This window comes from Acutalibacter sp. 1XD8-36 (assembly GCF_009917525.1).
Lineage (GTDB): Bacteria > Bacillota > Clostridia > Oscillospirales > Acutalibacteraceae > Acutalibacter.
In genome coordinates, this window is sequence record NZ_QZDU01000006.1 from 1 (window position 1) to 56,169 (window position 56,169).

The following is a 56,169-nucleotide window of genomic DNA, read 5'->3' on the forward strand; positions in this document are numbered from 1 at the left end:
GTCGGCACATCCAGCCCGCCCAGCAGGGACAGCAGCGTGGTCTTGCCCGACCCGGACGGGCCGAGGATGGCGTACATTTTCCCGGTTTCCAGTGACCCGCTGACGTTCTGCAAAACCGCCTTGCCCTTTTCGTAGGCGTAAGAAACATTTTTCAATTCCAGTATAGGCATGATAGTCCCTCCTTCAGCTCATTTTCGACAAGATTTCACGGGGTTTCAGCCGCATGACCGTGATAGACGATGCGCTGACCGCCACAATGATGATGGCAAATCCGATCAAGTAGAGCTGGGCAAGGTTATCCAGCCCAACCGATACCTGGATGCCGTTTTCAGTGGGTAAGGGCTTTTGCACGAGATTATCCGCGCCTATCTCAACGGAGGCGGCAACGGAAACAACATCGTTATCGTCCTCCGGCCCGGTCTGCATACTCTGCTCCAACAGGTGGTTGCCGATCTGCCCCGCTATGGCGTTGCTGGTGAAGTAGGACAGGCCAAAGGCGAGGACGGCAATCAGCAGCACCTCAATCAAATACTGCCCGATGATGGCCGATTTTCTGATACCCACAGACAAGAACACGCCGATTTCGTGAATACGGGTCTTTGTCCAGAGGGTCAATATCAGGGCCAGAATGATGGCGCTGACAACGATAATCACCACCAGCAGGGTCACGACCAATTCATTCAGCGTAGCCAGCGGAGCGGCGGCGTTTTCGTAAGTTTCATTGTCCACTTCCACAGTAAAGGCCTTCCAGTCGATACCCGGCAGGGCCTTGACATCGGCCACCACCCGCGCCATGTCCTGCGGGTCGTCTATGGTAACGTGGAGTGCGGAAAAGCCGTAGTTGATTTCTCCGCCGTCCAATTTCTTTGAGGTCTGCAAATCCACAAATACACGGTTCTGGATTTTGTCGTAGGTGGTGACGGTTTCCCCAAACTGCTCCACCGCATGAGGGGTAAACAATCCGATAATCTGCACCTTGATTTCCTGCCCGGTAAAGTTCTGTTCTTGCACGCTATAACTGTGGGCGGTGAGATAGTCCCCGATCTTCAACTCGTTTCTTTCCGCCAAGTCCTGGCTGATGATTGCCACATGGGTATCGTCGGTGGTAATATGCCGTCCCTCTGCCAGCGTCAGTGTGCCGGTGGTGAAAAGTTCATCATCTTCCGTGCTGCAAACGCCCAGGGCCTTTGTATATCCCTGATATTTTGCGTCGGTTGAGATTGTTCCGGGGAACAGGGAAAGTCCATCAAACGGCAAAAGATTGTCCTGCCTTGCGCTGCAATACTTTACGCCGGGAACGCCTTTGATGGCGGCAATGTTCTCCGGGGTAAATTGTACGGTAGAATACATGAGGAAGCTGCTTGATGTTTTGCCGGTTTCCTCGTCCACTTCATCTTTGACGGGTTCTTTCACTACATAGGGGCTGTTGCTCCAATCCACGAAAACGTCAAATTTGCCGCCCAAGCTCTGCCGCAGGTCAAGCTGCGCGGCTTCCGACGCTTTCCAAATGGAGAGGCCCGTCAGGACAAAGGTTGCCATAATCAGCAGGATGGCGAACAGGAGAAGTGTTTTCCCCCGTTTTCGCGTGACGTATAGAAACGCCCTTTTGAAAATGCTCATAGTCGATACCTCCATATCGTTGTGCTGTTCTTCTGAACGCACCCGTAGAATAGCACCCCAATGTGGAATGGGTATGAAACGTATATGGAATTATGGTAGAAATGAAAAACTCCCCAGCCGGGGAGTTTTTCGCATTTATAAATGAATTGTGAAACACATCCCAGTCGGGGACTTCATCGGCTTAAAAGAATAGGGAATGTCCATAGAGGTCAAAAGTGTATCCACGATATAGAGGCCCAGACCGTTGCCCCCGCTTTCACGGCTCCGTGAGAAGTCTGGACGATAGAACGGTTCAAACAGACGGCGGATTTCATCGTCAAGGATAGGCTTGCACTCGTTTTCGACCACAAGGCTGCGCCCCTCCATATAGACGGAAACATTTTTCCCGGCCTCTGTATAAGCGACAGCATTTGCGAGGATATTAGACACCGCTTTACTGAACGGGCCGACAGGCAGCACAGCGGAGAACTGCTCCGGCAAATCAAGAGAGAATGTAATTTGATGTGCCGCCGCAATCAGTTGGTAGGGTTCGCACAGTTCCGCCAGCAGTTCAGACACATCAACCTGTTTTGGCGCTTCGGCAATCAAATTCAGCTTGGAGGTTTCCAGAATTTCATGTATCATCCCGGAAAGCTGTTCCACCATTTCCTTGCACTCCGGCAGGTAGGTGGCGTAGTCCTGATACTTCCCAACGCCTAAAATCATGTTTTCCAGTGTGGCGTTCAATGCGGTCACAGGTGTTTTCAGTTCATGGGACGCCGCCCGCAGGAAGTCCACCTTGGCCCGCTCCATATCCCGCACAGCGTCTTTTTCCCGTTCTAAATGTTCAATGGTAGACAGCAGATTAGAGTACAGATCATTAACGTTCTGCGCCAGCGTACCAATTTCATCCTTTGTATGAATAGGGCAGTTCGCCCCGTGGTCTAATTTCATCATCTGCTCGGTTGACGCAGAAATTTTCTTGATGGGGTCGGCAATCGCTTTGGAAAACAGGAGGGAACAGACAACGGAAATCAGCAGGGAACAGCTTAACGAGATGGGCAGGGCTTTTTCTACTGCCTCGGTCACAAACTGCTCCTGTCTGATGCTGACAACGACATCATCTTTGGTACTCAATGCAAGCTGCATCTGTGGGGCAAGCAGATAGATCAGCCCATGTGTGACAACAACGACAAAGAGCATGATGCTCATGGTATAGAGAAAGATTTTCGGAAACAGTTTTAATCGTTTCATGTCTGTACCTCGTATTTGTAGCCGATGCCTTTGACCGTCACGATACAGTCAAGCCGCAGCTTCTTCCGCAGATTTTTGATGTAGGTATCCACAGTTCGGTCGATGATCGGATAGTCATCGCCCCACAGCTCATCCAAAATCTGCGAACGGGTCAGCACCAGCCCCCTATGCTCCACCAGCAGCCGGAGCAAATCAATTTCTTTGGGCATGATGTCAATTTTCCCGGCGCTGTCGCTGGCGGTGTAGCCGGAGAAATCGACGGTCACATCGCCAAAGGTTATCGTTTGGGGTAACGGGGCCTGTCCACTTCGCCGCAGGAGGGCGGTGATCCGCCTCCCCAGCAATACCATAGAAAAGGGCTTTGTCATATAATCGTCGGCCTGCTCGTCAAAACTTCTGACTTGGGTATACTCGTCTTCAATGGCCGTAAGCATCAAAACGGGCGTTGTGCTTGTCCGCCGTATCTCATGCAGAACGGACAGACCGCTGACGTGGGGCAGCATAATATCCAGCACAACAAGGTCGATGCCGTTCTCACGGAAAAGCTGTAACGCCTCCCCGCCGTCATAAGCTGGGATGACTGTGTGGCCCGCAGGCTTTAGATATTCACAAATCGCATCGTTGGTCTTGCGGTCGTCCTCAACAATTAGTAGTGTCGCCATTGTAGTCCCCCCTTTTCAGGGTAGTATAGCACTGGAATGTGGAATGGGTATGAAATGACAGTAAATTTTTAAGTTTTGGGCTTTGCGATATGTAGGGAACACTATCGTAGCAAGCATAGGGAGTGTGGCCACACTCCCAGAAAACGGCCAAATCCGGCCCCTGTCAGGCCGTGTCCGTTTTGCTTGTTGGGATAGTCCCAAACCCTTAACCAGCATCTTTTTATCAGGGCATAGGTAATGTTCAAATTCAACTCATCCATACTGAAATAGTTGCAATTTCTAAGTTCAAAAAACGATTGTGTATTGAAGTCGAATTATGTGTGTGATATAATATTTATAAAATCTGAATCACTGGCTGAAAACTGATATTATAAACAGCGCGCTTTTTCTAGACTCCCTTGCTAGCTTTATTGAGAGTATTGGGCCGATATCGTAATCATAAACTAAGCATTTAAGGATGGAAAAAGTTATGTTTAATCTAAAAGAACTGCTCACACAGCATAAGGTTAGGAAAGGTAAACGCAACGAAACACTTCTTGACATGCTTGCTCAATTAGAAACGCCGATGGAATCAGACGAAATAGCTGATGGGGATGAGTATTCAACACTTGGGAGGAAAATTAGAAAGTTTTTTTCGCGGGAGTTGTTTTATTCTCTACCAAGGGTAATCCAGAGTTTCCTTTTGGATTCCCAAGATAACGAATTAAGCGATACACAATTAATGTATTTGTCGAGAATCCCATGGAATGAAGATAGCTATATAGATATTCAGATAGCAGATGCAAAGAATATTCTTGATCATTCTCATTACGGAATGGAAACCGTAAAAGAAAAAATATTGAGATTTATTGCGTGTCAGAAACATGTTGGAAATACTTATGGTGTTGTACTACTTCTCGTTGGACCACCGGGGGTTGGAAAAACTTCTATTGCATCTACAATAGCTGAAGCTATGGGACGTAAGATTGAGAAGATTTCCTTAGCCGGAGTTTCAGATGCTCTTTCTTTACGTGGTGCAAACAGCATGTTTAGCGATTCAAAACCTGGCCGCATCATTGAAGCAGTAATTCATGCCCAGACTCGTAGTTTAGTCATTCTGCTAGATGAGATTGATAAAATGGGAAGTTCTAAAGAACATGGCGATCCTGCGTATGTTTTGCTTGACATATTGGATAGTGATCGTTCTTCATACACTGATGGTTTTTTAGAAGTTGCTGTGGATTTAAGCAAAGTAGTTTTTATAGCAACCGCTAATAATCTACGTGAAATTTCCCCAATATTACAGGATCGCATGGAAATTATTGAGTTGCCCGGATATACACATGATGAAAGGATTAAGATTGTAACAGATTATATTTGGCCAAATCTGGTTAAAAAGTATAGATTAAATAGTTTGAGTCTGGATAGTAAGCTAAAGTTTTCCATAGATAAAGAGGCAATTTCATACTTGATCGACAATTATACTAACGAGGCCGGGGTTCGAAGTCTGTCGCAATATTGTAATAGCTTGTGCCAAGCCATTATTAGTCTTTACTATACTAAAGGCGAGTTGATTAATAATATAAGTCTTGATAATGTGAATGTATTGATGTCTTCTATCCATTATGAATCACAGCTAATTCAACAGTCCAAACAGAAGCGACAACCTAAAAAGCGAAAAGCAAGACTATATAAGCCGACTAACTTATAATTTATTTGATTAGAGGTGCAGAAATGAACTGGGAACTATTTTTTCAAGCAATTCAAGCGTTTGGAGCAATTGCAGCAATAGCATCAGTGATATGGGCAATTAATGTATATATAATGACTAGCCGCAACCATGACTATCAAAAAATAAGAGATGCAGTAATTGCTCTGCCACACCATTGCGAGCAGTTAAACAAACAGCTTTCAGAGTCTTTATTTGCGGCAATAGGGACAAGCATATCTAACGAACTTCGGCCAATGTTCGAAGGATATACCATAGATTCATTCAGCAAGTGGCTTTTGTCTGAGGATTCCTCAAATTTTAAAGCGCAGGCCATATATATGGGGCTACAAAAATGTGATGGAGTAAAAGAAATCCAAGTACTTATTGATAGAATTGAAGATTCACAAAGAACAATATCTACCTCTTTTCCACAATTAGGACGAGCTATTAGAGCATTACTATTTTATGTAACAAAACCGGCTAACTATTGTATATCTACTAGAAATTTAAATGGCAATTTAAAGTTCTCTAATGACGAGGAAAATGCTGGCATAAGGAAAGCAGTAAAAGAAGCCCAAGCCACGGGGAGTGAAGAACTATATTTTCGGCAACTAGCATTTTATATTACGGCAATATGTGCGAAACCGTTGACTGATAAGGATTTAGGACAACAAACATTAGATTTATCTTTCGAAATGATTGATGTTATTTCAAAAACTCTGTGTGTCCTGAGCAATTCAAAAATGAGGAAAATTGCAAAAAAAGATATGCGTCAAGCGGATAAAATGCAGACTATGGAACAGTCTATGCCAGAAAGTGCAAAAAAACACTCTGTACAAATTGCTATGAATATATTAACCCAGTTTAAGGATTATTTTACAGAAGATGAATGGGAAAAATTAATCGAGCACAAAGCTCAAATTATACAACTAATGGAGTATGACACGATTGGCGATTTCTATCGTTAATTAGGGCATGGTATATTTTTATTAATGTCGACAGAAATATGCTGTAATTGCGTAGCGCCTGGGTTTGTTCCAAGTCATCTGATGACATAGGATAACTATTCACCAGCCTACGCATTTAGGGCCTATTCAGCGGTCTGTTTTCAGGGTTTCCATGGGGCGGTTACATAGTAAGTAATACGATTTGACCTGCACCCTCAAAAACAAGGTTCTAAATGCGTAGAAATAGGCATGAAAAAGCCAGGGCGAGAGGCCGACACCCCGGCGCTCCTGCCCTGGCTTCCACTGAACTGCGAAACTGTGCTGTCACACAAGAGGCCCTGCGGCCCTCTTGAGGCACCCGCAGAAACCGTACACCCGCTTCGCGTCTGTACGGTTTCTGCGGGTCAGATAACGGCCACGATAACCCCCTGTTGCTATTTGGCCTCTTTCCGTTCCATTCCCTTCCGGCGGCTTTGCCTCCCGTTCCTCAACGGGAGGGCCAGGGGAAAGGATAGGAAAGGAATGAGTAATTGATTGATCTTTACTTGATTTTGTCTTTAGTTACTTATATCTATATTTTATTGCGTTGGATTTTCCGACGTCGGTTTTTCCGTTGTCGGATTATCCGACAACGGAAATGCCAACAACGGCAAAAAAGGGCAAGGCACGTCTGTTCATGCCTTGCCCTTTATCGTCCATATCATGCCAAGGCGGGTGTTATCGTCCAGACCTCAAAAGTAGTAAACAGGTAGTACATTTGCAGGGGCATCTACTGAAAATTCAGATATATCAACCATTTTTAAGGACAGGATGTGTACTTCCATGGCACACGAAAAGTATCCTCATATGCCCGCCTCCTCAAGCCTGGCCCTGAGCCACTCCACAGAGCGCTTTAAGCATTCCAGCATAGGCTCTGCGCCATAGTGCTCGATGGTGTACGGCCCGTTATACCCGCCGTCCATAAACTTCTCCAGCAGCTCCCCCATCGGAATCACCCCCGCACCCACAGGGCTCGGGTGCATTGGCGAGCCGTCCACAGTTTTGCGGGGCTCTGTGCCAAAGTCCTCGGTAAGCGACCGGTCCTTCAGGTGCACATGCCCTATGCACCCCCGCAGCCTCTCAAAGGCGTCCAGTGCGTCCTCCCCGGCGAAGTAAAAATTTCCTGTGTCGAAGCAGGCCGTGAGCCCGGGCACAGCGTCCATAAAGCGCAGCATCCCGGAGCTGTCTGAGATAGGCGAGCGCTCATTGTCGAAATCCTCCATGGTGAGGGCGAATCCGGCCCTGTCCGCCAGCTCCCCCAGCCGCTTGGTGCAGTCGATTATCTGCCGGGTGCAGGCCTCACGGTCCGCGCCCTCGGGGATAAAGCCGGGGATGACCAGCAGTTTCCTGGCGCCAATAGTCTTGGCGTCAGCAAAAATTTTCTCCGCCTGGGACTCAACGTCCGTGTCGCTCTCAAAGCTGAAAAAGGAGGGCATAGCCGTAACGCCCATCCCGGCCTCCGACAGCTCCCCTGCGAGCTTGTCCGCCTGCCCAGCCGTGTTGAAGCATGAGACCTCCAGGGCCATGACGCCGAGCTTCCCGGCCTCTCTCAGCGCCTCCGGCACAGAGCAGCCCTCCTGCTTTGCTATGTCCGCAATATGGTCGTAAAAGGTAGCTATGGCTGGCTGTTGCATACGCGCCCTCCTTATGTTATGATATAATCCTATAAGTTTCAGCGATTATATATCTCTCCCGCAGCATTTCTTGTATTTCTTCCCGCTTCCGCAGGGGCACGGGTCGTTGCGGCCTATCTTCGGGCCCTTCACAACGGTTTTCGACTGCTTCTGCTCCCTGTAGAGCTCCTGGCGGCGCTCGGCGGTGAGCAGCGGCTCCCACTCGGGGAGGGTATAGAGCCACTCGGCCTTGGCCTCCACCATGTTTTTATAGAGCAGCTCCTTATCATATGCAAGGCTCACCTCGGAGGCAGCCTCGATGGTCTCCAAATCATTGGGGTTCTTCAGGCTGTCGTTTATGCCGTCAAGAAAGCCGGTCATGGTGATAAGGTCCACCCCGAACTTCTTGGCGTAGGACTGCACGGTGCTCTTGCGGGGCTTGCTTGTGAGTATGGCCTTATAGAACTCTGTCTCCTGCCTGAAATAATCCTGCCAGAATTTCGCGCCCTTCTCCCTCTGCTGTTCCTCCGCGTAAGTACGCCACTGCTCCAATAGTGCCACTTGATACTCCTCCTCTGGAAAATTATATTATAATATTAGCATAGTAATCCGGGGCTGTCAACAAACTAAAATAAAGTTAGGGGGCTCAAATATGCCGAAAATAATCCCTCCCCCACATATCGACAAAATTCTCTCCCGCCTTGAGGCCCGGGGCTTTGAGGCCTGGTGCGTGGGCGGCTGTGTCCGGGACGCTTTACTCTGCCGGGAGCCCTCGGACTGGGACATTGCCACCGCCGCACTGCCCCAGGAAACAAAGGCCTGTTTCCCCGGACTAAAGCTCATAGAGACCGGCATAGCCCACGGCACCGTCACCCTTATAACGGAGCAGGGCCCTGTGGAGGTCACCACCTACCGCGTGGACGGAAAGTATGAAAACCACCGCCGCCCCGCCGGGGTGAGCTTTTCCCGGGACATAAACGACGACCTGTCCCGCCGGGATTTTACCGTAAACGCCATGGCCTTCCACCCAGGGCGGGGCCTGCTGGACCCCTTCGGCGGGCAGGAGGACCTTCAGGGGCATATACTCCGCTGCGTTGGCAGCCCCTCCCGCCGCTTTGACGAGGACGCCCTGCGGATACTCCGGGGGGTACGCTTCTCGGCAGCGCTGGGCTTCAGGCTGGAGCCGGACACTTTCTCGGCGGCCCTTGAGAATACAGGCCTCATAGGCACCCTCTCCGGCGAGCGGATACAGGCCGAGCTGACTAAGCTCATCCTGTCGCCAATGGCACAGGCTGCGCTGGAGCGGTACGAACCCATAATGCTTGCCGCCCTCCCTGAGCTCCCATATATTCCAAAGCTTTTAGACGCTCCCCTATGCGCCATACCCCGCTGGGCGGCTCTGCTCCGGGACTGTCCCCCCGATACCTCCCGGAAACTTTTGTCCCGGCTGCGCTTTTCAAACCGGGAGACAGCTCAGATACTCCGGCTCATAAGGCAGCTTCCCCTTACCCCTGCGGACGAGAGCCTTTCAAAGCGCCTCCATAGGGCGGGGCTCAGCGTCTCTGAGCTGGCTGTCTCCGGCGGTGACCTTATCGGGCTGGGGTACTCCCCGGGGCCCCATATAGGCAGGGCTCTTGAGCTGCTTCTTCAAAGCGTTATCTCCGGGGAGCTCCCAAACCAGCGCGATACGCTGCTTAACTATGCCAAAAAAATTATGTAGAGCCCCCATTTTTTGGAGGCCCTATGTTTTGCCCTTCGCTTGCTTTAACTGAATCTGGGCGGCTCATTGCCCCGGGGGTCCTGGCCCCCAAGGCCGAAGCTGATGGACAGCGCCTGGTTTACCCGGTCCATGGAGTTCTGGTCCAGGCGGCCCATCTTCTCCCTCAGGCGGTGCTTATCAAGGGTCCTGACCTGCTCCAGGAGCACCACCGAGTCCTTTATGAGCCCGCTGCCCTGGGCGTCCACCTCGATATGAGTGGGCAGACTTGCCTTGTCCCTCTGGCTGGTGATGGCTGCGGCTATCACTGTGGGGCTGAAGCGGTTGCCCACGTCGTTCTGGATGATGAGCACCGGCCTTACGCCCCCCTGCTCCGAGCCCACCACCGGGCTCAGGTCGGCATAGTAAATATCTCCTCTGTGTACGTTCACGGCTTTTCACTCTCCAAAAAGATTTTGTCGCGGATATTATTGCCCTCTTGGGAAGCTTTTAATCAGGTAACTTCCCTTTCATTCTATGCCGCCCACCCGCTTGTTGACTTTTTCCCCCGGGGCAAGTATACTATGAGTAACTGTACTTCGCCAAATAAATATATATCCGAAAACCATAAAGGGGTAAGCCTATGACAACTTCTTTTATTGAAGCCCTTGGCCTTTGCCAGGGCCCTCCAAAAATATGTATCCCCCTGACCGCCAGGGACATAGCCTCCCTCTCCACCCAGCTCCTGCGCTGCGAGGCCCTCCCCGGGGACCTGTATGAGCTCCGGCTGGATTATTACTCCGGGGACATAGCCCTGGCCCTCCAGGTCTGCCGCAAGACTACAAAGCGCCCGTTGCTCTGCACTATCCGCACCGGCTCCCAGGGGGGCGAAGCCATAATCTCCACAGACGAATATGCCGGCCGGGTCTCGGAGCTGATAGGCCTTTATGAGTATTTCCAGCTTATAGACATCGAGCTCTCGGCCGGTGACGATATAGTAAGTGAGCTCACAGAAGCCGCCCACAATAAGGGCCTTGCCGTTGTGATATCCCAGCACAGCTTTACTGACACCCCTCCAAAGCAGGAGATGATAGATACCCTCACCCATATGCACGAGCTCGGCGCGGACCTGCCCAAGCTGGCGGTTTCCCCCGGCTCCCCCGCGGACCTCTTTGATTTGATGTCCGCAAGCTGGGAGGCCTCCTCAAGTATCGGCCCGGTGATTACCATGAGCATGGGAGATACAGGCCGTCTCAGCCGAATCGCGGGGAGCCTCACCGGCTCCTGCATAACCTTCGGCGCGGGGACAGAGCCCTCGGCCCCGGGACAGCTGGGTGCTGCTGAGCTTAAAAATATGCTGGACATTCTTGGGCGCGGCCTTATAAAGGAGATAACAGAGTATGAATGACAGAAACGATATAGATTCAATTTTAAACTCAATGTTCCGCGGGGGCAGGCTGAACGTAAAGAGCCCCGCCGCCAAGGAGGCCGAGAAGTCCCTTGAGGCCGTGCAGCGGGCTCAGGAGGATATGAGCCAGTCACTGCAAAAGAGCATAGAGCGTATGCAGGCAGACATGGCGGACCTGGAGCGGCACCTGGAGAGTGACGGAGTCACCCCCCAGGTGTCCAATAACTCCGGCGGGGCGGACCAGCTTGACGCCGCCTTTGAGAAGGCCAGGGCAGAGGTCCTCTCCGCTGTGCTGGGTCAGGAGGAGTTTGTAAACAGCCTGCTGCTGGCCTTTAAGCGCCCCTTTGTAGCCGGCTCCCCGGACCATCTCCCACTGTGCAGGGCTGCCCTCTTAGGCGGCGACGGCACCGGGCGGCGCAGTGCCGTGGAGTCCTTCACTGCCTCCCTGGGGCGGCAGGGGGTGCTGAAGACCCCTAAGACCTCCCATATCGACCTGTCCGCATACAGCGCGCCCGGCTCGGAGAAGCTATTTATACAGGACCTGTTCACCGCCCTCAAGGGCGGCGCGGCCTCCCTGGTCTTTGTGAACTATCAGAAATGCCACCCCTCTGTGCTGCCCCTGGTCCTCGCGGCCTTCAGCACCGGCAGCGTGCCCCTTCCCGGGCGCTACGCCGAGCAGAAGGGCCTCCTGATAGACGTGGGCTCGGCACTGGCCCCCGGGGCCGTGTCACAGCTGTCGGTGGGCGGCAAGTACCTGTTCCTGCTGGCCGGACCCGACCCTTTAAAGCTCAGCGTAGCCTTTGGCAGTGTGTTCATGGCGGGGCTCGACGACGTGCTGTCCACCGGGGATTTTTCCCGTGAGAGCTTAGTTGATATAGCTGAACTGCGTTTAGGTGAGCTCAGGGAGCGGGCGGGCAGGCAGCTCTCATTTACCCTTGGCTTCAGCAGGCCCGAGGCCGAAGCCCTCGCCTTAAAGTACACCCGCGAGCAGGGCGCCGCGGCTATAGGCACAGCCGCGGACGTCCTGTATAAGGCCATGAGCGAGGAGAAGCTGCGCCGGTCCCTTGGGCCCGTGGATGCCGTCCTAAAATCAGGCGAAGATGGGCTCTATGTCGAGTATAACAGCAGTGTTATCCAGGGCAGAATAATGCCCAGCAGCCCTGCCGATACCCGGAACGCCGCTGAGCTTGCTGCGGTGAAGGAGGAGCTCTCAGAAATAACCGGCCTTAAGAATGTGAAGGAGTATGTCCTCTCCCTCGAGGATAATTTCCGTATGCAGCGCCTGAGAAAAGAGCGCGGCATGAAGGCCGAGACGCCCAGTATGCATATGATATTCACCGGCAACCCCGGCACCGGCAAGACCACCGTGGCGAGGATAGTGGCAAGATATCTCAAGGCCATGGGTGCTATCTCCGGCGGTCAGCTTGTGGAGGTCACCAGGGCCGACCTTGTGGGCCAGTACGTGGGCCATACCGCCCCCCTTACCCAGAAGGCCATACAGTCCGCCATGGGCGGGGTGCTCTTTATCGACGAAGCCTACTCCCTCTACAGGGGCCGTGACGACAGCTTCGGCCTTGAGGCCATAGACGCCCTTGTAAAGGGCATGGAGGACCACCGAGACCAGCTAGTGGTGATACTTGCCGGGTACTCCAGGGAGATGGAGGAGTTCTTAACGGCAAACTCCGGCCTTCGCTCACGCTTCCCGAATATAATCCCGTTCCCGGACTATACCCCCGGGGAGCTTCTGGAGATAACCGGCAGCATTGCCTCACGGATGGGCTATAGGCTGGACCCAAGCTGCCACGGGCCTCTTATTGAATACTATACCCGCCAGCAGATATCCGGCGACTCCAGGGTCAACGGCAACGGGCGCATGGCCCGGAACATTGTTGAGGCGGCTGTCATAGCCTGCTCCAGAAGAAATATGCGCGCCCAGGAGTCCGAGCGGAACCTGGAACTGCTGCTGCCCGAGGATTTTAATGTGGAGGAGAATTATGACGAGCTTTTTAAGGACATTTAAGCGCTGTTTATCCCTGGCCCTTATGCTGTGCCTCACCCTCGCCGCCTGCGGCGGTGGCCCCGGCCCCTCGGTGGAGAGCGCCCCTGCGTTCAGCGGGGACTCCCGAGTGGTTTGCCTCTACAGCTCCTACGCCGAGGCCTGGCTGCTGGCAGGGGGGACTCTTGTGGGCGTTACTGACGACGCTGTAAATGAGCGCAAGCTTGACGTTGGGGACGCGGAGATTATAGGCACCGTGAAGGAGCCCAACACCGAGGCTATTATCGCCCTGGAGCCGGACCTGGTGATATTCTCAGAGGACATTGCCGCCCAGGTGGACATGACAGACGTGCTCACAAACGCCGGCATAACCTGTAGCGGCTATAGGGTCGATACCTTTGAGGACTACGCGGAGATGATGAGGGACTTCTGCCGGCACACAGGCCGGGGGGAGCTTTTAAAGGAGTATGTGGACAAGCCCGCAGAGCAGATAGAGTCCGTGAGAAAAGAGTACGGCTTTGAGAGCGGCGGCCCCAAGGTGCTCCTCATACGCGCCTTCTCCACCGGCATAAAGGCAAAGACCGACGACGAGCTAGCCGGGGCCATACTTCTGGACCTTGGCTGCCAGAATATTGCAGACGAACACCCCTCCATGCTGGAGGACCTGAGCCTTGAGGAGGTTATAGACGCGGACCCGGACTATATTTTCGTCACCACCATGGGCAAGGAGGAAGCGGCACTCAGCTTCCTTGAGGGCATGATAGAGGCAAACCCCGCCTGGGATAGCCTTACGGCTATAAAGGAGGGCCGCTTCCATGTGCTGCCCAAGGACCTTTTCCACTATAAGCCCAACCATCGCTGGGGGGAGAGCTATGAGTATCTTGGGGAGCTCCTCAGTGAGTAAGTGGGAAGAAATCAAAAAAGGGCTGCCTGCGGGCGCAAAGCTGGCGCTGCTGGCAGTCCTTGTACTCTTATGCGGCATTCTCGGCGTGAGCCTGGGGTCAACTATAATAGACCTGCCCGCCGCTTTTGCCGGGGCCATATCCGGGGACTTCAGCTCCCCTCAGAGCCGCATACTCCTATATGTGCGCCTGCCAAGGGTCTCTGCGGCAATGCTGGCGGGCTCGGCCCTTGCCGTAAGCGGTATGCTCATACAGGCTGTGCTCAACAACCCCCTTGCCGCTCCAAACGTCATAGGCGTAAACGCCGGGGCCGGGTTCTTCACCTTCCTCGCCATAGCCATACTGCCCGGAGTGCGCGGCGCTGCCCAGCTGGGGGCCTTTTTCGGTGCCCTGTTTGCCGTGCTCTTAGTCTGCGCCGTCTCAGCCGGGACAGGCAGGCTGACTATAATACTAAGCGGCGTTGCCGTCAGCAGCATTTTCACCGCCGGGATAAACACCGTGAAGACCTTCTACCCCGACACCCTGTATAACGGCAGCACATTCCTCATAGGCGGCTTCTCCGGCATATCATTAAAGGACCTCTCCCCCGCCTGGGCCATGATTCTTGCGGCGCTAATCATATCCTGGCCCATGTCCGGGCAGGCGGATTTGCTGGGGCTCGGGGAGGCCTCTGCCAGAAGCCTTGGCATGAATGTAGGCCTTGCCCGCTTTGGGCTGATAATCCTTTCCTGTATTTTAGCCGGCTGCGCGGTGAGCTTTTCAGGGCTTCTAAGCTTCGTGGGACTCCTGGCGCCCCATATGGTACGCAGGATTTTCGGCGAGGCCAGGACCTCCCACCGGGTGCTCATACCGGCCGCCGCCCTGCTGGGTGCGGGCTTTGTGACCCTCTGCGACCTTCTGAGCCGCATTTTATTCGCCCCATACGAGCTGCCGGTAGGCATACTGCTCAGCGCTCTGGGAGGCCCATTCTTCCTGGCGCTGCTGCTGCGGGAGAGGAGGCGGCGGCTATGATAAGCTTTGAGCATGTCTCTGCCGGTTACCCGGGCCGTGAAGTCCTGCACGACGTGAGCTTCACAGCGCCAAAGGGCAGGGTGACCGCTCTTGTAGGGCCAAACGGCTGCGGCAAGACCACCCTGCTGCTGATAGCCTGCGGGCTCCTGCGGCCCGGCAGCGGCCGGGTGCTGCTGGAGGGCAGGCCCATAAGCTCATACAGCCGCCGGGAGCTGGCGCGGCTCATATCCCTGCTGCCACAGACCAGGGAGGTGCCCTCTGTGACGGTTGAGCGGCTGACAGCCTACGGGCGCTACCCCCATCTTGGCCCTGGTAAGGTGCTCAGCATACAGGACCGCAGGCTGGTAGATGAGGCCTTGCGGCAATCGGATGCATACGGGCTCAGGCACAGGGAGCTCAGGGAGCTCTCCGGCGGCGAGCGACAGCGGGCTTACATCTCCATGGCCCTCTGCCAGGACAGCGGAGCGTTACTCCTGGACGAGCCCACCACCTACCTGGACATAGGCCAGAAAAACCAGGTGATGGAGCTTATACGTGAGCTGAACTCCCGGGGCAAGACTATCCTAACCGTGCTCCACGACCTGCCCCTGGCCTTTGGGTACAGCGACTATGTAGCCGTCATGGCAGAGGGAAAGCTCCAGGCCTTCGGCACGCCCGGCGAGGTTCGGGAGGCTGCCGCAAAGGCCTTCGGTGTAAAGCAGTCCGTTGTTGCAATAGACGGCAGGGAGCAGATAATATTCTACTGACCGATACCGACTACCCGCAGTACGCCCTCCCCCACCGTAAACCTCACCTGGACCCCCGCAAAGCCCATGCCGTAGACCCTCTCCGGGTCCCTATGGTAATGGGGGCGGGGGTCCGCTTCAAGCACCGCCAGCAGCGCCTCCTGTGAACCTTCCGGCACCAGCTCCAAAAGCTCCGTCGGGCAATCCACCCTGAGGGGCTCCCAGGGCTCCGAGTCTGTAAAGCCTCCCCTGGCCCCCTCTATGCAGTCCGCAGAGGGCAGGTATGGCTTCACGTCAAGAATCGGCGTGCCGTCCACCAAATCCGCCCCCAACACAACCAGCTCAGGCCCTTCCGGGCCATTTAGCTCCACCCTCTCCAGCTCCACACAGGAGAGGCCCAGGCGGTTGGGCCTAAAGGGTGAACGGCTGGCGAATACCCCCACCCTGCGGTTGCCTCCAAGCCTCGGCGGACGGACAGTGGGAGACCATTTCCCCTCCGGTACCTGGGAAAACTGCCATAAAAGCCAAAGATGTGAGAAGCCCTCAATGCCCCTGAAGGCCTCAGGAGCCCTGTATTCAGGCTCGAACACCACCCTCCCCCGAAGCGCGGCTGCCACTCCGCTCTGGCGCGGCACGCCGAATTTTTCCGGGAAGTCGGTTTTTATATGGGCAATGGGCTCGATATTCATGCGGATACCCTCCTTTATTTGATTTCCTCTATATAAGTCCGGGCAAAATCAAAGGACGGATACTTCGACACTGTCTGCATCGAAATATCCGTCCTTGCGTTGGCACGCCAGAAGGGATTCGAACCCCCGACCTTTTGATTCGTAGTCAAACACTCTATCCAGCTGAGCTACTGGCGCTTGTCTCAACTTCCTAATTATAGCGCCTCTCGCTCATTTTGTCAAGGGGTAGTTTGTATTTCTTTACGAAATTTCAGCAGCGCACAGCTGTACGGGCGCAGTACCCGCACGCCCTCCAGGTTTTCCCCAAGCACCGGCTTTGCGTCGGAGAGGTCCAGGGATAGGGAGAGAATGCTCTGGGGACGCTCGCTGCGGTTGATTATCAGCATCAGGCTGTCTCTAAAGGCGCAGTCCTCCCCCTCCGCGCCGCGCACTATGAAGCGCTCAAGCACCAGAAGGTTGCCCTCGGCCTTGCGGACCCGGCAGCCGCCCCGGGCAAGTATCTCCTGGTGCTCATGGCGCATTTTGCCCAGGCTCCTGTACCATCCGATAAGCTCCTGGTCCTCACGGCCCCAGGGGTAGCAGGCACGGTTAAAGGGGTCGCGGTAGCCCTCCAGTCCTGCCTCGTCGCCGTAATAGATACAGGGTACTCCCGGAAGGATATACTGCATTATAGCGGCCAGCTTCAGCCGCTCACGGCCTATCTCCCGCTCCCTTTGGCTCAGATGTTTCCCGCTCTGCCACTCCCTTCCGCGCCCGTTTGCAGGAGTGCCGCCGAGCACTGTAATGGCCCGCTCGGTGTCGTGGGTGCCGATATGGTTCATCAGGAGCCGCAGGCAGGGGCGTGGGTAGTTCTCCACTATATTCTCAACGGCCTCTGCAAAGGCCGCAGGGTCGCCCCCCAGCAAAAAGCCCAGGATAGCGTCCCGGAAGGGGTAGTTCATCACGCTGTCCAGCTGTCCCCCAAGGAGATAGCGCCTGCGCACGCCGTAGGCTGACTTATTGGACGCGTCCTCCCAGACCTCCCCGAGCACCAGCGCCTCCGGGTCCTCTGTCTTGGCGGCCTCGTTCAGGTGGTCAATAAATAGGTCCGGCAGCTCGTCGGCTACATCCAACCGCCAGCCGGAGGCCCCGGCCCTCAGCCACCGGCGCACAACGCCGTCCTCTCCGTTCACAAAAAGGTTATAGCTCTCCTCGGTCTCGTTCACGTTGGGCAGGGTGTCAAAGCCCCACCAGCTGTCGTATTCATGGGGCCAGTTTCTGAAGTTATACCACTTATAGTAGGGAGACTCTGCGGAGTTATAGGCCCCCGGGCCCTCATAGCGGCCCTCCCGGTTAAAGTACACGCTGTCGCTGCCGGTATGGCTGAAAACGCCGTCTATCATCACCCGGATTCCCAGCTCCCGGGCGCTTTCGCACAGCTCCCGAAAGTCCTGCTCGCTTCCAAGCAGCGGGTCTATCTTCAGGTAATCCGCCGTGTCGTACCGGTGATTGGAGTGGCTCTCAAACACCGGGTTAAGGTATATGCAGGTAACCCCAAGGTCCTTTAAATAGGGCAGCTTCTCCCGCACACCCTGTAAATCGCCCCCATAGAAATCAGTGTTTGTAATGCGCCCCTCATGGTTGGGCCTCCAGTCCGGCTGCTCATACCAGTCCTCATGATAGGTGCGCCCCGCGGGTACATTCTCCTTATCGCCCCCGGCCTTATAAAACCTGTCGGGAAATATCTGGTACATAATCCCCCCCTCCAGCCAGTCAGGGGTTTTGAAGCCCTCCTGATACACGGTGAGCTGCCAGCGGTAGGTGCCGCCAAAGATAGCGCGCCCGTGCTCTCCCCTTGAGAGCCGCTGTACCCCGCGGCAGGTGCTGGCCTCGAAAAGGTAGAAGTAGAGCCCCCGCTTTTTAGGGGTGAAGTCGCACTCCCACCACTCCTCCTCCTCGCCGTTCATACCACACCAGAACATGTCGCAGAGTATGGCGGGCTCGTTCTCCGGCTCCACTATAAGCCGCGCCGCGGAGCATGACAGCTCCCTTGGCAGAGTGACGCGGAAGTGTATGGGCCTGCCCGCCTCTACAGCCCCTGTGGGGAAGCGGTACCGAGGGTCGCGTGAATTAAACAGCATGATTAACTCCTCCTTACAACATTAGAAAAGCTATCCATTAAGAGGGGAGGGGCGCGGGACCCCTCCCCTATATATCATTGAAATTTACAGCACAATCTTTGCGGCCAGATTCTTCTCCGGGGGCACAGGTGAGCCGTGCCAAATGTTCCCGGCGTAGTCCCTGATGGCCCTGTCCGCGGCAAAGCGGCCTGCTCCGGCGATGTTCACAAGGGACATACGGTTCCAGCGCTCCTTGTCGTGGTAGAGGGAGACCGCCCGGTCCTGGGCCGCCCTGTAGGACTGGAAGTCCGCAAGGGCCATATAGCGGTCCTGCTGGATTATAGCCCTGTAGATATCGCTGAAGTTCTTGTGGTTTATGCCGTGGTTCAGAGCATCCAGCGCCCTGCGCATCTGGTTGTCGTGCTGGTAGTGCTGCATGGGGTTATACCCCGCGCGCTTGACCTCCTCCACCTGGCTGGCGGTCATGCCGAAGAGCAGGATATTCTCGTCGCCCACGGTCTCGTGTATCTCCACGTTTGCCCCGTCCAGAGTACCCAGGGTAATGGCTCCGTTTATCATGAACTTCATATTGCTGGTGCCGGAGGCCTCGGTGCCCGCAAGGGATATCTGCTCGCTTATCTCGGCGGCGGGGATGAGGGTCTCGGCCCAGGTAACGCAGTAGTTCTCAACAAAGACGACCTTCATCTTGCTGTTTACTCTCTGGTCGTTGTTTATCGTATCAGCCAGGGCGCTTATAAACTGTATGATTTGCTTGGCGAAATAGTACCCGGGCGCGGCCTTGGCCCCGAAGAACCAGGTATGGGGGGTAAAGTCCGCGTTGGGATTGTCCAGCAGCCACTGATAGGTGGCAAGTATTGACAGGGCATTCATATGCTGGCGCTTATACTCATGCAGGCGCTTTACCTGCACGTCGAAGATGGAATCCGGGTCCACCACCAGGCCCTGGGTGCGCTGAAGGTGCTTTGCAAGGCGCTCCTTATTCTCCCGCTTTATCTTCTGCAGGCGCTCCAACACGGATCTGTCGTCCTTATACTTCAAAAGCTCGGAGAGCTTGTCGGCGTCATAGATATAGTCCTCCCCGATAAGCTCGGTAATAAGGGAGGCAAGCTTCGGGTTGCTCTGGTTCAGCCAGCGGCGGTGGGCTATGCCGTTGGTGACGTTTGTGAACTTCTGGGGCTCCTCCACATAGAAGTCGTGGAACAGGTCGTCCTTCAGGATATCGCTGTGTAGGGCGGACACGCCGTTTACGCTGTGGGAGCCGATAACGGCAAGATTCGCCATCTTTACAAAGCCGTCGCTTATGGGGGCCATGCGCGCTATTTTTCCGTGGTCCACTCCCCTGTACTTCATCTCCTCCCAGAAGCGGCGGTTTATCTCCTCGATTATCTGGTAGATACGGGGCAGGCGCATTTTCACCAAATCGCATTTCCATGACTCCAGAGCCTCGCTCATGACCGTATGGTTGGTATAAGCCACAGTCTGCTTTACTATGCCCCAGGCGCTCTCCCAGTCGTAGCCGCACTCGTCCAGCATTACCCGCATCATCTCGGGGATAGCCAGCACCGGGTGGGTATCGTTCAGGTGTATTGCCGCGAGCTTCGGCAGCTCGTCCAGGTTGCTGTGGGCAAACAGGTGCCTTCTGATTATATCCTGTACAGAGGCGGAGACCAGGAAATACTGCTGGGTCAGGCGCAGAAGCTTGCCCTCGGCGTGGTCGTCCTCAGGGTAGAGGACCTTTGTAATGACCTCAGCCATGGTCTGCTGCTCCATGGCGCGCATATAGTTGCCGCCGCCAAAGAGGTTCATGTCAAACTGGTTGTTCTCGGCCTTCCAGACGCGCAGAAGGCTTATGCCCCGGCCGTCCTTGCCGGATACATACAAATCGTATGGCACAGCGGTGACGGTGGTGTAGTCCTTATGCTTCACGGCGTGGTACTGGTCGTTCCAGCGCTCCTCAATATGGCCGTCAAAGTGCACCTCAACGGAGTTGTCCGGCACAGCCTGCATCCATACGGAGCCCCCGGGCAGCCAGAAGTCCGGCAGCTCGGTCTGCCAGCCGTCCACCAGCTTCTGTTTGAATAGGCCGTACTCGTACCGCAGGGAGTATCCCATCGCCGGATACCCCTGGGTGGCGAGGCCGTCTAAGAAGCACGCGGCAAGACGCCCGAGGCCTCCGTTGCCAAGGCCGGCGTCGGGCTCCTGCTCATAGAGATGGTCGAGCTTTATGCCGAACTCCGAGAGGGCCTCGCGCATGTTTTCCTCAAGACCCAGGTTATAGAGGTTGTTCTTCAGAGAGCGGCCCAGCAGGAATTCCATGCAGAGATAGTATATGCGTTTAGTCTCAGTACGCATGGCGTTCTGCTGGAACTCGGCGCGGCCCTTAGCCATCATCTCCCGGACTATCAGGGCTACCGCCTTATAGTATTCCTCATTGGTTGCGTTTTGCAGCGAGACCCCGAAGGTGTGGGACAGCTTATCCTTTACTGCCTCCTTAATCTGCGGGACCGATAACGAGTAATTCATTAAACCATGCCTCCATATTGAATAATAAATTCAAAATAAATTCCCAATACCTAAACTTTACAAACTCAAAATTATAGTATAATATGTGGAAAAGGAAGGGTATCTCAACCTGCTGTTCGGGTGAGATATATGAATTATACACTAATTTCTAAAAAAAAGCAACTGCAATATCCCATAATGCTCCGGGCAATGAGAAATTTGTCAAAATCACCAAATGATTCCACCGGGGAGCTGCTATGCTAATTTTGCAAAAAAGCCTTTCCTTTTGCCGGTTTTTGCTCTATAATAGTAATAATATAACTTTTCGTGAAAGGAATTGGTGCTTTTATGGAGAGACGGCGGGTACGTCTGAACATAAACGGTGTAGTCTGCGGGCTGATAACCGGTGAGAGCGAGGCCTATATGCAGGCCCTGGCGGACGAGGTTGGTGATATGATGAGGCAGATAATGTCCGCCTCCCCCTTCGTCACCAGGGAGGCCGCCGCGCTCACCACAGCCCTGAGCATATGCGACGACTGCCACAAGAACGCTGAGCTTGCCGCGCGCCTTAAGGAGCGCAAGGAGGAGCTGGAGGTTGAGGCCGAGCTATGGCAGGAGGAGAAGGTGGAGCTCCTAAAGTCCGCTGTGGACACACAGAAGGACGCCCAGCTTGCTGAGAAGGCCGCCCGGCTGGAGTCGGAGAACACAAGGCTTGAGGAGCATATCCAGAGGCTGAAGGAAGTGGTTATCCAGGCCCGAGCCATTGAGGATGAGAACGCGGCTCTTAGGGAGGCCATGAAGTCAGCGGAAGAGCCCTCGGAGAACGAGCTGAGGCTTGAGGCAGAAAACCGGGAGCTCACGGCGAAGCTGGCCGCTTTGGAGGAGCGCCTGGCTCAGGCGAAAACCGTGCAGGCCCCTACGGAGTCTGCCGCTGAGGATCAGCCTGCCCAGAAGCCCAAGCCAAAGCCCAGGCGCCGCAGGAGCAACCCCATCAGGGACTTCCCGGAGCTGGAGCAGGAAGGCCTTGTGAGCTTCTTTGAGAAGGATAAGGCGGACAATGAGTAGCCCTGTGGAGGTGCTGGCCCCGGCAGGAGGGTGCGAGGCCCTTGAAGCGGCTGTGCGGGCCGGGGCGGATGCGGTGTACCTGGGCGGGCCCCAGTTCGGCGCCCGGGCCAACGCACAGAATTTTTCTTTGGAGGAACTCTCGGAGGCGGTGAGATACTGTCGCCGGCGGGGGGTGCGGGTGCATGTGACGGTAAACACCCTGCTGAAGGACAGCGAACTGCCTGAGGCCCTGGAGTTCGTGCGCTATCTCTGTGCAATCCCTGTGGACGCGGTGCTGGTGCAGGACATGGGGCTCTTTTCCCTATTGCGGGAGCGGGCCCCTAAGCTGGCCCTGCACGCCTCCACCCAGATGAGCCTGCACACCCCCGCCGGGGTGCGGCTGATAAAGGAGCTAGGGGCCCGGAGGGTTGTGCTGGCAAGGGAGCTCTCCCTTGAGGAGATTCGGGAGATTGGTGACGGCGTGGACGTAGAGCTGGAGAGCTTTGTACACGGCGCTCTGTGCATGTGCGTTTCCGGGCAGTGCTACCTCAGCGCCATGCTGGGCGGGCGCTCGGGAAACAGGGGCCAGTGCGCCCAGCCCTGCCGCCTGCCCTTTGGGGCGAAGGGCGGCACCGGGCACGATTTGTCCCTGAGGGATTTGAGCTTTATAAATAGTATAGGGAAACTCCAGGAGGCCGGGGTATGCTCGGCGAAGATTGAGGGCAGAATGAAGCGCCCGGAGTATGTGGCGGCGGCAACTGCGGCCTGCAGGCTGGCGGCCGACGGCAAGCCTGTTCCGGCCGAGCTTTCAGGGGCCCTTGAAGCCGTGTTCTCCCGCTCGGGCTTCACCGACGGCTACCTTACCGGGCATAGGGGCGCGGGGATGTTCGGCACGCGAACTAAGGGGGACGTGACAGCGGCTACCGAGAAGGTGCTCTCCGGCCTTAGGGAGCTCTACCGCTCCGAAAGGCAGGCTGTGCCGGTAGAGCTTGCCCTGACCATGGAGGAGGGCTCCGCCGTGCTTCACGCCTCCTGCGGGGGAAGATGTGTATTTGTTGCCGCCAAACCTGTCCCCGACAGCCCTATATATAATAGTATACCCAAAGAACGCTGTATAAAGCAGTTACAGAAGACCGGCGGCACGCCTTTTTTCGCCCAAAGCGTTACTGTGCCGGAGGAGGGCGTCCCAATGCCGGTGGGCGCGCTGAATAAGCTGCGGCGGGAAGCCCTTGACGCCCTGCTGGAGGCCAGGGGAAATGTAAAGCCTATACCCTTTACCGAGCTGCCTATGCCCTCCCATAAGGCATACCACAGGCCAAAGGGGGAGCTGCCGGTCCGGGTGGTCCTGCGGGACGCAGGCCAATTCTGCCCGGAAATGGCGGGCTGTGAAGGGGTCTGCCTGCCCATTGAGACGGACGCCGTAAAGCTGGAGGGCTTGCGGGACATAGGCACAAGGCTGATACTGGACCTGCCAAGGGCAGTATTTGGCAGGGAGCTGGAACTCCGCAGCCTTATTGAGGAGCGGAAGGCCATGGGCTTTACGGAGTACCTCTGCGGTAACCTGGGCACTTTACAGCTGTGCCGGGAGCTGGGGGTGACAGCCCACGGCGGCTTCTCGCTTAATATAGCCAACACCCCGGCCCTTGAAGTTTTTGAGCGTCTGGGACTTGAGAGCGCGGAGCTGAGCTTTGAGCTCTCAGTCCGGGAGATATCCGGCCTTGGAGCTGGTGTCAGGAGGGGCGTTATGGCCTATGGGCGGCAGGCGCTTATGCTCACAAGGAATTGCCCCCTGGCAAATTCCCCCAGAGGCTGTCTTGGGTGTAAAGCCCCCGGCCTTCTCACAGACCGTAAAGGGGCCAGCTTTCCGGTTATATGCCGGATGAGGGGAAAATTCGGGGTAGAAATGCTCAACAGCGTACCCATTTGGCTGGGCGATTTGCAGGACGAGCTCTCCGCAGACTTCGCCGTGTTGAGATTTACTGTGGAAAACTCTGTGGAATCTGGGGAAATCTTGAGGGCCTTCCGAGGGCGGGAAAGCCTAAATGCTGCCTATACTCGCGGACTTTTCAAGAGAGGCGTGGTTTAATGTGGAAAACCCGGTGGAAAATGTTGATAAAGTTGACCTGCTTTACAGGATTTGGTGAAAAACAGGAGGTGCTGTAGTGGAAATCCGTTTCGTGAGGTTAAAGGACAACTGCCTTACACCAAAAAGGCAGACCGGGGAGAGCGCGGGCTGCGACCTGTGCGCCTGCCTCCCCGCCCCCCATACCCTGGAGCCCGGGGAGGTGTTCATGGTGCCCCTGGGCTTTGCCGCGGAGATACCCCCAGGCTATGCGGGGTTTGTCTTCTCCAGGAGCGGCCTCGGCTCTAAAAGGGGCGTTGTGGTGGCCCAGGGAGTTGGTGTGATTGACAGCGACTATAGGGGGGAGTGGATGGTGCCCCTTCGCAATCTTGGAAACGAAAGCTATGCCATAGAGCCCGGGGAGCGCATTGCCCAGGCGGTATTCCTGCCGGTCGTTTTCGGCGAGTTTGTGGAGGCGGACGCCCTCTCCGGAACTGTGAGGGGCTCGGGAGGGTTTGGCAGCACAGGCTGAAATTTTAACCTGGATATCTTGTGCCAGGCTCCCGGGAAAAGCTATACATCTTCTGTTATTCCCCGGTTTTGGGGGCGCATTGGCAGTTTCTTGTTGAGAATCGGCGCTAAATGCGGTATAATGGGACTAGTTATGGGTTGTATTTGAAATATCCAGGCAATTCCTGGGAACACTTTGATAGATGTGAGTTTACATTTGCTACCGGCCCGGCCGGGGAAAGGCAGGTTCAGTTATGGCAGGATTTTCCAACTTCCTCTCTATGTTTTCCATGTTCTCCAAGGATATCGGCATTGACCTTGGCACGGCGAACACCCTGGTGTTCATGCGCGGCAAGGGGATTGTTATGCGCGAGCCATCGGTGGTCGCCGTGGACGTGCGCACCGACGAGGTCCTTGCAGTGGGCAAGCAGGCCAAGGAAATGCTGGGGCGCACCCCCGGCTCGATAGTCGCCGTGCGGCCCCTGAAGGACGGCGTTATCGCGGACTTTGACGTTACCGCCGCAATGCTCAAATATTTTATCAAGAAGGCCCTGCGCTCGGGAGCCTTGGCCCGGCCCAGGATAATAATCTGCATCCCCTCGGGGGTAACTGAGGTGGAGCGCCGCGCCGTTGAGGACGCCGCCAGACAGGCGGGCTCAAACAACGTGGATTTGATGGAGGAGCCCATGGCGGCGGCTGTGGGCGCCGGCCTTCCTGTGTCAGATGCCACCGGCAGCATGGTGGTTGATATCGGCGGCGGCACCTCAGAGGTGGCTGTCATCTCCCTTGGAGATATCGTCACGGCGGTTTCCGTGCGCATGGCCGGGGACAAGTTCGACGAGGCTATAGTCGCCTACGTGAAGAAAAAGTACAACCTGCTCATAGGAGAGCGCACCGCCGAGGAGATTAAAATGCGCATAGGCTCTGCCTTCCCCACTGAGGAGACCATAAACGCGTTTGTGGAGATAAAGGGCCGGAACCTGGTGGATGGCCTGCCGAAGAATGTGACGATACATGCCGACGAGGTCCGGGAGGCCCTGGCCGACAGCGTTATGACCGTTGTGGACGCCATAAAGGAGACCCTGGAGCAGACCCCCCCCGAGCTTGCCGCCGACATCATAGACCGCGGCATAATGCTCACCGGCGGCGGCGCGCTGCTGAAGGGCCTGGACAGGCTCGTGAGCCAGGAGACTGGGATACCCGTGCACGTGGCTGAGCGGCCCCTGGACTGCGTGGTCGAGGGCACAGGCAAGAGCCTTGAGATAGAGCTGCCCAAGTCCTATTACCGCAACGGACGGAGAAAGTAAGACGTGAGGGATTTTCTGAAGGGAAGCTCCTTTAAGGCGCTTATCATCACGGTGGTGGTGCTGCTGGGGCTAATGATTTATACCGCCTCTGCAGGCGGCTCCCTGATAGCAAGCATACTGGGCTTTGTATCCACACCAATGCAGTCTGTGGCTACGGAGGTCACCGACAACGTGGTGGAATTTCTGGACCTGGACGGCCTCTCAAAGGACGAGCTCAAAGAGATGGTGACCGCGCTCCAGGATGAAAACAGCCGGCTGCAGGACAGGCTGATAGACTATACCCAGGTAAAGCAGGAGAACGAGCGCCTGAAGGTGCAGCTGCATATCAGCCAGCAGGCGCCTGAAAACGAAATGGTCTCGGCCTCTGTAATAGGCCGAGACCCCAACGACCCCTTTTCCGGGTTTTCCATCGGCATCGGCACCCTCTCCGGGGTGAGCGAGGGCGACCCGGTCATCACTGACAAGGGGCTGGTGGGGATAGTCTCAAGGGCCTATGCTACTACAAGCAAGGTGGACTGCCTTTTGAGCGAGGACGTGAGTGTTGCCGCCGTGTCAATCGACAAGCAGGAGAGCGGCCTCATAGGCTGCAATATAACCATGGCCAGCTCCGGGCTTCTGCGGCTGAGCTATCTTACAAGTGAGACGGCCCTGGAGGAGGGCGATATCATCACCACCTCCGGCGCTGGCGGGGTGTACCCGGCCAACCTGAAGATAGGCGTGGTGCAGAGCGTGGAGAAGTCCGAGACGGACGTGTCGAAATACGCGGTAGTCAGGCCCTTTGAGGAGCTGGCCTCGGTCAAGGAGGTACAGGTCATTGTCAGCTTCCCCGGACAGGGTGAGGACGACACCGTTACCGACCCCGGCCCTGAGGACAGCGAGGAGGACGGCGAATGAGGGACCTGAACCGTATCATCCGCAGCCTTGCTTATGTCCTTGAGCTGCTGGTGCTCTTTATGCTCCAGGAGACCCCGGGACTGTTCCCGCCGGTATACGGTGTGCGCCCGGTGCTGGTGCTGCCTGCGGCGGCGGTGATAGCCATGCTGGAGGACGAGACCAGGGCCATGGCCTTCGGCGTAATAGCAGGGCTTTTCTGCGATTTCGGTTACTCCGGCATGCTGGGCTTCCACGCCCTTGTGATGGGGGTGCTCTGCTTCGGGGTGAGCCTTCTGGTCCAGACCTACCTGCAGATAAACCCTGTGACGGCGGTGCTGGTGGGCATTGCCGCGCTTGGGATAATGTTCGGGAGCCAGTGGCTGTTTTTCTACTATTTCCGCTACTCCTCCCCGGGGTATGCCCTGAAGATACACTACATTCCAAAGTATTTATACACACTTATTTTTGTGCCGCTGCTGTACCTGCTGAACAAAGCCCTGGCAGAGTCCCTGCCATCGAACAGCGGGGCGTAGCGGCCCTGTTATAAGGAGGTGGGGCAGATGAAGCTGCCCAGGCTCAGGATAGGGCGCACAGGCGCGTGTATCCTGTTTGTATGTATTTTCTTTCTCATATATGTTTTGCAGCTGGCAAACTGGCAGCTTATCAACGGCTCCTTCTACCAGCAGGAGGCCATGAGCAACCGCACCGACGCCATAGAGATAAGCGCCGCCCGGGGCGAGATACTGGACCGGGACGGAAATATACTGGCTGGAAACCATACGGTGTATGAGGTAATATATAACGCCCTTTATATGGACGACTCCCAGCGGAACAACACCATCCTTGGGGTGGTGGACCTTCTTGAGGAGCTGGGGGAATCCTGGCGGGACGTGCTGCCCATACGCCTTGACGACGAGGGGAACTACAGCTTTCTTGAGGACGAGGAGGAGGACATAGCAAAGCTCAAAACCTTCCTGAACCTTGCGGACTATGCCACAGCCGACGACTGCATGGAGGAGCTCTCCAAGCGCTACCACTTCCAGGGCCGCTCCAAGGAGGACACCCGCACGGTGGTCTCTGTGAGATACTGCATGACCTCGGAGAATTTTTCCATATATGACCCCTATGTGATAGCCTCCAGCGTCTCCCCCGAGACTGTGGGCATATTCGGCGAGTACAGCGACCGCTGGGAGGGGATAGAGACCAGGGTGAGCGTTGACAGGTACTACCCCGACGGCTCCCTTGCCCCCCATATCGTGGGCTATACCTGGCCCATAAGCGACAGCGACCTGGAGAAGGCCGAAAAAGAGGGGAAGCTGTATGACAGCGAGGAGAACGTGGCTGGCTACAAGTCCAACGAAAGGATAGGGGCCGTTGGCGCGGAGTCCGCCTTCGAGGAGGACCTGCGGGGCACAAGAGGGCTTCAGGCGGTGTTCACCGACGAGAACGGCGACGTGGTGACTACCGCCACTAAGGAGCAGCCCGAGCAGGGGCATACTGTCCGGCTGACCCTGGACTCAAAAATGCAGGGCATAACAAACCGCTCCCTGGAGCGCAACATAAAGGCCAACAAGAACTCCGGCGCCAAGGACGATAAGCGGGCCCATGACTGCCGGGCTGGGGCGGCTGTGGCTATAGAGCTGGAGGACTTCGGGGTGCTGGCCTGCTCCTCATACCCCAGCTATGACCTGAACCTGTACCTTGAGGACAGCGACTACCGCAACGACGCCCTTAAAGACGAGGAAAACCAGCCCCTTTTCTGCCGGGCCCTCCAGGGAGTATACGCCCCCGGCTCGGTGTTCAAGCCCATGGTGGCTGTAGCGGGCCTGCAGGAGGGGGTGATATTCGACAGCGTCGGAGTGTACGACTGTGACGGCCCCGGCATTGTGGGCGTGTTTAAATATGAGGATTTGGAACTGCACTGCACCGGTAAGCACCACTGGGTCGGGCTCTATGAAGCTATCGCGGAATCCTGCAACTGCTACTTCGCGGAGCTGGGCAAGCAACTCGGCATACGGAAGCTGGACGCCTACGCCCAGTATTTCGGCCTCGGGGAGCTCACCGGGGTGGAGCTCTATGAGTCCACCGGAAATATGACCAGCCCCCAGAGCTATCAGGAGATACACAGCGAGCGCGGCTATGAGTGGACCGACGGCAACACCTGTCAGGCGGCTATAGGCCAGGCGGACAACTGGTTCACCACCATGCAGCTTGCCACCTACACGGCAACCCTTGCAAACGGCGGCAAGCGTCTAAAGTCCCACTTTCTGGAGGAGGTCACAGACTATTCCCGCCAGGAGCTGGTGCGCAGGTATGAGCCCGAGGAGCTTTATGACGCGGAAATAAGCCCGGACGTGCTGGGCGTGGTGCGCCAGGCTATGATACAGACGGCGATTACCGGAACGGCCCGCTCGGTCTTCTCTGACTATCCAATCTCTGTGGCCTGTAAGACAGGCACGGCCCAGACCTCCGGCGCGGAATGGGAGGACGGCGGCACCGAGGAGAATATCAGCTTTATCTGCTATGCCCCGGCAAACGACCCGGAAATAGCCGTGGCGGTGGTGCTGGAGCACGGGCGCTCGGGCAACTATGCCATGAATGTGGCAAAGGATATGCTGGACTATTACTTTGGGTTCTACACCTGGGACGATGAGTGGAACAAGTTTGACCAGGACGGGAACCAGGTGGACGATGACGGCAAGATAATCAAGACCAAGGAGGAGCTGGACGAGGCCAAGGCTACCCCCACCCCCGGGCCCTCAGGGAGCCCGGACGGCGAGGGAGCTGAGGACAGCGGGGACGCCGAGCCGACTCCTACCCCCATTCCCAAGCGGGGCAGCGATATCCCGGACCGTATCTTTACCGGCGGCTCTGTAGCCGCGGACGTTCCCGAGGCCGGGAGCACCCCCGGGCCCACCCCGGCGCCGCAGCTCGATACGCCCTACTATACCGGCAGCGGCTCCCCTCCCCCATCACCATCGCCGGAGCCTGACGGAGATAGCAGCGAGCCCGAGGACGGCGGTAACGGCTCAGAGGGCAATGGAGACGGCTCTGGGAACGGTGGGGACAGCTCCGGATAGAATAAAATATCTAACAAAGTTCGCCCTGTATTTTTGTGCAGGGCGAATATAATTTTAAAAAAGCGTGTTTTGATTTTGACAAATCGACTTCTATGTGGTAAGATGTATTGTAAGGCGGTGTTCATCATGGGAATTGCAACTGTAATCACCTCCGGAAAGGGCGGCGTTGGGAAATCCACCGCCTCTGTGGGGCTTGGACGGGCGTTGGCTGCCCGGGGCCGCAGGGTGCTGCTGATAGACTGTGACGCGGGGCTTAGGGGGCTTGACAAGCTCTCCGGCGCGGAGGACGGCCTGGTGTACGACATCTCCGACGTGGTGTTCGGCCGGTGCTCCCCTGCCCAGGCAATCTATCCCTGCAGGACCTCGAAGGAGGACGGGAAAACTGAGAAGCCGGAAGATGGCCAGGAGGAGCTTTTCCTGTTGCCGGCCCCGGCGAAGGTGGAGGACATGGTGCGGCCCCCGGTAATGCGGCGGCTGATACCGCTTCTGAAGCGCTACTATGACCACGTACTGCTGGACTCACCGGCGGGCGTTGGGATGGGGTTCCAGTCGGCGGCATGTGCGGCTGACAGGGCGCTGGTGCTCTGCGGGCCGGACCCGGTGTCCGTGCGAAGCGCCGCCAGCGTGCGGCAGCTGTTGTCGGGGCTGGGGCTTGCGGATATGCGGCTGGTGATAAACCAGTTTGACCGGGGGCTCTTCAGGGAGACCGGGGCCTTTAAGGACCTTGACGGCGTTATAGACTCGGCAGGCATACGCCTTGGGGCGCTGATGCCTGTGGACAAGAGGCTGGCGGCGGCCTTCCTAAGAGGTGAGCCCGCGCCGGACGGGTCGCCGGGAATGCTTGCCATAAGCCGGGCGGCGGCGAGGCTTGAGGGTGAAAACGTGCCCCTGCCCTCATGGTATTTGAGCTAGAGCTATATTTTGCAAAACTCTATTTATACTATATTAATATATTTATTTTTTATAAACCGGGAGGAGTTCACTATGCACATTGCATTAACTGCCCACGACGCAAAAAAGGAACTGATGGTACAGTTCTGCATTGCCTATTGCGGCATACTCAGCCGCCACTCGCTCTGCGGGACGGGCACCACCGGTAAGATGGTCTCTGAGGCTACAGGTCTGAAGCTGCAGCGGTTTTTAAGCGGCCCTCAGGGGGGCGACCAGCAGATAGCGGCAAGGATATCCTGCGACGAGATAGACCTGCTGCTGTTTTTCCGCGACCCTCTGAACCCGCAATCCAACGACCCCAGCGCGCTGAACCTGCTGAGGCTCTGCGACGTGCACAATATACCGGTAGCGACAAATATAGCTACAGCTGAGGTACTCATACACGGGCTTGAGCGCGGGGATTTGGATTGGCGTGATTTGGTGAAGCCATAAAGTATGGTGCTTTAGGGCCTGCAAAAGAATAGAATTATAGAAAGAAGTTTTAAAATGGACTTGATAACAAAAGCCCCTAAGGGCACCCAGGACCTGACCCCTGAGAAGACCCGGCGCTGGCAAATAGCCGAGCAGGTTCTCATAGGGGAGGCCGAGCTCAACGGCTTCGGAGAGATACGCACACCCGCCTTTGAGCATACGGAGCTCTTTCAGCGAGGCATGGGCGATGTGACGGACGTAGTTGAGAAGCAGATGTACACCTTCGAGGACAAGGGCGGGCGCTCGGTTACCCTTCGCCCCGAGGGCACGGCGGGAGCTGTGCGGGCTATGCTGGAGAACGGCCTTTATAACGCCGTATACCCTGTTAAGCTCTATTATAATATTCCCTGCTATAGATACGAAAAGCCACAGGCCGGGCGTATGCGGGAATTCCGCACCTTCGGCGTGGAGGTGTTCGGCGCGGCTGAGCCTATTGCCGACGCCCAGATAATCGCCATGGCTATGTCTGCCTTCAAGCGCCTGGGACTTGAGGACGTGGGGCTGCAGCTCAATTCCATCGGCTGCCCGGAATGCCGGAAGGAGTACCATAGGGCGCTGAAGGAGTATTTCACCGGGAACAGGGACAAGCTCTGCGGCACGTGCCTGTCTAGGCTTGACAGAAATCCCATGCGCATACTGGACTGCAAGAACCCTGAGTGCAAGGAGCTGGCGAAAAACGCCCCGGTGATAACCGACTATCTCTGCGGGGACTGCCGGGAGCATTTTAATAAGGTGCAGGAGTACCTGACGGCGCTGGGGATAGGCTTTGAGCTGGACCCGGGGCTGGTGCGGGGCCTCGACTACTATACCCGCACGGTGTTTGAATTCCCCTCAAGGAGCCTGGGCTTTGCCCTGGGCGGCGGCGGAAGGTACGACGGCCTGGTGGAGGAAATGGGCGGCAGCCCGACCCCCGGGCTTGGCTTCGGCCTTGGCATGGACAGGATAATGCTGGCGCTGGAGGAGGGGAAGGTGGAATTCCCCGAGGAGGACAGGTGCGAGGTATATATCGCGGCTATGGGCGATAAGGCCCAGGTGAAGGCACTGGAGCTTGTTGACCGGCTCCATAGGTGCGGCATTATTGCGGACTGTGATATCTGCGGCAGGGGACTCAAGGCCCAGATGAAGTACGCGGGTAAAATCGGCGCTAAGTTCAGCATGGTGCTTGGGGAGGACGAGCTGTCCTCCGGCAGTGCCGTGCTTAAGGATATGTCCAGCGGCGAGACCAGGAAGGTCAGTATCGGTGAGGATTTTGTAGACGGCTACCTGACATTTTCCACCGCCCAGGAAGACCTTAGTTTCTGATATTTGGAGGGATTTGATATGCTCAGAACACATAACTGCGGCGAGCTCCGCATTGAAAACGCCGGGGAGACCGCCACCCTCTGCGGCTGGATGGAGAATCTCCGTGAGGTGGGCGGCGGCATTGCCTTTTTGGTGCTCAGGGACTTTTTCGGGACCACACAGGTGGTCATAGAGACCCCGGAGCTGCTGGCCCAGGTGAAGGCGCTGAATAAGGAGACCACAATATCCGTCACCGGCGCTGTGCGGGAGCGCACCAGCAAGAACCCCAAGCAGGCCACCGGCGATATTGAGATAGCCCCCACTGAGATAGAGGTGCTGGGGCGCTGCCAGTATAACGAGCTGCCCTTTGAGATAAACTTCTCCCGAGACGCGGACGAGTCCCAGAGACTAAGGTACCGCTATTTGGACCTGCGCAACCCCGGAGTCAAGGGGAATATCGTCCTGCGGAGCCGGGTGGTGTCTGCCCTGCGCCGGGCCATGGAGGAGCAGGGGTTTTTGGAGATAACCACCCCCATTCTGACAGCCTCTTCCCCCGAGGGAGCCAGGGACTATCTGGTGCCCTCGCGCAAGCACCCCGGGAATTTTTACGCGCTGCCCCAGGCCCCCCAGCAGTTCAAGCAGCTTTTGATGGCCTCGGGCTTTGACAAATATTTCCAGATAGCCCCCTGCTTCAGGGACGAGGACGCCAGAGGGGACCGCTCGCCGGGAGAGTTCTACCAGCTTGACATGGAGATGGCCTTTGCCGGGCAGGACGACGTGTTCGCCGTCTTGGAGGCTGTGCTGCCGCCGGTATTTAGAGATTTCGGTATCTATGGCAAGCGGGTGACCGAGGGGCCCTTTAGGCGCATACCCTTCCTGCAGGCCATGGAGGACTACGGCAGCGATAAGCCGGATTTGCGGATAGATTTACTTATCAAGGATGTGACGGAGCTCCTGGGCGGCTGCGGCTTCGGGCCCTTTGAGGGCAATATAGTGAAGGCCGTGCCGGTCTCCGGGTGCGATATGACCCGCAAGGCCATAGACAAGCTCTGCGCTGAGGTTGAAGTGCAGACAGCCCAGAAGACCTACTGGTTCAAGCTGGACGAGAAGGGCGAGATAGCCGGCGGCATAGGGAAGTTTATAAACGCCGACCCGGCTCTCTGCGAGAGGGTCAAGGCTGAGCTGGCCCTGGAGCCGGGCTCACTGGTAATGCTGGCGGCAGGCAAAAAGGCTGTGGCCCAGAAGACCGCGGGCGTGGCAAGGAAGCTGCTGGGCGCGGCCTGCCCCCAGCATATGGACACGGAGCAGTATGCCCTATGTTGGATAGTGGACTTCCCCATGTACGAGGTGGGCGAGGAGAGCGGGGAGCTGGAGTTCGGGCATAACCCCTTCTCAATGCCCCACGGTGGTAGGGAGGCCCTTCTGAAGGCCGAGAGCGGGGAGCTTGACCCGCTGGACCTCCGGGCCCACCAGTACGATTTGGTATGCAACGGCTACGAGCTGGCAAGCGGCGCCGAGCGCAACTACGACCCCGAGATAATGGTGAAGGCCTTCGAGCTGGTGGGGCTTACAGAGGAGGATGTGCGCGGGAAGTTCCCGGCAATGTACAACGCCTTCTGCTACGGCGCGCCGCCCCACGCAGGGGCTGCTCCGGGGGTGGACAGGCTCATAATGCTCCTTACCGGGGAGAGCTTTATCCGGGAGGTCATCGCCTTCCCCATGAACCAGAGCGCGCAGGATGTGATGATGGGCGCCCCCAGCGCCGTATCTGAGGCACAGCTCAAGGAACTAAATATAGCCGTCACCAAAACCGGGGAATAGGCTTAAAACCCATTGGATTCTACGGAAAACGAGCGCCAGGGCCCTCCCTGAGGGACTTGGCGCTTTCTATATCTTGGGGTATTGCAGAAAATGAAATAAAAATATGTACAAGATATAGTTGACTTTCCGGGCGGTTTGGAATATAATAATAGCTGTCCCCTGTATATGCGGGGATAATAGTAAACACACTTGAAAATTGGTGAACACCGATTTTTAAACCGCGTTAACTATATTGCCCAACCTGGGAAGGAGAATATTTTAAAGATGCCAAAAAAAATCATCAAACGCAACGGCGACCAGGTCAAGTTTGACCCGGCAAAGATACGCGCGGCTATATTCAAGGCCAATGTGCGTATCGCCACCGAGCGATTCAGCGACAAGGACCTGGATGACCTTACCGCCCAGGTGGTAGGTGAGCTTGAGGGTATGGAGTCCACCCCCACTGTGGAGCAGACACAGGATATTGTGGAGGAAAAGCTCATTGCCGCCGACTATGCCAAGACAGCCAAGGCCTACATCCTGTACCGGGCCCAGCACCAGCGCCTCCGCGAGATGGACGACGAGCTGGTGAAAATTTACTCGGCCCTCACCTTCGTGCCCGCAGAGGACGTAGACCTGAAAAGGGAAAATGCCAATATCAACGCAGACACCGCCATGGGCACCATGCTCAAGTACGGCAGCGAGGGGGCCAAGAGCTTTTATGACAAATATGTTATACCGGCACACCTGGCGAAGGCCGACGCCGACGGAGACATCCATATCCACGACAAGGATTTTTACACCCTCACCGAGACCTGCTGCCAGATAGACCTAATAAAGCTGTTTAAAAACGGCTTTTCCACCGGCCACGGATATCTCCGGGAGCCAAAGGACATAAGGAGCTATGCGGCCCTGGCCTGTATCGCTATCCAGGCCAACCAGAATGAGATGCACGGCGGCCAGAGCGTCCCGAACTTTGACTATTCCATGGCCCGGGGTGTGGACAAGACCTACCATAAGGAGTACCTGAAAGCCCTTATACAGTTCTTCCAGCTCAGGCGGCTCATGCCCCACGGCCAGGCCGAGGCCATGATAAACAGGGCGGCAATGGAACTGCACAATAAGGTCACCATGAAGAATGCTGACAAGTATGGCAAAGCATTTGTGGACTACCTGCCCCAGCACCAGAAGGAGTGCGGCTTTGAGCAGATAACCTGGGAGGAGGCCGCGGACGCCGCCGCCTACGCCAAGGAGACCGCCTGGAGGGAGACGGACAAGGCAACCTATCAGGCTATGGAGGCCCTGGTACATAACCTGAACACCATGAACTCCCGGGCCGGGGCCCAGGTCCCCTTCTCCTCCATAAACTACGGCACGGACACAAGCGAGCAGGGCCGTATGGTGGTGAGAAACCTGCTGTTAGCTACCGAGGCCGGCCTTGGGGACGGCGAGACGCCCATCTTCCCGGTGCAGATATTCAAGGTGAAGGAGGGCATAAACTATAACCCGGAGGACCCGAACTACGACCTGTTCAAGCTGGCAATGAGGGTCTCGGCAAAGCGGCTCTTCCCCAACTTCAGCTTTATCGACGCCCCCTTCAACCTGCAATACTATAAGAAGGGCGACTACGACACGGAGATAGCCTATATGGGCTGCCGCACCAGGGTCATGGGCAATGTCCACGACCGCAAGCGGGAGACCACCTGCGGCAGGGGAAATCTCAGCTTCACCTCTGTGAACCTGCCCCGCACAGGCATTGAGGCCAAGGGGGATATCAAGAAGTTCTATGAGCTTTTGGACGAGCGCATCGATTTGTGCGTTGAGCAGCTGCTGCACCGCTTTAAGATACAGAGCAGCAAGAAGGCCTATAACTACCCCTTCTTAATGGGCCAGGGGGTCTGGATAGACTCCGACAGCCTGGACCGCAACGATTCCGTGGCGGAGGTCTTAAAGCACGGCACCCTCTCGGTGGGCTTTATAGGCCTTGCGGAGACCCTTGTGGCCCTTACCGGCAAGCACCACGGCGAGAGCGAGGAGAGCTATAAGCTGGGCCTTGAGATAATCACCTATATGCGGGAGCGCATGGATAAGCTCTCAGAGAAGTACGGCCTGAATTTCACCCTGCTTGCCACCCCCGCCGAGGGCCTTTCCGGTACCTTTACCCGCAGCGACAAGAAGAAGTACGGCATAATTAAGGGCGTCACCGACAGGGACTATTACACCAATTCCTTCCATGTGCCTGTATACTACCCCATCAGCGCCTTTGAGAAGATAAAGAAGGAGGCCCCCTTCCACGCCCTCACCAATGCCGGGCATATCAGCTATGTGGAGCTGGACGGAGACGTGGCGAAAAACCTGGACGCCTTCGAGAGCATTATCCGCTGCATGAAGGAGTCCGGCATCGGCTACGGCTCTGTAAACCACCCGGTGGACCGGGACCCGGTCTGCGGCTATAACGGCATTATCAACGAGGTCTGCCCCCGCTGCGGCAGGCGTTCCGGCGAAGGTGTACCCTTAGAGAAGCTTGACGAGCTGCGCAAGAAATATCACGACGTCCCGGATTATTCGGGGCTTATAAGCTGAGAATAACTTAAATTTTAGTATAAATTATATAGGAGGTTTTTATTATGACTACAAGGCAAGAGGCCGGCATCACCGGCACAGACAAGATTATGGTGGGCGAGGGCCGGGAGTTCGAGCGTATCCGCCGCATCACAGGATATCTTGTGGGCACCATGGACCGCTGGAACAACGCCAAGCAGTCCGAGGAGAAGGACCGGGTAAAGCATAGCCTTTCGGAGAGCTGAGACATGAATATCCTTCTGGTGAACGACGACGGAATCCATTCCCCCGCCCTGTGGGCGCTGGCCGGGGGGCTCTCAAGGGCCCACGTTGTGACGGTGACGGCGCCTGCCAATAATTGCAGCGCCGTGGGCCATGGCGTGACAATACATTCGCCGCTTTTCGCCCATAGGGAGGATTTTCCCCACGGCGTACCGGCCTGGTCGGTTTCTGGGACTCCTGCGGACTGCACAAGGCTCGGGCTGATGAACTTCGCCCCGGGCCCTGTGGACCTGGTGATATCCGGCCCCAACCGGGGCTGCAACCTGTCCCAGGACCTGCTCTACTCAGGCACAGTTGCGGCGGCGCTGGAGGCTTCCATGATGGGTGTAAAGGCAATCGCCTTGTCATCACCCATTGACGCCGACGACATGCAGACAGTTGAAACCTTCCTGGGCATATTCGGCCTTCTGGATTTGGATAATGACTTCAGCCATGTGCTCAACATCAATATCCCCGCCCTGCCCCTGGCAGAGGTAAAGGGGCTCTGCTGGACGCCCCTTGGGGATAACCGCTGGCGCGGGGCCTATGAGAAGCGTCCGAATACGGAGCCCGGATTCGAGGGGCAGAGCCTCTATCACCCGCCCTCAAAGCCGCCGGAGCGCTGCCCCGGGGCCGATAACGACTACGACAGGCTTTACGACGGCTACATCACCCTGACCCCCCTGGGCTATAGCCTGCAGCAGAGCGTAGAGGGCCGGAGGGAGATACCGTGGCAGTGAGCAACGAGAGCTTAAAGGTATCGGGTATAGAGCCCGAGTCCATAGTGGACGGTCCTGGTATCCGCTTTGCGGTATTCGTCCAGGGCTGTCCCCACAACTGTCCCGGCTGCCATAACCCCCAGACCCACCCATTTGAGGGCGGGATGGAGATGAGCGTGGAGGAGATTTTCGAGAAATTCCGGAAAAATCCCATCCTAAAGGGAATCACCCTCAGCGGCGGCGAGCCATTCTGTCAAGCAGGGGCCCTTTACAGCCTGGCTAAGCTCGTACATGGAGCATGTAAAGATGTGGTACTTTACACTGGCTACGTATATGAGGAGCTGGCAGGCTCCCCCGACCCGGACGTGCAGGCGCTGCTCCATGAAGCCGACCTTCTCATAGACGGCCCCTTTATTGAATCGGAGAAAAACCTGGAGCTAAGCTTCAGGGGAAGCGAGAACCAGAGGGTCATCGATATGAAAAAGACAAGGGCTGCGGGCAGGGTCGTCCTCTGGGAGCAGGAATACTGAGGGAAGGGAACAGAATTTGGAAAAACCCCATTGATTATTTCTTTGTGCTGTGTTAGAATATAAGGTAGAAATGCTTCAACTTTATCCTAACACAATTCTATTTGCGAAAGGAGTCAATACAAACATGACCAACAACAAAACAGTCCTCACCTGGCTTGAGGAGATGAAGGAGCTTGTCACACCTGATAACGTGGTGTGGATAGACGGCTCTGAGGAGCAGGTGGAAGACCTGCGCCGCCAGGCCTGCGAGACCGGCGAGATGATTAAGCTGAACCAGGAGAAGCTGCCTGACTGCTACTATCACCGCACCGCCGTCAACGACGTGGCCCGCGTTGAGGGCCGCACCTTCATCTGCTCCAAGAAGGAGGAGGACGCAGGACCTACCAACCATTGGATGGACCCCGAGAAGGCCTATAAGATGCTCTTTGACATCGCCAGGGGCAGCTATAAGGGCCGCACCATGTATGTCATCCCCTACTCCATGGGACCTGTGGGCTCCCCTCTTGCCAAGATAGGCATTGAGGTCACAGACTCCATCTATGTTGTGCTGAACATGTCCATAATGACCCGCACCGGCCAGAAGGTCCTGGACGTGCTGGGCGACAGCACCGACTGGGTGAAGGGCCTGCACTGCAAGGTTGACATCGACGAGGAGAAGCGCTATATCTGCCACTTCCCCGAGGACAACTATATCATCAGCGTAAACTCCGGCTACGGCGGAAACGTGCTGCTGGGCAAGAAGTGCTTCGCCCTGCGTATCGCCTCCTACCAGGCCAAGAACGAGGGCTGGATGGCTGAGCATATGCTTATCCTGGGCATTGAGAATCCCCAGGGCGAGGTGAAGTATGTCTGCGCCGCCTTCCCCTCTGCCTGCGGCAAGACCAACCTGGCTATGATGATTCCGCCCGAGGGCTACCGCGAGAAGGGCTACAAGGTCTGGACCGTCGGCGACGACATCAGCTGGATGCGCCAGGGCCCCGACGGCAGGCTCTATGCCATCAACCCGGAGAACGGCTTCTTCGGCGTGGCCCCCGGCACCAATATGAAGAGTAACCCCAACGCCCTTATCTCCACCCAGAAGGGCACCATCTTCACCAACGTGGGCCGCAACCTGGACGAGAACACCGTCTGGTGGGAGAGCCTTGATAAGAATCCCCCTGTCAATGCCGAGGAGTGGAAGGGCGCCAAGGTCAACGGCCCCGAGTTCATTGCCGAGGGCAACAAGCTGGCCCATCCCAACAGCCGCTTCACTGCTCCCGCCAAGAACTGCCCCTGCATCAGCCCCGAGTTTGACAAGGGCGAGGGCGTGCCGGTATCCGCCATCATCTTCGGCGGCCGCCGTCCCGACACCGTACCCCTGGTCTACCAGTCCAAGAGCTGGAACGCCGGCGTGTTCGTAGGCTCCATCACCGGCTCCGAGACCACTGCCGCCGCCGCCGGCGCCGTAGGCGTTGTGCGCCGCGACCCCATGGCTATGCTGCCCTTCTGCGGCTACCATATGGGCGACTACTTCAAGCACTGGATTGAGATGGGCGAGAAGCTGGGCGACAAGGCTCCCAAGATATTCAACGTCAACTGGTTCCGTACCGACGCCGACGGCCACTTCATCTGGCCCGGCTTCGGCGACAACTTCCGCGTGGTCGAGTGGATAATCAAGCGCTGCGAGGGCAAGGTTGACGCCGTTGAGACTCCCATCGGCTTTGTGCCCAAGGCTGAGGACATCAACCTGGAGGGCCTGGAGGACTTCACCATCGACACCCTGAAGGACATCCTCGTGGTGGACAAGGCCGCCTGGGCCAAGGAGGCCGAGGGCATCGAGGAGTTCTACAAGCAGTTCGGCGACAGGCTGCCCGAGGCTCTCAAGGAGCAGCTGGCGGTGCTGAAGGAGAACTGCAAGTAAACACTCAAGTTGCATAATATGGCATGATAGGAGGGCAGTCGGATTAAACCGACTGCCCTTTTTGTATACTATAAGGAGTTTTATCATGAACACTAAGCAAATCGCCAGTGAAATAGTTTCCGGACTGTCAGCATACCTCTCCAATGCGGACTTGCCCGCTGTACGCTCCGTATTTGTTTCCGGTTCCTACTGCCGGGGAGACTGGCTGGATAGTAGCAGCGACCTTGACATAACCGTAATACTCCGCGACACACAGCCTGCCGCCAGGGAACGCGACTTACAGCAGATACGCTCTGCTATCGCATCAATAACAGACGGCAGACCGTTCCCATCTCAGTGCCCGGACGGAGTGGATTTTGGTATAGTTTCCGATGACCTGATACCCAAAACGCAGGCTGAAGCTCGCGTGCCTTCACCCTACCCGCCGTTTTCAATAAACATGTTTGACCTGAAGGCGTACCACAAAATGCTCTACGGTGACGACATAAATGCCCTGCTGCCCACGCCCCCTTCGCCCGCTGAGTGTGCCGCAGACTGCCTGAGAGCTCTGAGCCAGCGGCTGAGCGCTTTGAACCTGACGGATACCCTCCGGGCCATGTTTCTGACATATAAGGCCATAACAGCCGCCCAGCTTCACTTTGGCGAGCCAACTCTGCACAAATACCGCATCTTGGAACTGTATCAGGAGCACATCCCCGATTTCCCGGAGAAATGCTTCGGCGAACGCGTTATCCGCAACTATATCGGGTCTTTCTACCCTGAACGCCCGCCTGAAGCCTTAGCCGTAGCGGAGTGCAAAAGCTTTGTTCCGGCGCTTGCACTCATCACTGGGGCGGCACCTCCTCCCTAAACCCCCTCACCCTGCTCCACTCCTTAGTGGCGTCGTCCCTCTGGACAGTGCTCTGGTGCCCTCTCAGCAGCCTGCATATCTGGTACACATCCACCCAAATTTCGCCGTTGCCCTCCTTCTGGCTCTCGTCAAATATAAGCTGCAGGCCGTAGTGCAGGTGGCTCTGCTCTATGCCGTTCACATTTTCCGAGGCGCTGTAGCCTGTGCGCCCCACATAGCCGATAACGTCCCCGGCCATTACAGTGTCCCCAAGCTCCAGGCCTTCGGCGAAGGGCCGGTCCTTTCTCAGGTGGGCGTAGTAGTGGTAGCGGAGGCCGTCAAAGCTCCTGATACCGATACGCCAGCCGCCGTACTGGTTCCAGCCCAGGGCCTCCACCTTCCCCGACTCCACCGCTATCACCGGCGTGCCCACCGCCGCCATCATGTCATGGCCCAGGTGCTTGCGCCTGTAGCCATAGTCCCGGCCCACGCCGAAGTCGTCATAGTCGCTGTATGGGAATGTCTCTGCAATGGGAGAGTATGCCTTAAGGCCGTAGCAGCTCTCCCAGCCCTCCTCCCCCTCCAGCTGGAACTCCCCTACAAATCCTCCCAGCACGGCCCCGTAGGCCTCCCTGTAATAGGAATAGCTGGGGGTCTCTGAGATATCCTCCCCGGCTTTGAGCTTTTCCACAGCACTGTCAAAATCCGACTGCTTATACAGCTTGAAATCCCCGCCGTACTTGGCCGCCAGGTAGGCCAGCAGGTCAATCCAGTCCACCGGCTCGCCCTCCTCGCGGGAGGCTTTATCCACCTCCAGCGCCCCCTTTAATACAGACTCCGGCACCTGGAAGTCCACCCACTTGATAAAATCCCGCTGGGCCTCCTCCCCTGCCGCCCAGACCTTAGAGAGCACCGGCACCAGCACAGCCGCCGCCAGCAGGACCCCAAGAGCTGTCAGCCTAATGCGCCGCCTCAACCTGACCGTACAGAACATGCTCCCGCCTCCCCACAGTTTTGGTCTATTCTATGCCTTTTCCTCCCTGGGTAGAACACGGCTCAGCACCATAGCCGCCTGCTCCCGGGTGAGCGGCCCCCTGGGAGCTGAGCCGTCCAGCAGCCCCTTTTCCCTTGCCCAGCCCCAGGCCTCACCTGCCCAGCCGGAAGGGACCTTCCCCTCAAGCTCCCTATTATACCTGTCCATAAATTCCTTGAACCTTTCGTAGTCCATACAGTCATCCCCCAAATATTTTTTCACCATCTCCAGAAACCGCTCCCAGCCCAGGGCAAGGGTCCTATGGGGACAGTTTTTTCTGTCGTAGTCCTGATGCTTCGTCACCCTATCCAGTCCCCAGCCCCGCTCCCTTAAGAGCTTTGCTATGAGCTCTGCGGCGTTATTCTCAGCCCTATCAAACCGCTCCCCGCCGCTTTTGGAATAGCATATCTCAATATGTATCCCTCCCATATTGCCCGGCCCGAGGCCGTCGCCGCTGGCCCAGGCGTTCCGGTCCAGGGGTAGCCCCTGGACCGCCTCAATATCGTCCACGGCAAAGTGGAAGCTCACCTCCTCGCCGCGGTTTATCATGTATGTTATCTCGTTTATGGCGGGCGCGTCGTTGCCGGTGTTGTGCACCACTATCCTGTCCGGCTCCCGCCCATAGGGGCACTTAATATTGTACCTCTCCTTTGGGCAGAGCTTCATTTTAACCGTCATATCCCCTCCCCCTCCTCGTCAGACTGCTTTCTCATGGCCTCAAGCATTTCCCTCAGAAACCGGGGATAGGGCACGCCCATAAGCCCCAGGTTTTCCAGTATGGACAGCCCCTCGTTTGCCGTAAAGAACAGGCAGACCCCCGCGCGGATAAAGCCGCCTGTCCCAGCCATACCGTCCAGCACCACCGCCAGCAGCACCACCAGCAGTATGCAGCACTTGCGAAGGAGCCCCACAAAACCCGCGCGGCTGGACAAAGCTCCCAGCTGGGTCTTGGGCGACCGCCTGAACACCGCCGCCACTATGAGCCCCGTAATATAGTCCGCCGCCATAAACGACAGCAGGGCTTTAAGGGCCACGTCCCAGCCCCCCAGGGCCTCCGCCGCCACAGCGCCGGCTGCCGCCAGCGCCCCTATCACCAGATTTTTTATATCACTAAAGTTATTCATCTTAACCTCCCCATAAACTCAAAATTTTGCCCTGCTGACTGTAAAGCTCCACTCCCTCTCCTCCACAGGCCTCTGCCAGCCCTGACGCACATGATAGGCGATAGCCAGGGCCATAACGCAGTCATCATGGGCCCCAGCCTGAGCCTCAGCCCTGCCGCTTCTGCTTCTCACAAAGCTGAGCATTTCCCTCAGGGTCTCAGGGTCGTTTATCCAGTCCGTATGCTCCCTGGCTACCTCCACCAGCCCCGCGATTATCACCGGCCTGGTGCTTGAGGTGGTGCGGAAGCCGTAGCTCGGCACGCTCCTAAAGCTCCCCGGGTCTATGCCCTCCCGGGCATATTGGTTTGGGTAGCCCTGCCGCTCAAGCTCCCTCATAGGGTAGCTGGAGAAATTGGCCTCAACAGCTATAAGCGCCCAGCAGTACCAGCGGCCAAGGCAGTATAGCTGCCTTGCGTAAACGTCCTCGTCCATGCGCCCGCGAAGGGTACAGACCTGCTCGCCGCTGTCCAGGTCCAGCACCTGGGCCACAAAGTAGTCCGAGCCCTCACCGGCAGTGTCCCCGCCGATAACATAGCTGTGCCCGGGCTCAGGAGGCCTGTACACGCTGACGCAGCCCCCCTCGTCCCCCGTAAAGCTCACGGTCTCCTGGCGTATCAGCACCCGGCCTGCCTGCTCGTCATAGCCGGTCTCAAAGATAAACTCCCCCCTCTCAATGGGCCCCCGGACCCTCTCAAGCCTCCCGGCAACCCTTCCCGGATGAAAAATGCTCCTGCCAAGCACCCCCCACTCACCAAGGCAGTACACCTGGTAATAGTATGGGTCGCTCTCCCTGTAGCCCTCCAGGGTCCGGCGGTAGTCCCCGTCTAAGAAGAGGTTGTCCTTATAGGTAGTCTTGAGCACTCTGGCCCTGGGGTCGGGGCTGTCGAAGAAGCGCCGCTTCAGCCAGTGCATTGAGGAGACCGGGTTAAAGGTGAGGGTCATCTGCTTGGTAAGCCCCAGGCCCCTCAGCCTCAGGTCAAGCTGATTAAACTGGCCCTCGGTGAGCTCTGAGGCCTCCTCTATCCACACATCCGTCAGCTCGCCGCCAGGGAACGTGACGGACTTCAGCTTCTCCGGGTCGTCCAGCCCCTTGAATATCACACCGTTGCCGTTTGCGCAGGTAATCCTGAGCTCACCGTCCCAGCACTTAAATAGGCTTGTAAGCCCCCACCGGCCTATGACCTGCTTGAATAGGGCGTATGTAGAGTCCCGGTGTGTAGCCGCCACAGCCCTTGCCACAAGCAGGTTTCTTCCTGGCTGCTCCATCAGCCGTATCAAAAGCCGCTGGGCGGTGAACAGACTCTTGCCGCTGCCCGCGCCTCCATAGAGCACCAGATACCGGCTCTCCTCCTCATACAAAAGGGGCAGATATACCGGATTGAAGGCCTCCTGTGGAATGATAACCTTCATGGCCTAACCTCCACCTGGATTTCCCCGCTCTCGGCAGCCCCTGGCCTCTCGCTGTAGCCGAAGCCGTTCTGCAGGATAAACTTGGCGCTCTGGGCAGTGTCCTTATGGTAGACCGACTGGATATTGGCCTCCTCAACCCGGGTCACGGCCCTTTTCACGACCCTGCCCGCCTTGCCTCCCCCGGACATGAGCTTATAGAGCTCAGAGCTGCTGTCCAGCCCAAAGGCCAGCGCCAGCCCCGGCAGAGAGGGGTGCTGCTCCTGCTCCCGGCAGTGCAGGAAGTAGGCCTCTGCAAGGCCGCCGTATTTTTTACCGCTGAGCTTCTTATGACCCATACGCCCTCCTCTTCCGGGCCCGGTGCTCAAATTCAATGGCGTTCTTCCGCTGCTCCAGGTACATCTCATAGTACCTTTTGCTCTGCTGCTCCCAGAGCATGGCCTTGTCCGGGTTCTTTGGCCGCTGTCTGCGCCGGGCCTTCACAATACTGCTAAGGCTGTCCCGCTCCCGTCTGGCCTCCTCTGCCATCTGCTCATAGTCGAAGTGTGCCCAGCAGGTCCAGTTATCTGTCGGTGTCATAGTGGTTTCCCCCTCACCTGTGAAAATCTATTGACGAATCGTCAATCTAATTTATATTATAATGTCAAATCGACAGCTTGTCAAGAGAATTTTGATTTTAGTTGACAATTCGCCCACAAATGGGATATACTTATCCTAAAGGAGTGAGCGAGATGAGCTTTCCCGAACAACTGAAATCCGCACGTATGGCAGCAGGACTGACCCAGGCTGAGATGGCCTCAGAGCTTGGCGTGGACAAGACGACCTATTCCGGCTATGAAACAGGCCGCCGCCAGCCGGATGTAAACCGCCTTAGGCAGCTGATAGACCTTTTGGATGTGCCCGCCGATGAGCTGCTGGGCACAAAGGGCGCCGGAACCGTCACCCCCGAGGAGCTGGGGCAGCTGCGCAAGTACCGTCTGCTAGACCTCCACGGTCGGGATTTGGTGGACACTATACTCCAGAAGGAGTATGAGCGTATGGCAAGCCCTACTGAGCCGGAAAGTGACGGCGAGAGATGGGTCACGCATATAAACTGCTACGATTTGGCGGTGAGCGCGGGGACCGGGGAGCCCTGGGCGGACCCGGCCTATAAGACCAGGCTGGAGATACCCGGTGAGCTGGTGCCAAAGCGCGCCCACTTCTGTGTGCGGGTAAACGGCGACAGCATGGAGCCCGCCTTTAGGGACGGCGATATCGTCTTTGTGGAGCGGGTAGAGGACTGCGTCAGGGAGGGGGAAATAGGTATCTTCTTCCTCAACGGCGACGGCTATATCAAGCAGCTGGGCCATAGGGAGCTAATCTCACTGAACTCAAAATACAAGCCCATAGAGCTGCACGACTACGACACCCTCTGGTGCCAGGGCCGTGCCCTGGGCAAGCTCACTATATAGGCGCACATAAATAGCTCCGCCGCATAAAATAGTCCTGGGGACAATCCCCAGGCTATTTTTATGAGAGGAGCTAAGAATATGGCAGATAAATTTGAGCCCTGCGGCCCGGACCCAACCCCGCTCCCGGCGGACCCGGTCCCGGCTATGGCATATGTGCCCTACCAGCAGTGGAGCAGCAACCTGCACAGTGCCGAGCGGGCGCTGGACAGCGGCACCCTTTTCCCCGTGCTGGATAAGCCCTTCTACGGCAGGAGAGGGGGCGAGCCCCGGTGAACGACAACCAGAGAGAGGCCATGAAGCGGAGGCTAAGCGCCATGCGGTTCGCCTGCTGGGAGCTGCACCTGTTTCTCGATACCCACCCCAACAACTGCGAGGCCGCCCGCCGCCTGGAAGAGTACCGCGGGCGGCTCGAGCAGCAGGTAAAGGAGTACGAGGAGGCCTTCGGGCCCTTAAACGAGCTCAGCAGCAAGACCAGCCGCTGGGACTGGATAAACGGTCCCTGGCCCTGGGAGAGGGAGGGTAACGAGTAATGTTTGTATACGAGAAGCGACTGCAGCACCCTGTGCGCATTAAAAATCCAAACCCAAAGCTGGCGAAGATAATTATGAGCCAGTATGGCGGGCCATCATGTATAATGTGATATAAGCCAATAAACAACAGAAAGGGATGGGCTTATGTCAATACAAAACGGAAAAGATTTCAAATGGGTCTACGAGCGTTACCTGGCGTGGTTCCACCAAAACGCCAAGCCGACGGCTGCTCCGAAAGATGAAGAAGGGCTGCTGCGCTTCTCTCTATGCCAAGAGAATGTGTTCGAGCAGGACGTTGTCTTCCTGAATCAGCTGTTCTTCGCCGTGCCGCTGCTGCCCTCTGAGAGCCTTACGGGACAGTTTCGGTTGTTTGTGTTTTCCGAAATGAACCTAATGAAGAAAATTCCTGAAATTGATGACTTTGATGTTATCACACCGGTCGAGTACGCGGTGATTTAAGTAAAGACAAAAGCCCCCGGCTCATCCAAACAAAGGGAAAGACCGGGGGCTTTCATATTCCGTTATAACTTATTCACCGCTCTCCAGACGATAATCGTGCCTTTCGTCTCAGACTTTGTAGGCCCCACCAAAAAAGAGCCTGGCGAGCCAAGAGCTTATAAGCTCTACACCGACAATTACGATGGCCGGCGGTGTTTGTTCCGGCTTGCCCATTGGAGCTTCTGATGGACAAGTACTCCGAGCCCATGCAGTATTCTGGAAATTACTCAAAATTAAAAAGGCGGCTGAGTTCAGCCGCCCCATCTGAACTGACGTACTCACCAGTACGCTTAATACAAAGTATCAGTTATCAGACGTATACAGTGCATTTCTGCCTGTAATCATAGTATACACAGCTTTCAAGGAAATGTCAAGGCCAAATGATTGGAAATAGCTCTCAACTTAATATTATTTGTGCGATACGATGTCCAAATACGATTTGCCAATATATCACTTGCTTGAATCAAATAATTACTTTTCGATTCACAATATAATATATCAACTGAAACCTCGCTAGAGAACACATTTGGATGGAATGTTCCATAATCCCAATTAGAAATCCCATAAACCAATTCTTCCAAAATAGAATCGCGCAAATTGTAGTATCCATTTGTAGCTGTTAACTGCTCATCAATATTTATATGCAGTCGGACATTCTCCGTTGGATATAGTAATCCCCTTCTTATCATATCTTGCAACTTGCTTTTAATACCCCGCTTCAAAACATAATCCTTATAACGACATATAGCACGCTTATCTGATAGAATACTCTCATAAACTCTACTGATGTCTACAGCTAGTGAAACAGTTTCACAATTCTGTAATGGAGTAAACAAAGCCCTTTTGTGTTTGAACGACAGACCTGCTGCCTTTAATTCCCCTTTTCTATTTGTAGAGAGCCGGATTTGCCTATTTGCATGGATATATTTCCTCTTTGCATCCTCAAGGTCTTGACGAGATAAAAATACATATCCTGCATAAACAAAAAATCCGCTAGGCTCGTTCCTGTGCAAAACGCCTGAGTCATCGAAGAAAAAATAAATATCTCTTATGATATTGTCCACCCTATTTCGCCAATTTTTTAAATTATAGCACAGAGCTACCTACATTGCAACAAATATTCTCCTTTTAGGCAATGATGCAAGCACTACCCACTTCAAAACTGGCATAGCCTGGAAAACCAAAAAGAAAAGCCCCCAGCCCTCCCAGCCGAAGCATCGGCCCGGGAAAGCCGGGGGCTCTCCTATGTCCTTACGTGCTCAGGGTCAAAGTACCCGCCCGCATCTTCTGATTGCGGACCTCCGCCTCAATCCTGCCCTCCAGATACCGCTCCAGGCTGCCATAAGCCGCCTCCAGATATTCAATAGCATCCTCTGTCAGCAGAGTCTTAGCTTTGGCAATAGCCACCTTCAGGGCCCACTCCTGACTCTCCTTTGTGAACCCGTCGGACTTCTTCAATGCGTCCACATAGGTCTGGCTGGTGTAGGTGACAGCGGTACTCACCGCGTCAGCCACAGCCTCCAGAAACCCTTTCGCCGTCTCGCTCTCGGACTTCTGGCCCAGGTAGCTGGCAATGGCCTTAATGCCCCTACCGGCAAAGGCCGCCAGCACCGGCACGGCGGCAATTAAAACAGCCTGCAAAAGCGTTGCTATAAATTCATTCATGCTTGTAACCCCCTAAAATGTCTGGCTATTTTCATGGTTATATTCAAAATTGGCGGCTTTTGCACTTTCAAAGGTGATGCCGCCCTCTTTGTGGTCGGATTTCGCCATGTTGAGATAAAACGAGCACACCACCCCATGAGCCGTCCAGGGCAGGCCCACCATCGCCGAAAGCCAGGGCAAAGAGCCCACATAGCCGTTATGTATGCAGTACGCCGCCAGCAGCAGGCCCCCGATTGTCACGGCCCACAGTAGCCAGCGGATGTCGGATATCAGCTTCTTTGAATAGCCGGGCCGTGGGCTGCCCTTCATATGCGCCGCCATCACAGCTTCTCCCGGATGCGCTTGGCAAGGACAGCAGCCTTGCAGTCGCTTTTGGTGAGCCCCAGCCTGCCGTTTCCTGTGCCGGCGATGATACCCTTCTCCACCAGCTCCTTAATGTCAGCCCGCCAGTAGCTGGGCACCTCCTCCAGGGTGTTATAGGTGGGGTTTATACGGCTGTTCTCCTCCTGAATCACTTTCCTTGTCTGTTCCAGCGTCATGTCTTCACCCTCCGTATCATTTTTAAGTAATGCTGCCACATCTCTGCGGACAGAGCCCATATCCTTGCCGAACCTTGGTAGCCAGTGGAGCACATCAGCATGGTCCGACCCCATCCCAAGCCTGTAGCTGTCTTTATGGCAGAGAATAGTGGGCACAGAGATATTCCCTACCGTCACCTTCCCATTAGGGTCAATGCCATAAAGCTTACAGAGATAGGCTGTCAATTCACAGGCCTCCCTATAGGCTTTCTCAAAGTAGCCCCTATCGTCAAGCCCGTCCTCGCATATTTCAAACTGTATCCAGCCGTCGTTGCAGCTTCCGTTTCGGCCCTGATAGCACCCCCACGGAGCGTAGTCCCAGGGCATGGCCTGTACTGTAGTAACCGTGCCGTCCGCAAGCTTCCCTATCCAGGCGTTGAGCCCGGCCTCCATATAGATATGGTTCCAGTCGTTGCCGTTGGGATTCCTGCCCAGCAGGGAGATTAGCCTCGCATAGTCCCTGTCGTTCCCGCTTGGCTGGACATACCGCCGAAGGTTGGGGTTATTCGCGCCGGTGCTGTGCCAGAGCACCCCCTTTACCCGCATTTTATATGTGTTCTTATAGCAGGTACTGTTGGTCTGTATACACACCAGGGGCTTATTTCTGTTGGAATACTTCACCTTTAGAGAGCTCCTTCCTGTAAAAAGTCGTGCTTCTTGAGCCGTTCCCTGTAGACCTCCCGGATGTTCTCAATAGCCAGCACGGCCCGGTTATTGGGATAGTCCGGGTGGTCTCTGCAGAAATCCTCGTAGGCGTCTATCTCTGTCAGCACCTCTATAAACTCCTCCTTGGTGTGGCCTATAGAGCGCAGGAGCTCGTTATTGAAGCGTAAAATTTCAAGCCGGTTGCTGTCCGCCAGCTGCTTCTCCACGCCGTACAGCTTGTCCAGCACCTCGCCGTTTATGGCCCTGCCTATCCACCGGGCTATGGCCGACCAGGGGTCCAGCTTAACGGGCGCGAGCTGGATGAATGTAAGCAGGAGTAAAAGGCCTCCGCCGGAATATGTTAGGATTTTGTCTAATGGCATCGCCTTACCTCCTTTTAACCTTGCCAGGAACTTAGCTCTGTTGGTTATTGTATGTGCTGCAGGCCACCTTAAAAAAAGCTTTGACCCACCTATTTGCTGTACATTGAAGAGAAACTTTCCCCGAATGAACGGTCTGACAAAGGAGAAACGATAACTGTTCTCAATGGTCTCCGGGGACATAATGTAGGTAAAGTTATATAAAAGGTTCGAGGGAAGTACAATGTCTAACATTGTTCGGAGCTTCGGCAAAAGCTCCGGTTTCTCCCATTTTATCTTTATGCTCACCAAATAGCTGTTCCGGCTCAGAAAACAATGGGCTGTATCCGGGCCATATAACGCATCCAGCATACGCTGCAGCGTGCGGTATGTATACGGCCTTTGCTCCATCATGCGGCTCAGCACCACTGCCCGCCGGTTTTCCAAACTTTCTTTTTTCGATGGAAAAATCTGTAGTAGCTTTTCAAATCGGGATATGCCGTATTCATCAGCGGTTGCTATAAATTCGTTTTTCAGCACCCGATCCGTAGCATCCCACAAAAGGTTAAATTCTGGGTTTTCAGCGGTAAGCGTTTCCCTGATTTCTTTGTACTCTGCAACAAATGGGGGAAGATATGAAACAAGATCAACAGTTCTCATGTTTCGCTCACACCTCCAAACACGGGAACTTGGAGTTTGTCAAGGGTTAAATTCTCAGTTAATCCGTTTAACTCTGTATCCCGTATATCAACAATCCCTTTAATTGCAAGAATCCGGGTTTCAATTTGACTGATCCGCACAATTAAATAAGGGGAATCGCCCCATTGCCGTCTAAGCTCGGTAAAATAGTCAGATATGGCCGTGTCAATGGAGTTTTGCAAGTTAGCCCAGCCAAAACCCACATCAAATGTAATATTAGTTTTTACATCCACATTTACGGGTGCTGCCCCCTCTACAGTTACCACATGGCCTATAGGGGCAAGCCCATACCCTTCTCCCGCGTTAATTTCGGGGTCAATGGCCGTTTGTACTGTTTGGATCAAAGTTTCTGTAGGTACCCCGAACTCAGAATCAAGGATCGTCAGCTTGACCGTGCCGCCGGTTGTCAATTTCTTGGCTTCGCCCGCATGATACACGGAAGAAAGCCAAAATTGCACATCCGGGTTTACTTCTCCAATTATCCCTTCATACCACGTTGTAACAGCGCTTGAGGGGATCATATCGGCGGGGGCAATATCCCCATTCCATACCCGTGTAACCCTTGTGGCCCCCACACCGGGGATCGCGTTGGTCTTTTCCAGGTAGTCATGAACATTACCGCCGAAAGCTCTATCCCCAAAAGAATTGAAATACCTTTCGCGTAAATCTTCTGTATCTTCTTCATCTTCGCCGGGTATAAGCACTTCGACCAACTCAGCACTTATCAGGCCATCTACATAATCAATAGGGATGATACTGCCCAAAAACTGATTGCCGCCTGTTCCCGATTCTTCACAGCGAACTTGATATTCACCATCGGCTATTTTCTCGGTAACTACAAAATTTGCGGTTTCAAGGCTAAAGCGCTTGCCTACCACATCCACAGTGGCCGGGGTAAATACCCCTTTCAGCACAGCATAAGTAGCCGGGCGGGGAGCGATTCCGCGCTCTTTGCAACGTAAAATAAGGAAGTCCCTGGACGCGGTATCTCCATAGGCTTCCTTAATAAGCGTGTCAAGCTCAAGATATAAAATTTGCAGCTCTATAGCTGTTGGTGAATGTGTGTCCCAAATTACCGATCCTTCCCGCTTATCCAGCTTATTGGATACACGGTCAAGCATCCGCTTGAGAATCACATCATAAGTCATGCTCTCATACATTTAGATTTCCACCTCTTTTTCAGCTTCAAAGCTGCCCAAATCCGTGTGAACGGTAAAGGTGGTGGAAAGCACCCCTCGCTTTGAAGTATCGAATTCAAAATCGGTAACCGCCGTAATACGGCTATCCTGTGTAAGCGCTTCCGTTACACGTCGTTCCAGCTCGGGGCATACATACGATATCGCTTGACCGAAAAGGTCTTTCAGCTCTATCCCATAATTCCAGGAATAGATAATATAGCTGTATCTTTCAGTATTGAGAATTTTGTAAACGGCCTGTTTAATTGCTTCCAGGCCGTCAGTGTAGCCCTGTATCCTCTCTCCCGTGTAGAGGTTCATTTTATAGGTCTTGCTGGGCTGCTCGACAAATTCAACCGGCAGACTTAGCAATGTGGCATTTCCCGGAATCATCCCAGCCATTCCCCCTTTACAATGTGTTCGCTTATCCTATCCAGCACAAGAAAGCGCTGCCCCTCTTGAAAACGTACTAGAATAACCTTTTCCCCTTTCAAAAGGCCGTTATACACTCTAATGCGCTTGCAACCCTTGTATTGGTGATTGTGGCTTTCATATTCGGCTGCGCCGCTGCCGCCGCCCCGGTTTTCTGTCACATGGTCTACCTCTATATCTACCCAATGATCGGTAACAGCTTTGGTAAATTCAAGCTGGGCCATACCCAATACCAGCTTTTGATCTACTGTGATTTCAATGGGTGAAACTTTGGTAACTGTTCCATATAGCACCGCCGCCGGTTTACTGTTTTCTACAGCATTTAGGGCTATACGCTTCACCATATGGACAAACCCAGTATAGTTAGGCAATGAACTCACCCCCGCGCAAATTCAAATCCATAAAATGCTCACTTTCTTTGAAGGTATGCACCACCTTTTCTACCAGCATAAATGTATTGGCAATGATATCCCCCAAGTCAAGAGAAACGGCCACAAGGGAACCGGCCCTTACCCTAGTATCTCCCAGTGCTTTTGTGATTTTGAGTTTCCGGGTTTTGCAATTATACAGGGAAAGAAGGGCATCCGCTTTAGCTGCGCCGTTTTCTCCCTCTTTGAGAGTGTCATAATACTGTAAAAGGCCCCACTTGTTTATATGGGAACTGTCTTTTGCTATGTACACTTCCCGCTTACCTGTTTTCTCATTATCATAGGTCAGTTTAGAGCGCCGTTTAGAATAGCTTGCGCCGCCGCTGCAGCCAATGTAGCTACTTGATACGCTATGAAAGCCGCCGCAACTCCATATACTATCGGACTTATCCAGCTCCAATTACCGGCTACAAAGTTTGCAAGCATCACAAGCAGATTAAAGGCTTGCAGCACAATATCTGCAACTGTGGTAATGGCCGCTATAGCGTTATCGGCGAACTGCTGAAAACGGTCACTGTTTGCCAGTTCGTTTAACTGTTCAAGCACTGGCTGGAAAGCCATAATGGCATTGTTTTGAATGGATGTGGCAATTTGCGCGAAAGTCTGGGGCATACTTTCAAACTGTGCGTTTGTTTCGTCTGCCGCCGCAAACATAGCGTTTTTCACGATATCTGCGGTAATCTGCCCTTCTGCGGCCAAATCTTTTAGCTGCCCCTTGGGTACATCAAGATAATCTGCAATAGACTGGATAATGTTGGGCGCTTGCTCCAAAATGCTGTTAAATTCCTCGCCCCTGAGAACGCCCGATCCCATAGCCTGAGAAAGCTGCAACATGGCCGCATCTATGCCCGCCGCTTCTGTACCGGCAATAGCAAATTTCTTGTTAATCTGCTCCATGAAAGCAACTATTTCCTCAGAACTTCCAAAGGCATCCCCGGCCATAAGGCCCAGCTTAGAAACGGCATCGGCGGTTGCTTGGTAAGACCCCCTCGCCCTTTCAGCAGACTGGAAAATCATGCCCTGTAGGTCTTTGGTGGTCTGTAAGCCATCATTCATCATATTAAGGCGGGCAGTAGTGGAAGTAAGTTGATCCGACAAACCCAAAGCCTTTGAAACTGTCTGTACAGAAGCATAGGCCGCCGCCATACTGCCAATCGTGCGCATGAGCGATCCGGCTTCTGTATTGCCTTGTGAAACTTTTTGATTAAACTTTTCTTGTTCCCCGGTATTGTCCCTAATATAGCGCTCGGTGCCGCCAATCGTCTGAGAAAGCCGTAAATAGGCTTCATTGGCGCGGCTTACATCCATATCGGCCACGGCATCATTAAGCGCTTCCTGAGCCGCCAGGGCTTGATTTAAGTGCCCTCTGAGCTGTTCCAATTCAGCGTTTGTTTCATCGGTGCCGATATCAACCGGGTTGCTTGTGATTTCATTGATCCGTGTCTGAATCGCGCCAATACGCCCTTGCATGGCTTGTAAATCCTGTAACGCATCCGGCGAGAAGATGTTGCTTTTCGCCGCCTGGTTATTTATGCGGCTTTGCGTGGAGTAAAGCGAACCCAACATATTATTAGCGCTCTGAACCTCAGCTTCAAAGCGTTCTATACCTGTATTTTGAAACACCGGCATGGTGTCTGTTTTCCAAGTTAAAGGAACTTCAACCGGGGGGATTTCTGGAACCGCCGGAGTGCTACCCCCCAGGTTGCTTAGTTCCTCATTAAAGCTTTGCGCGGCCATTTCGGCACGGGCTATGGAATCCCGCAAATTATCCATTGTATGGGTATCTATTTCATTGCCGCTGGCCCGCTGCATATCCTCAAATGCGGATACGGTTAGATTAAGCGCATTGACAATGGAAGTTAAGGGGCCTGTAAAGCCGTCATATAATTCTACCCCTGTCTGTATACTAGCCATACTCAATGCGCCCCCTTTTGCTTTGCCTCAAGTTTTTTGCGGTCTTTTTCTTCTTTCTCGATCCGCACTTTGATAGAAGCTATCACAAATGCTTTTTCTTCATCGGTCATTTCCAAGAATACGCTTGGTAAAATGTGCAGCTTTTCCAAGCAGTAATGCGCATAGACGGATAGCGCATCGCCGCCCTCAATTAGTTTTTTGCCTCGTCAACCTTATCTTCCAGGGAAGTTGTGAAGCCGTTGAACTTCTGGACAAAAGCGGCAAAATCGTCATATTCGCCGGGGTCGTCCACCAAAGCGTAAAGAAGTTCTTCCGGGGTCATTACCCCATAGGAATCCTGCAAAGCGCTGTCGTACAGGTCAGGAGAAACGCAAGAGGCCACCAGCAGCTTTGCGATATATTCGCTGGTGCTGATCTTCTGGCGGTACATACCGTTCTTGCCCTTGATGGGGATTTCTTTCATGCAGCTTTCGCGGAGTTCGGTATTTTCCTTACTGGAAATGGGGCGCAACTCCCACAAAACCGGCTTCCCGTCCTTATCCACAATGGACTTCGTGGCCGCATAGGTTGTATTTTCCTTTACCTTTTTGTTGGCCTTCATGAACTGAGAGAAATTAGACATAATAAAAAACTCCTTTAACTTAGATAAAATATGAAAGAATCCCCCGATTAGTCGGGGGATTCTCCCTTGTGCCTTAGCCCACCACAAAACCGGGCAAATCCAGGAACTTCTCAGGCATTTTGAAGTCCTCAAAGGTGAAGTCCATTTCTTCATCCAGGTATTCACCATCCGCATCGAACTTGGCTAAACTCTTTCGCCGCCTTAGCGGGTACAGTGTTGCCCGTAGTAGCCATAGAGAATACACCCTTGAGAATCGCCAAAAGCATTGCCTGCTGGACTTCCACCTTGTATTCGCTGATCTGCTTGGCCACATTGTCCATGAAGTCAACGCCCGCCGTGATATTCTTGGAAAAGCTGCGCTCTGTCCAGGAATCCATACGGGAAGCGGTCACAAATCCACAGCTCTTTGTGTTTCCGCTTTTTAAGTTGCTCTGTGTTACAGTTACAAAATTCCCGCAATCGCACTTGCAAATCCACATAGACCCTGACTTTGCCTTTTTATCAGACCTCCTTATGACCGTTAGCCGACCAAAACGG

Annotated in this window: 56 protein-coding genes, 1 tRNA gene and 4 pseudogenes; 30 read left to right on the forward strand and 31 right to left on the reverse strand. The window is 55.2% G+C overall.

Translation table 11 applies throughout. The features are described 5' to 3' along the window. From D5270_RS10360 to D5270_RS10375, 4 genes are all read right to left on the reverse strand, one after another. Window positions 1–170 (reverse strand): ATP-binding cassette domain-containing protein (locus tag D5270_RS10360; RefSeq protein ID WP_166544043.1); only part of this gene is annotated, 170 nt, incomplete at its 3' end. A gap of 13 nt (window positions 171–183) precedes the next feature. Then, window positions 184–1,620 (reverse strand): ABC transporter permease, encoded by a 1,437-nt coding sequence (locus tag D5270_RS10365; RefSeq protein WP_166544044.1) that lies wholly within the window; start codon window positions 1,618–1,620, stop codon window positions 184–186. A gap of 135 nt (window positions 1,621–1,755) precedes the next feature. After that, window positions 1,756–2,853 carry a sensor histidine kinase gene (locus D5270_RS10370; RefSeq protein ID WP_166544045.1) on the reverse strand — a complete coding sequence of 366 codons (1,098 nt, stop codon included), beginning with the start codon at window positions 2,851–2,853 and terminating at the stop codon, window positions 1,756–1,758. Next, window positions 2,850–3,515, reverse strand: a complete 666-nt coding sequence (locus tag D5270_RS10375) for a response regulator transcription factor (RefSeq protein WP_166544046.1) — start codon at window positions 3,513–3,515, stop codon at window positions 2,850–2,852. The genes D5270_RS10370 and D5270_RS10375 overlap by 4 nt, the downstream gene beginning before the upstream one ends. 469 nt (window positions 3,516–3,984) lie before the next feature. On the opposite strand from D5270_RS10375, the gene D5270_RS10380 reads away from it, so the two are divergent. After that, window positions 3,985–5,205: an AAA family ATPase gene (locus D5270_RS10380; protein ID WP_166544047.1), complete on the forward strand. Its 1,221-nt coding sequence runs from the start codon at window positions 3,985–3,987 to the stop codon at window positions 5,203–5,205. 23 nt (window positions 5,206–5,228) lie between these two features. Next, window positions 5,229–6,173 (forward strand): hypothetical protein, encoded by a 945-nt coding sequence (locus D5270_RS10385; RefSeq protein ID WP_166544048.1) that lies wholly within the window; start codon window positions 5,229–5,231, stop codon window positions 6,171–6,173. Between the two features lie 821 nt (window positions 6,174–6,994). Here D5270_RS10385 and D5270_RS10390 read toward each other — a convergent pair. Together D5270_RS10390 and D5270_RS10395 are read right to left on the reverse strand one after the other, a co-directional pair. Further along, on the reverse strand, window positions 6,995–7,825 hold the full coding sequence (locus D5270_RS10390) for a sugar phosphate isomerase/epimerase family protein (RefSeq protein ID WP_166544049.1): 831 nt from the start codon (window positions 7,823–7,825) through the stop codon (window positions 6,995–6,997). A gap of 45 nt (window positions 7,826–7,870) precedes the next feature. Then, window positions 7,871–8,365 carry an SEC-C metal-binding domain-containing protein gene (locus tag D5270_RS10395; RefSeq protein ID WP_161473230.1) on the reverse strand — a complete coding sequence of 165 codons (495 nt, stop codon included), beginning with the start codon at window positions 8,363–8,365 and terminating at the stop codon, window positions 7,871–7,873. A 91-nt stretch (window positions 8,366–8,456) separates the two neighbouring features. On the opposite strand from D5270_RS10395, the gene D5270_RS10400 reads away from it, so the two are divergent. Then, on the forward strand, window positions 8,457–9,524 hold the full coding sequence (locus tag D5270_RS10400; RefSeq protein WP_161473229.1) for a CCA tRNA nucleotidyltransferase: 1,068 nt from the start codon (window positions 8,457–8,459) through the stop codon (window positions 9,522–9,524). Window positions 9,525–9,568: 44 nt separating this feature from the next. Here the strand turns inward: D5270_RS10400 and D5270_RS10405 are convergent, their stop codons facing one another. Beyond that, window positions 9,569–9,952, reverse strand: coding sequence for a type II toxin-antitoxin system PemK/MazF family toxin (locus D5270_RS10405; protein ID WP_161473228.1), 384 nt, complete (start codon window positions 9,950–9,952; stop codon window positions 9,569–9,571). Window positions 9,953–10,143: 191 nt separating this feature from the next. On the opposite strand from D5270_RS10405, the gene aroD reads away from it, so the two are divergent. The 5 genes from aroD to D5270_RS10430 are packed head-to-tail and all read left to right on the forward strand — an operon-like array spanning window position 10,144 to window position 15,563. Further along, complete coding sequence (gene aroD / locus D5270_RS10410) at window positions 10,144–10,908, forward strand: type I 3-dehydroquinate dehydratase (protein ID WP_161473227.1); 765 nt, start codon at window positions 10,144–10,146, stop codon at window positions 10,906–10,908. After that, entirely contained in the window at window positions 10,901–12,928 is a 2,028-nt protein-coding gene (locus D5270_RS10415) for an AAA family ATPase (RefSeq protein WP_166544050.1), read from the forward strand. The genes aroD and D5270_RS10415 overlap by 8 nt, the downstream gene beginning before the upstream one ends. Then, on the forward strand, window positions 12,903–13,808 hold the full coding sequence (locus tag D5270_RS10420; protein WP_166544051.1) for an ABC transporter substrate-binding protein: 906 nt from the start codon (window positions 12,903–12,905) through the stop codon (window positions 13,806–13,808). The genes D5270_RS10415 and D5270_RS10420 overlap by 26 nt, the downstream gene beginning before the upstream one ends. Further along, window positions 13,777–14,817, forward strand: a complete 1,041-nt coding sequence (locus D5270_RS10425) for a FecCD family ABC transporter permease (RefSeq protein ID WP_166544052.1) — start codon at window positions 13,777–13,779, stop codon at window positions 14,815–14,817. The genes D5270_RS10420 and D5270_RS10425 overlap by 32 nt, the downstream gene beginning before the upstream one ends. Further along, a complete protein-coding gene (locus D5270_RS10430) occupies window positions 14,814–15,563 on the forward strand; it encodes an ABC transporter ATP-binding protein (RefSeq protein ID WP_166544053.1) in 750 nt (249 codons plus the stop codon). The genes D5270_RS10425 and D5270_RS10430 overlap by 4 nt, the downstream gene beginning before the upstream one ends. Here D5270_RS10430 and tsaA read toward each other — a convergent pair. The 4 genes from tsaA to D5270_RS10450 form a co-directional block, all read right to left on the reverse strand. Beyond that, window positions 15,557–16,231, reverse strand: a complete 675-nt coding sequence (gene tsaA, locus D5270_RS10435; protein WP_166544054.1) for a tRNA (N6-threonylcarbamoyladenosine(37)-N6)-methyltransferase TrmO — start codon at window positions 16,229–16,231, stop codon at window positions 15,557–15,559. The genes D5270_RS10430 and tsaA overlap by 7 nt on opposite strands. A 100-nt stretch (window positions 16,232–16,331) precedes the next feature. Further along, window positions 16,332–16,408: transfer RNA gene (locus tag D5270_RS10440), tRNA-Arg, on the reverse strand. Window positions 16,409–16,449: 41 nt separating this feature from the next. Beyond that, window positions 16,450–18,351, reverse strand: coding sequence for a glycoside hydrolase family 13 protein (locus tag D5270_RS10445; protein ID WP_243150320.1), 1,902 nt, complete (start codon window positions 18,349–18,351; stop codon window positions 16,450–16,452). Window positions 18,352–18,435: 84 nt separating this feature from the next. Next, window positions 18,436–20,874, reverse strand: a complete 2,439-nt coding sequence (locus D5270_RS10450; protein ID WP_166544055.1) for a glycogen/starch/alpha-glucan phosphorylase — start codon at window positions 20,872–20,874, stop codon at window positions 18,436–18,438. 327 nt (window positions 20,875–21,201) lie between these two features. On the opposite strand from D5270_RS10450, the gene zapA reads away from it, so the two are divergent. The 17 genes and pseudogenes from zapA to D5270_RS10535 all read left to right on the forward strand — a co-directional run bounded on the left by zapA (window position 21,202) and on the right by D5270_RS10535 (window position 41,054). Then, window positions 21,202–21,918 carry a cell division protein ZapA gene (gene zapA, locus D5270_RS10455; RefSeq protein ID WP_166544056.1) on the forward strand — a complete coding sequence of 239 codons (717 nt, stop codon included), beginning with the start codon at window positions 21,202–21,204 and terminating at the stop codon, window positions 21,916–21,918. Further along, window positions 21,911–23,983, forward strand: coding sequence for a U32 family peptidase (locus D5270_RS10460; RefSeq protein ID WP_166544057.1), 2,073 nt, complete (start codon window positions 21,911–21,913; stop codon window positions 23,981–23,983). The genes zapA and D5270_RS10460 overlap by 8 nt, the downstream gene beginning before the upstream one ends. Before the next feature lie 76 nt (window positions 23,984–24,059). Further along, complete coding sequence (gene dut, locus D5270_RS10465; protein ID WP_166544058.1) at window positions 24,060–24,491, forward strand: dUTP diphosphatase; 432 nt, start codon at window positions 24,060–24,062, stop codon at window positions 24,489–24,491. A gap of 268 nt (window positions 24,492–24,759) precedes the next feature. Further along, complete coding sequence (locus tag D5270_RS10470; protein ID WP_166544199.1) at window positions 24,760–25,776, forward strand: rod shape-determining protein; 1,017 nt, start codon at window positions 24,760–24,762, stop codon at window positions 25,774–25,776. Window positions 25,777–25,779: 3 nt separating this feature from the next. Then, on the forward strand, window positions 25,780–26,670 hold the full coding sequence (gene mreC, locus D5270_RS10475) for a rod shape-determining protein MreC (RefSeq protein WP_166544059.1): 891 nt from the start codon (window positions 25,780–25,782) through the stop codon (window positions 26,668–26,670). Continuing rightward, window positions 26,667–27,182 (forward strand): rod shape-determining protein MreD, encoded by a 516-nt coding sequence (mreD, locus tag D5270_RS10480; RefSeq protein ID WP_166544060.1) that lies wholly within the window; start codon window positions 26,667–26,669, stop codon window positions 27,180–27,182. The genes mreC and mreD overlap by 4 nt, the downstream gene beginning before the upstream one ends. Before the next feature lie 27 nt (window positions 27,183–27,209). Next, window positions 27,210–29,729 (forward strand): penicillin-binding transpeptidase domain-containing protein, encoded by a 2,520-nt coding sequence (locus D5270_RS10485; protein ID WP_166544061.1) that lies wholly within the window; start codon window positions 27,210–27,212, stop codon window positions 29,727–29,729. 126 nt (window positions 29,730–29,855) lie between these two features. After that, window positions 29,856–30,641, forward strand: a complete 786-nt coding sequence (locus tag D5270_RS10490) for a nucleotide-binding protein (protein WP_166544062.1) — start codon at window positions 29,856–29,858, stop codon at window positions 30,639–30,641. Window positions 30,642–30,713: 72 nt separating this feature from the next. After that, complete coding sequence (locus D5270_RS10495) at window positions 30,714–31,112, forward strand: methylglyoxal synthase (protein ID WP_166544063.1); 399 nt, start codon at window positions 30,714–30,716, stop codon at window positions 31,110–31,112. Window positions 31,113–31,172: 60 nt separating this feature from the next. Further along, on the forward strand, window positions 31,173–32,453 hold the full coding sequence (gene hisS / locus D5270_RS10500; RefSeq protein WP_207709365.1) for a histidine--tRNA ligase: 1,281 nt from the start codon (window positions 31,173–31,175) through the stop codon (window positions 32,451–32,453). A gap of 18 nt (window positions 32,454–32,471) precedes the next feature. Next, a complete protein-coding gene (aspS, locus tag D5270_RS10505) occupies window positions 32,472–34,253 on the forward strand; it encodes an aspartate--tRNA ligase (protein WP_166544065.1) in 1,782 nt (593 codons plus the stop codon). A 264-nt stretch (window positions 34,254–34,517) separates the two neighbouring features. Next, a complete protein-coding gene (locus D5270_RS10510; RefSeq protein WP_166544066.1) occupies window positions 34,518–36,815 on the forward strand; it encodes an anaerobic ribonucleoside triphosphate reductase in 2,298 nt (765 codons plus the stop codon). A gap of 110 nt (window positions 36,816–36,925) precedes the next feature. Further along, window positions 36,926–37,039 (forward strand): annotated as a pseudogene (gene nrdD / locus D5270_RS17250) (anaerobic ribonucleoside-triphosphate reductase); the annotation flags it as partial. Between the two features lie 3 nt (window positions 37,040–37,042). Next, the gene (gene surE, locus D5270_RS10520; protein WP_166544068.1) at window positions 37,043–37,795 is read left to right on the forward strand and encodes a 5'/3'-nucleotidase SurE; all 753 of its coding nucleotides are present in this window, start codon (window positions 37,043–37,045) and stop codon (window positions 37,793–37,795) included. Then, window positions 37,792–38,304 (forward strand): anaerobic ribonucleoside-triphosphate reductase activating protein, encoded by a 513-nt coding sequence (nrdG, locus tag D5270_RS10525; RefSeq protein ID WP_166544200.1) that lies wholly within the window; start codon window positions 37,792–37,794, stop codon window positions 38,302–38,304. The genes surE and nrdG overlap by 4 nt, the downstream gene beginning before the upstream one ends. 124 nt (window positions 38,305–38,428) lie before the next feature. Then, window positions 38,429–40,204 (forward strand): phosphoenolpyruvate carboxykinase (GTP), encoded by a 1,776-nt coding sequence (locus tag D5270_RS10530; RefSeq protein WP_166544069.1) that lies wholly within the window; start codon window positions 38,429–38,431, stop codon window positions 40,202–40,204. A gap of 85 nt (window positions 40,205–40,289) precedes the next feature. Then, window positions 40,290–41,054: a nucleotidyltransferase domain-containing protein gene (locus D5270_RS10535; RefSeq protein ID WP_166544070.1), complete on the forward strand. Its 765-nt coding sequence runs from the start codon at window positions 40,290–40,292 to the stop codon at window positions 41,052–41,054. Here D5270_RS10535 and D5270_RS10540 read toward each other — a convergent pair. The 6 genes from D5270_RS10540 to D5270_RS10565 are packed head-to-tail and all read right to left on the reverse strand — an operon-like array spanning window position 41,029 to window position 45,215. Further along, window positions 41,029–42,027: a M23 family metallopeptidase gene (locus D5270_RS10540; RefSeq protein WP_166544071.1), complete on the reverse strand. Its 999-nt coding sequence runs from the start codon at window positions 42,025–42,027 to the stop codon at window positions 41,029–41,031. The genes D5270_RS10535 and D5270_RS10540 overlap by 26 nt on opposite strands. A 30-nt stretch (window positions 42,028–42,057) precedes the next feature. Then, a complete protein-coding gene (locus D5270_RS10545) occupies window positions 42,058–42,744 on the reverse strand; it encodes a peptidoglycan recognition protein family protein (protein WP_166544072.1) in 687 nt (228 codons plus the stop codon). Beyond that, window positions 42,741–43,190: a phage holin family protein gene (locus D5270_RS10550; protein ID WP_166544073.1), complete on the reverse strand. Its 450-nt coding sequence runs from the start codon at window positions 43,188–43,190 to the stop codon at window positions 42,741–42,743. Before D5270_RS10550 ends, D5270_RS10545 begins: the two co-directional genes overlap by 4 nt. An 18-nt stretch (window positions 43,191–43,208) precedes the next feature. Beyond that, window positions 43,209–44,639 carry a PBSX family phage terminase large subunit gene (locus tag D5270_RS10555; RefSeq protein ID WP_166544074.1) on the reverse strand — a complete coding sequence of 477 codons (1,431 nt, stop codon included), beginning with the start codon at window positions 44,637–44,639 and terminating at the stop codon, window positions 43,209–43,211. Further along, on the reverse strand, window positions 44,636–44,974 hold the full coding sequence (locus D5270_RS10560) for a terminase small subunit (RefSeq protein ID WP_166544075.1): 339 nt from the start codon (window positions 44,972–44,974) through the stop codon (window positions 44,636–44,638). Before D5270_RS10560 ends, D5270_RS10555 begins: the two co-directional genes overlap by 4 nt. Next, entirely contained in the window at window positions 44,964–45,215 is a 252-nt protein-coding gene (locus tag D5270_RS10565; RefSeq protein ID WP_166544076.1) for a hypothetical protein, read from the reverse strand. Before D5270_RS10565 ends, D5270_RS10560 begins: the two co-directional genes overlap by 11 nt. A 152-nt stretch (window positions 45,216–45,367) precedes the next feature. On the opposite strand from D5270_RS10565, the gene D5270_RS10570 reads away from it, so the two are divergent. The 5 genes and pseudogenes from D5270_RS10570 to D5270_RS10590 all read left to right on the forward strand — a co-directional run bounded on the left by D5270_RS10570 (window position 45,368) and on the right by D5270_RS10590 (window position 47,076). Continuing rightward, window positions 45,368–46,087, forward strand: coding sequence for an XRE family transcriptional regulator (locus D5270_RS10570; protein WP_166544077.1), 720 nt, complete (start codon window positions 45,368–45,370; stop codon window positions 46,085–46,087). Between the two features lie 78 nt (window positions 46,088–46,165). Continuing rightward, complete coding sequence (locus tag D5270_RS10575; protein ID WP_166544078.1) at window positions 46,166–46,360, forward strand: spore coat associated protein CotJA; 195 nt, start codon at window positions 46,166–46,168, stop codon at window positions 46,358–46,360. After that, window positions 46,357–46,617, forward strand: a complete 261-nt coding sequence (locus tag D5270_RS10580; protein WP_291502059.1) for a spore coat protein CotJB — start codon at window positions 46,357–46,359, stop codon at window positions 46,615–46,617. The genes D5270_RS10575 and D5270_RS10580 overlap by 4 nt, the downstream gene beginning before the upstream one ends. Continuing rightward, window positions 46,617–46,712 (forward strand): annotated as a pseudogene (locus D5270_RS10585) (manganese catalase family protein); the annotation flags it as partial. The gene D5270_RS10580 and the pseudogene D5270_RS10585, both read left to right, overlap by 1 nt. Window positions 46,713–46,761: 49 nt before the next feature. Then, window positions 46,762–47,076 carry a hypothetical protein gene (locus D5270_RS10590; protein WP_166544080.1) on the forward strand — a complete coding sequence of 105 codons (315 nt, stop codon included), beginning with the start codon at window positions 46,762–46,764 and terminating at the stop codon, window positions 47,074–47,076. Window positions 47,077–47,474: 398 nt separating this feature from the next. On the opposite strand, the gene D5270_RS10595 is transcribed toward D5270_RS10590, so the two are convergent. The 14 genes and pseudogenes from D5270_RS10595 to D5270_RS10650 all read right to left on the reverse strand — a co-directional run bounded on the left by D5270_RS10595 (window position 47,475) and on the right by D5270_RS10650 (window position 56,009). Then, the gene (locus D5270_RS10595) at window positions 47,475–48,179 is read right to left on the reverse strand and encodes a DUF3800 domain-containing protein (protein WP_207709358.1); all 705 of its coding nucleotides are present in this window, start codon (window positions 48,177–48,179) and stop codon (window positions 47,475–47,477) included. Between the two features lie 187 nt (window positions 48,180–48,366). After that, complete coding sequence (locus D5270_RS10600; RefSeq protein ID WP_166544081.1) at window positions 48,367–48,780, reverse strand: hypothetical protein; 414 nt, start codon at window positions 48,778–48,780, stop codon at window positions 48,367–48,369. 12 nt (window positions 48,781–48,792) lie between these two features. Beyond that, window positions 48,793–49,101 carry a hypothetical protein gene (locus tag D5270_RS10605; protein WP_166544082.1) on the reverse strand — a complete coding sequence of 103 codons (309 nt, stop codon included), beginning with the start codon at window positions 49,099–49,101 and terminating at the stop codon, window positions 48,793–48,795. Beyond that, window positions 49,101–49,979, reverse strand: coding sequence for an N-acetylmuramoyl-L-alanine amidase (locus D5270_RS10610; protein ID WP_166544083.1), 879 nt, complete (start codon window positions 49,977–49,979; stop codon window positions 49,101–49,103). The genes D5270_RS10605 and D5270_RS10610 overlap by 1 nt, the downstream gene beginning before the upstream one ends. Before the next feature lie 2 nt (window positions 49,980–49,981). Continuing rightward, on the reverse strand, window positions 49,982–50,386 hold the full coding sequence (locus tag D5270_RS16785; RefSeq protein ID WP_243150334.1) for a hypothetical protein: 405 nt from the start codon (window positions 50,384–50,386) through the stop codon (window positions 49,982–49,984). Between the two features lie 195 nt (window positions 50,387–50,581). Beyond that, a pseudogene (locus tag D5270_RS16790) lies at window positions 50,582–51,022 on the reverse strand (putative phage tail protein); the annotation flags it as partial. Next, entirely contained in the window at window positions 51,019–52,221 is a 1,203-nt protein-coding gene (locus D5270_RS10620; RefSeq protein ID WP_166544085.1) for a baseplate J/gp47 family protein, read from the reverse strand. The pseudogene D5270_RS16790 and the gene D5270_RS10620, both read right to left, overlap by 4 nt. Continuing rightward, window positions 52,222–52,638 (reverse strand): DUF2634 domain-containing protein, encoded by a 417-nt coding sequence (locus D5270_RS10625; RefSeq protein WP_442858600.1) that lies wholly within the window; start codon window positions 52,636–52,638, stop codon window positions 52,222–52,224. Continuing rightward, window positions 52,626–53,039 (reverse strand): DUF2577 domain-containing protein, encoded by a 414-nt coding sequence (locus D5270_RS10630; RefSeq protein WP_166544086.1) that lies wholly within the window; start codon window positions 53,037–53,039, stop codon window positions 52,626–52,628. The genes D5270_RS10625 and D5270_RS10630 overlap by 13 nt, the downstream gene beginning before the upstream one ends. Beyond that, the gene (locus D5270_RS10635; RefSeq protein WP_330587479.1) at window positions 53,032–53,349 is read right to left on the reverse strand and encodes an XkdQ/YqbQ family protein; all 318 of its coding nucleotides are present in this window, start codon (window positions 53,347–53,349) and stop codon (window positions 53,032–53,034) included. Before D5270_RS10635 ends, D5270_RS10630 begins: the two co-directional genes overlap by 8 nt. Window positions 53,350–53,381: 32 nt before the next feature. Next, complete coding sequence (locus D5270_RS17130) at window positions 53,382–55,010, reverse strand: tape measure protein (protein ID WP_166544087.1); 1,629 nt, start codon at window positions 55,008–55,010, stop codon at window positions 53,382–53,384. A gap of 190 nt (window positions 55,011–55,200) precedes the next feature. Beyond that, on the reverse strand, window positions 55,201–55,632 hold the full coding sequence (locus tag D5270_RS10645; RefSeq protein ID WP_166544088.1) for a phage tail assembly chaperone: 432 nt from the start codon (window positions 55,630–55,632) through the stop codon (window positions 55,201–55,203). 73 nt (window positions 55,633–55,705) lie between these two features. Next, window positions 55,706–55,819, reverse strand: a pseudogene (locus tag D5270_RS17255) (phage tail tube protein); the annotation flags it as partial. Then, on the reverse strand, window positions 55,794–56,009 hold the full coding sequence (locus tag D5270_RS10650) for a hypothetical protein (RefSeq protein WP_243150335.1): 216 nt from the start codon (window positions 56,007–56,009) through the stop codon (window positions 55,794–55,796). The gene D5270_RS10650 and the pseudogene D5270_RS17255, both read right to left, overlap by 26 nt. Between the last annotated feature and the right edge of the window lie 160 nt (window positions 56,010–56,169).

Coding starts and splice junctions, on each gene's coding strand:
- D5270_RS10420 (WP_166544051.1), top strand. CDS start 12,903: ATGACGAGCTTTTTAAGGACATTTAAGCGCTGTTTATCCCTGGCCCTT.
- aroD (WP_161473227.1), top strand. CDS start 10,144: ATGACAACTTCTTTTATTGAAGCCCTTGGCCTTTGCCAGGGCCCTCCA.
- D5270_RS10540 (WP_166544071.1), bottom strand. CDS start 42,027: ATGTTCTGTACGGTCAGGTTGAGGCGGCGCATTAGGCTGACAGCTCTT.
- D5270_RS10545 (WP_166544072.1), bottom strand. CDS start 42,744: ATGACGGTTAAAATGAAGCTCTGCCCAAAGGAGAGGTACAATATTAAG.
- aspS (WP_166544065.1), top strand. CDS start 32,472: ATGCTCAGAACACATAACTGCGGCGAGCTCCGCATTGAAAACGCCGGG.
- D5270_RS10425 (WP_166544052.1), top strand. CDS start 13,777: ATGAGTATCTTGGGGAGCTCCTCAGTGAGTAAGTGGGAAGAAATCAAA.
- D5270_RS10485 (WP_166544061.1), top strand. CDS start 27,210: ATGAAGCTGCCCAGGCTCAGGATAGGGCGCACAGGCGCGTGTATCCTG.
- D5270_RS17130 (WP_166544087.1), bottom strand. CDS start 55,010: ATGGCTAGTATACAGACAGGGGTAGAATTATATGACGGCTTTACAGGC.
- D5270_RS10650 (WP_243150335.1), bottom strand. CDS start 56,009: ATGGATTCCTGGACAGAGCGCAGCTTTTCCAAGAATATCACGGCGGGC.
- D5270_RS10645 (WP_166544088.1), bottom strand. CDS start 55,632: ATGTCTAATTTCTCTCAGTTCATGAAGGCCAACAAAAAGGTAAAGGAA.
- D5270_RS10565 (WP_166544076.1), bottom strand. CDS start 45,215: ATGACACCGACAGATAACTGGACCTGCTGGGCACACTTCGACTATGAG.
- D5270_RS10620 (WP_166544085.1), bottom strand. CDS start 52,221: ATGTATGAGAGCATGACTTATGATGTGATTCTCAAGCGGATGCTTGAC.
- D5270_RS10460 (WP_166544057.1), top strand. CDS start 21,911: ATGAGTAGCCCTGTGGAGGTGCTGGCCCCGGCAGGAGGGTGCGAGGCC.
- zapA (WP_166544056.1), top strand. CDS start 21,202: ATGGAGAGACGGCGGGTACGTCTGAACATAAACGGTGTAGTCTGCGGG.
- D5270_RS10385 (WP_166544048.1), top strand. CDS start 5,229: ATGAACTGGGAACTATTTTTTCAAGCAATTCAAGCGTTTGGAGCAATT.
- surE (WP_166544068.1), top strand. CDS start 37,043: ATGAATATCCTTCTGGTGAACGACGACGGAATCCATTCCCCCGCCCTG.
- D5270_RS10535 (WP_166544070.1), top strand. CDS start 40,290: ATGAACACTAAGCAAATCGCCAGTGAAATAGTTTCCGGACTGTCAGCA.
- D5270_RS10375 (WP_166544046.1), bottom strand. CDS start 3,515: ATGGCGACACTACTAATTGTTGAGGACGACCGCAAGACCAACGATGCG.
- D5270_RS10370 (WP_166544045.1), bottom strand. CDS start 2,853: ATGAAACGATTAAAACTGTTTCCGAAAATCTTTCTCTATACCATGAGC.
- D5270_RS10560 (WP_166544075.1), bottom strand. CDS start 44,974: ATGGGTCATAAGAAGCTCAGCGGTAAAAAATACGGCGGCCTTGCAGAG.
- D5270_RS10470 (WP_166544199.1), top strand. CDS start 24,760: ATGTTCTCCAAGGATATCGGCATTGACCTTGGCACGGCGAACACCCTG.
- D5270_RS10390 (WP_166544049.1), bottom strand. CDS start 7,825: ATGCAACAGCCAGCCATAGCTACCTTTTACGACCATATTGCGGACATA.
- D5270_RS10400 (WP_161473229.1), top strand. CDS start 8,457: ATGCCGAAAATAATCCCTCCCCCACATATCGACAAAATTCTCTCCCGC.
- D5270_RS10495 (WP_166544063.1), top strand. CDS start 30,714: ATGCACATTGCATTAACTGCCCACGACGCAAAAAAGGAACTGATGGTA.
- D5270_RS10490 (WP_166544062.1), top strand. CDS start 29,856: ATGGGAATTGCAACTGTAATCACCTCCGGAAAGGGCGGCGTTGGGAAA.
- tsaA (WP_166544054.1), bottom strand. CDS start 16,231: ATGAATATCGAGCCCATTGCCCATATAAAAACCGACTTCCCGGAAAAA.
- D5270_RS10575 (WP_166544078.1), top strand. CDS start 46,166: ATGGCAGATAAATTTGAGCCCTGCGGCCCGGACCCAACCCCGCTCCCG.
- D5270_RS10450 (WP_166544055.1), bottom strand. CDS start 20,874: ATGAATTACTCGTTATCGGTCCCGCAGATTAAGGAGGCAGTAAAGGAT.
- D5270_RS10510 (WP_166544066.1), top strand. CDS start 34,518: ATGCCAAAAAAAATCATCAAACGCAACGGCGACCAGGTCAAGTTTGAC.
- D5270_RS10570 (WP_166544077.1), top strand. CDS start 45,368: ATGAGCTTTCCCGAACAACTGAAATCCGCACGTATGGCAGCAGGACTG.
- D5270_RS10530 (WP_166544069.1), top strand. CDS start 38,429: ATGACCAACAACAAAACAGTCCTCACCTGGCTTGAGGAGATGAAGGAG.
- D5270_RS10625 (WP_442858600.1), bottom strand. CDS start 52,638: ATGGCTGGGATGATTCCGGGAAATGCCACATTGCTAAGTCTGCCGGTT.
- D5270_RS10365 (WP_166544044.1), bottom strand. CDS start 1,620: ATGAGCATTTTCAAAAGGGCGTTTCTATACGTCACGCGAAAACGGGGG.
- D5270_RS10550 (WP_166544073.1), bottom strand. CDS start 43,190: ATGAATAACTTTAGTGATATAAAAAATCTGGTGATAGGGGCGCTGGCG.
- D5270_RS10415 (WP_166544050.1), top strand. CDS start 10,901: ATGAATGACAGAAACGATATAGATTCAATTTTAAACTCAATGTTCCGC.
- D5270_RS10605 (WP_166544082.1), bottom strand. CDS start 49,101: ATGGCGGCGCATATGAAGGGCAGCCCACGGCCCGGCTATTCAAAGAAG.
- D5270_RS10555 (WP_166544074.1), bottom strand. CDS start 44,639: ATGAAGGTTATCATTCCACAGGAGGCCTTCAATCCGGTATATCTGCCC.
- D5270_RS10590 (WP_166544080.1), top strand. CDS start 46,762: ATGTCAATACAAAACGGAAAAGATTTCAAATGGGTCTACGAGCGTTAC.
- D5270_RS10445 (WP_243150320.1), bottom strand. CDS start 18,351: ATGCTGTTTAATTCACGCGACCCTCGGTACCGCTTCCCCACAGGGGCT.
- D5270_RS16785 (WP_243150334.1), bottom strand. CDS start 50,386: ATGCCATTAGACAAAATCCTAACATATTCCGGCGGAGGCCTTTTACTC.
- mreD (WP_166544060.1), top strand. CDS start 26,667: ATGAGGGACCTGAACCGTATCATCCGCAGCCTTGCTTATGTCCTTGAG.
- D5270_RS10380 (WP_166544047.1), top strand. CDS start 3,985: ATGTTTAATCTAAAAGAACTGCTCACACAGCATAAGGTTAGGAAAGGT.
- D5270_RS10600 (WP_166544081.1), bottom strand. CDS start 48,780: ATGAATGAATTTATAGCAACGCTTTTGCAGGCTGTTTTAATTGCCGCC.
- D5270_RS10430 (WP_166544053.1), top strand. CDS start 14,814: ATGATAAGCTTTGAGCATGTCTCTGCCGGTTACCCGGGCCGTGAAGTC.